Genomic DNA, 56,504 nt, shown 5'->3' with positions numbered 1-56,504 from the left:
GCAGTCCTGCGCGAAGAAGTATCATGGCTCGTATCGCAGTAACCGGAGCTGCCGGAAAAATTGGCCGCGAGACACTTCCGGCACTCTCTGAGCACAACGTTACCGCACTCACGCACAGAGACCACGATGACATAGAGAGCACCGTTATCGAACTCGAAGACAAAGACTGCCTCGTGGACGCATTCACCGGCTACGACTCCGTCGTCCACATGGCGGCAAATGGGTCGGCGACGGCACCGTGGGAGAGCGTCAACCGAATCAATATCGATGGAACGTACAACGTCTTCGATGCCGCCCGAGAGGCCGGCATCGAACGGGTAATATTCGGCAGCAGCAACCACATCACCCACATGTACAATATGCCTGCACCGGACGAACCCAGCGGGACGATAACGGACGCACGATCCGTTTCGACGGACGACTCGTTCCGGCCCTCCTCATACTATGGAGTGAGCAAACTGGCCGGTGAAGGGTTGGGAAGCCTCTACGCTGACCGCTACGGACTCGAAGTTATCAATCTCCGCATCGGCTACCTCCAGACAGAAGCGACCCTCAGAGACCATCAAGACGACGAGCCTAAGCGTGCACGACAAGCACGGGCAATGTACCTCAGCCCGCGCGACTACCGCCAAGCGATTCGGCTAGCTGTCACCGTCGACCTCAACCAGAATCCGCTGACGGTGAATCTCGTCTCACGCAACGATGACCGGTATCACACGCTCATTGAGGCGCTCCGGGGGCTAGGGTACCACCCGCGAGACAATTCAGCCGAGATACTCGACAGCTGATCCGTGACGAATCGACTCAGTTCGCCTTATTCTTCTATGTCTCCAGCGATGTAACGTTGCCGTCGTGCCCAGTCATCTTCGCGGTTGAGGTGTTCGACCATCGCTTCGAGGTGGTAGTGTGGATCATCCGTCGCGTCAAGCTGTACATCGAGCGTTTCTCGGAGTCGCGACCGAACGTCTTCGTATTCCGGGTCGTAGACGAGGTTCCGCTGCTGGTATGGGTCCGTCTCGTTATCGAACAAAAGCGCGTGACCCTCCGGAAGATGAGCGAATTCTTCCAGATCTGTCGGGACGCAGGCGTACATGTACCGCTTGGTTCGTACGGCCCGCCAGTTCTGGCCGTACAGGAACAGTTCTCGAGGACCGTCATGGGTCGGCTCTCGAACCTGCGCCGAGCGGTCGCGGCCATCCATCGCTTCGGGCACAGGGATGTTCGCGAGAGTGAGGAGTGTCGGTGCGACGTCAACGATACCAAAGAGCGCGTCGTTCTCGACACCGGCCGGAATCCGCCCGGGCCACCGAATCAGGAGTGGGATGTTTGCAGCCTCCTCGTGCGGTGTGCCCTTCTGGTTGTTACCGTGGGAGTACAGCAGGTCGCCGTGGTCCGAAGAGTAGGCAAGTATCGTCTCCTTAGCGGATCCATTCGCGTCGAGCGCATCAAGAAGGCGGCCAAGCTCATAGTCGATAGCAGTAATAGCGGCGTAGTAGTCTGCATAACATTCCCGCGGATCGTCGTAGTCGTACCGGTCACCAGCCGTGTAGGCATCCGGCGAGACGCGTTCGCCCCACTCGCGGATCGGTGGCGCGTCCGTGTTCCCTGTTGTGAGATTCAGCGAGTGGCCCGGAAGTATCGGTTCGACGTTCGGTCGTAGGGTTAACTCCGCAGCGTCGTAGCGCTCCCGAAACGCTTCAGGAACGAGTCGATATGGGTCGTGTGGCGGCCCCCATGAGACGAACAGACAGAACGGACGGTCGTCGTCCTGTTCGATAAACTCGATAGCCAGGTCCGTTTGGACCGTGGGTTCATACCCCTCCTCACGGATGAGCTCCGGTGAGTCACGATAGTATTGCGGGTTGAAGTAGTCGTGGACACAGTTGTGAACCGCCCAGAAATCGTCGAATCCCTGTCGGCGCGGTCCTGGCGGCGTCCATTTATCCCGCGGAACGCCGTCAATATGCCATTTGCCGACGTAGCCGGTCCGGTAACCCGCCTCGCGGAAAGCCTCGGCGATAGACGGGGCCTCCGTTGGTAGAGAGAACTCGTTCGTGATGACGCCGTTGGTCGTGGGATACTGGCCACTGATGAGGCTGGCGCGACTTGGCCCGCATATCGGATGATTACTGTAAGCGTTCGTCAACCGCGTTCCCGACGCCGCGAGCCGATCCATCGCGGGCGTCTCCACGTCATCGTTGCCGGCACACCCCATATCCATACCCCGATGTTGGTCGCTGAATGCGAAGACTACGTTCGGTCGCTCTGGGTCGGACACATCTCAACTCGCTCGGCACTGAGTATTATATGTTGCGCCGACACGCTACTCGGACGGCGCGACCACCCGAGCACGATAAAGGACGTACCCGCCGCCGCCGAACACCGCGACGACCGGAATCGCCGAGAAGACGATGAACAGGATGGACACTGGCGCGGAGAAGCCGAACCGCTGACGAACGATGCCGATGTCAAACGCCATCGCCACCGGCAGCACCGCCCAGTTGGCGAGGACAACGAGATAGTACTCGGCGACGAGACCCGCGGCGTTCACCAGTGGCACGGCCGCGAGTGCACAGACCCATACCAACGTCGAGACGATGACGATATAGTAGAGTGGGTTCGTCGCTTCGTAGAGGCCAGAGCGCATTAGCACGGCGAAGAACAGGCAACCTATTGAGTCTGTCGAACGTTCGTGTTCTCGTTGTCTCAGGGCGATAAGCGAGACAAAACTGCGGGCCAGTCGGTGGAGACTACCCCTTTATCGAGCCTCCGGTCAGACCTTTGACGAAGTACTTCTGCCCAAGCAGAAACGTGATGAGGAGCGGTAACACGATAATAACCGATGCCGGCAGTATGCGGTGGAAGGGTGTCGGCGTCTCGATGCCGCCCTCCCAGATGGAGATCCATACCTGGGCGACCATGACATCCTCGTTCCGCAGGATGATCAGCGGCCAGTAGTATGACTGCATCCGGGTGATGAAGATGTACATCGAAATGGCGATCAGAGCAGGCCAGAGCAGCGGCAGCACAATATTCTTGAACACCTGAAACTCGGACGCTCCGTTGACCCGAGCCGAGTCAAGTAAGTCGTCGTGTAGCACCTGTTCGGCGTTTTGCTTAACGAAGAACACCGCGAGTGGGATGGTGACCGAAGTGATGATGGCACCGAAGTAGGTGTTGATTAGTCCCCAGTTGACGGCCATCTCGAATAAGGGGATCGACATGAGTTGGAACGGGATAGCCATCATCACTAGGACGATGATCAGCATCGTCGTTGACCCTCTGAAGTCTATCTTCGCGAGCGCGTACCCAGCTGGTGCTGAGATGATGAGCATTCCCAGTGTGGTGCCTCCGGCGTAGATAACCGAGTTCAACAGCGTCCCTGGGAATATAGTTTCTGTCAGGAGGAAGGTATAGTTTTCGATGGCATGCCCGCTAGGAAGCAGCTGGGGTGGGAACGTCCCTAGCCCGCCCTGTGGGTACGTCGACGCAATGAGCAGGTAGTAGAGGGGAAAGCCTGTGAGGACCGCGATGAACGCGATAGTCGTCTTCGTTGAGTACTTGGCGAGGCGCTCGATGTGCTCGGATGTCGTACTGTACGCCTGTTCTTCCGTGTCGCTTTCGTCGCTCGTGAGTGGGTTTTCTATTGCCATTAGTCCGAAATGAAGGTGTATTCGATGACGACGATTGTTCCGATGATGACCGTGAGCGCGACCCCAATGGCTGCCGCAAAGCCGAGATTGAGTTCAACGAACGCCTGCTGGTAGAGGAGTACGACCAGCGTACGTGTCGCGCCACCTGGCTGTCCCCCGTTGGTCAGCACCTGAGGCCCCTCGAACATCTTGAGCGCACGTTGAGTTACAAAGATGAGTACAAGTGCGATGATGGGTCGCAGTTGAGGAACCGTGACGTGCCGGAACTGCTGTAGCCGGTTTGCGCCATCCACCCTGGCTGCACGGTAGAGATCGTAGTCGATCCCGACCAGCCCCGCGAGAAAGAAGATGAAGCTCACCGCGATATCGACGTACGCCCCTACAAGAGCAACGGAGACTTGGGCTGGCAGCGGGCTGTTGAGCCACGAGATCTGAATGCCGAAGAGGGCGTTCGTGGCCAGGTCCACGATGCCCTGTGGTTCGAGGAACATCCGCCCTAGGATCGCGATGATGACCGGAGCGATTACGATGGGCGCGATGAATAGCGTTCGCCAGACCGACCGATGCTTGATGAACACTGAATTCACTACAAGCGCGGCCACGAGTCCTGTCCCGACTGCAATTGGGACCCGAATCGCCGTGATTATTCCTGTGACCGTTAGTGATTGGAGGAAGACGTCCCGCTGAAAGAGGGCCATGTAATTGTCGAGCCCGATGAATTCTGTTCCCACCAGCGAGTACTCCTGTGTTGCCATCCACGGAGCCCAGAGCGTCGGCCATCCTTTAAATATAAGTGCCATCACAAGAAACGGCAACAGCAGCCAGTACGCGCTGAACGTCTCGTTGTATCGGAACAATCGTTTTGCCCGGTTGAGCAACCCGATGTCTGTTCGGGTAGACCCTTGTTCACCTGTTTGTGTCGCCATAGACCATGATAAGCAACGACGACCACCGTATTAAGCTTTGATGTGTATTGTCGTCTCACAGCGGCGGCAGCTGGCACGGGAGATGCGGGTGGTGGCTCGTCGTGTGAGACTAGTGGTTCGAACTGGGTGCGTCAAACTCCAAACGCGCCCTATCTACGCCTGATTCCGAACCTCCTCGACGGTCATCCGAGACTTCTCCGAGTCATCGAGAGCCTCAAGCATCTGCTTGTTGGTGTTTGTCATCGTTTTCTGAATAGGAGCATCCTCTGCCATGATCTTTCGGTAGGCCTCTTGATACATCAGGTCGATTTCCTGGCTTGGTGCCGAGTCCTGCGGTGGACTCACCTCCAGCGTTTTCTGAATCATACTGAAAATAGTCTGGCCACCGAAGAACTCCACTTCTTGATTCAGTACCTCTGCGTTATCGACAGTATTGGCCGGGAAAATATAGCTGCTTAGCTTCCGGTTGTATGACTCCTTGGTGAACGTCCGGTACTCGCCGAACTGTCTGGCCGCCTCCTTGACACTGCTATCCTTCGCTATCGGGATCGTCTCTGGAGCGCCACCTGCTGTCGCACCCCGTGGTCCACCCTCTGTCGTCGCTGGGAGCTGGATCATCCGGAACTGTCCGGACATGTCACCAAGATCCTCTTGGATGAAGTTGATGTACCACCCTGGAACAAGGAACGAGGCGATGTTCTCGTTTTTGAACTCCTTCCAGATGGTGTTCCCAAACAGATCTAAATTCGCACCATACGGTTGTAGTGACTTGCATATCTCCATCGCCTTGAGATTGGGCTCCTGATCAAACTGGAACTCCCCCTCTTTATTGTAGAAGCCCCCGTTGAGCTGGGTGAACAGCGCGTTCGGCGGTCTGATATTGCTAGCCCCGTGTACGAGAAGATTAGCATCAAGTTCGCTCTTCATTTGTTCGCCAGCTTGGATGAGGTCATCGTAAACCTGAATTTGGTCCATCACATCTTGCGGGTTCCCTGGGAGTCCGGCGTCCTCAAACATGCTCTTGTTGTAGATCAGCGTCACTGGGTTGATACTATGCGGGAAAGCGAAGAAGTTCCCACCGACGTGGGTTGCGCTGATGGCTGAGTCAATGAGCTGATCCATATTTGGATAGATAATATCATTTAGGTTCTCAAGCCCACCGTTGGTGGCGGCCGAGCGGTACGCCGGATACTGGATCAGGCCGTATCCGGGGAGCCCGGACTGGACCTGTAGTGCTGATGTCCAGGGTTTGACACCACCGTCGATCTCATTTGGCTGGACCGAGTGCGGCACATCTTCCGTCCAAGCTTTCGCTGCTTCCTGCATCACCGGGAAGTTCGGTCCGAATGACCACGCGGTGAACTCGACTCCTTGGCCGGAACTGCTGTTCCCGCTACTGTTGCCTTGGCTGGAACTACCGTTCCCACTACTGTTGTCTTGATTGGAACTGCCGTTCCCACTACCGTCGCCACCGGAACCGTTTCCGCCGCCTGTACACCCAGCGATGCTGGCTGCACCACCAACGGCAAGACCTCTGATGATTCTACGACGGCTGACTGGGTTGTCTTGTGCCATCAACCAACACCAATTGTATGCTATCATATAAATGTTGGTATTCATCTTGTCGATTCTAGAAGAATAACAGGGGAGAGATGGAGCACACCGAGGTGGCCGGCGAACGCGGACACTCATCCCCGAGAGACCCCCACAACGTCGAGATAGCCGACAGCTAAGCCGGAACCTCCCTAACAGACGGATGGTGGATCGCAGCCCCGGATGCGCGATCGAACAAATAGATCTGATCCTGCGGGATCGAAAAGCCGGTGACCGACATTTCGGCCGGCCGCCGGTCCCCGGCGACCTTGACCGTGTACGACTCCCCACCGAATGTGCCGTGGAGCAGGTTATATTCTCCCATCGGCTCAACGACCTGTACCTCGGCCTCGAAATCGGGGTTCTCGCCTGTGTCCAGCTCTAATTGGTTCGGCCGGATCCCTAAAACGAGGTCGTCAGAGTGGTCCCGCACATCCTCCGGCACGACCGACAGGTCGTAGGACACGTCGGTGCCCTCAAACTGCAGGCTATTGCCCTCTGAAATAGTCACATCAAAGAAGTTCATCGACGGTTCGCCGATGAAGCCAGCAACGAACCGATTGGTGGGCTTGTGATATACCTCCTCGGGGGTTGCAACCTGCTGAAGTCGTCCATCGTTCATAATTGCGATCCGATCGCCCATCGTCATCGCCTCCGTTTGGTCATGAGTCACATAAACGGTCGTGATGCCGAGCGAATTCTGGAGACGCTGTATCTCGGTCCGCATGTCACTACGGAGCTTAGCGTCAAGGTTCGAGAGTGGTTCGTCCATCAAAAACACCTCGGGTTTGCGAACGATCGCCCTACCCAACGCGACGCGCTGTTGTTGCCCTCCGGAAAGTTCGGCTGGTCGCTGATCAAGCAGATCCTCAATCTGCAGTAGTTCGGCCGCCTCCCGTACCCGTCTATCGAGTTCCTCTCCCGAAACGTCCGTTGACATGCGGAGGCCGAACCCAATATTCTTCTCGACGTTCATGTGCGGGTACAGTGCGTAGTTCTGGAATACCATTGCACTGTCCCGCTCCTGTGGTGGCAGATTCGTGATGTCGGCTCCTTCCAACCGGATACTCCCACTGGTCGGTTTCTCAAGCCCCGCAATCATGTTCAGTGTCGTGCTCTTCCCACAGCCACTTGGGCCGACCACAACGAGGAACTCTCCATCCTTGATCTTCAAGTTTAGGTCCTCAACGGCGAGGATATCGCCTGTACTGAACTCCTTGACAACGTTCTCTATGTCTAACGCTCCCATGATATGCAGAACAGGACCTCACTCCTATATTAAATTTTTCCTGCGTTAGCGATCCCCCATATCGCCTCCTCGCCCGCGCCGTCTCTCCACTCAGCGGAAACGCCGCCATCTCTTACGGCCGACCGGACGAGTCGGTTTCGCCGAGCGGCCGATATAATCCATACGCAACCATTTTACTCGATCGGGCAAGCCCAGGCCGTGGCCGAGTAGCTTGACTCAAGAGCTATCGGTCCGTATAATCCATCTGCTCTGGTGAGAGGACGACTGGGCAAGGATAGCGCTAACGGGGACGTGCCAGGACCACGACTGACCAGTCCCCGTAGTGGGTAGTCGTGCCGCGTTCCCCCTCTTAGCGGGGCTGCCGCTACCGATATGTCACTCGCCCAAATTTCGAGTCTCCCACTCCTTCTCGAAGAGGTCAAGCTTGTCCTCGGCGTCAGTACTCGGATCGTACGTGTTATCTCGAACAACATCCATGTCAAGTTCAATCCCAAGACCAGGGTCGTCCGGAAGCTGGAGCCGACCGTCAGCGATGGCCGGGCCACGCGTTGTCAGGTCGTCCGCCCAGTCTTGGTACGCAAAGTCAGCAAACACTTCCTGAATCATGAAATTCGATGTAGTCGCGTCGAGATGCACACACGCGGCTGTTGACACTGGCCCATTGGCGTTGTGCGGTGCCAAGCTGAGGTGTTCTGCCTCTGCCATGCCAGCTATCTTCTTCGCCTCGGTGATGCCACCAACGTAGATGAGGTCCGGTTGCAGGATGTCGACACCGGTAGACAGGAGATCCTGATTCACACGGCTTTCCGGTGACCGATCGACAGCGACCGGAACCGATGAGTGTTCGACGACTCGCTTTAGCGCGGCGTCGTTATCCGGTGGCGTTGGTTGTTCAAGCCATGTGATGTCGAAGTCCTCGAGTCGGCGAGCAATGTCCACTGCCGTGCCTGGAGCGAACCGATAGTGCGCTTCGATGAGCAAGTCGACATCGGGACCGACTGCCTCGCGGACCGCCTTGACGATGTCCATGGCATCTTCGATTTCTCGACGCTCCATCCGGAGCCATGCGGCCCCAAACGGGTCGAACTTCATCGCGTCGTAGCCGGCTTCGACTACCTCCGTCGCCGCCTCCGCGAATCCTTCTGGTTCCCCCCCGGCGTCCGTGTACCATCCGTTCGCGTACGCTCGTAACGAGTCGCCTTGTACCGACCCGCCCAGCAGATTGTACACGGGTTGGTCCAGTATCTTTCCTTTCAAATCCCAACAGGCCATGTCCAGCGCACTCATCGCGGCCATGTTGATGCGGTGGGGCATCATTCCACCCTCGGTCCGGTACATCTCCAAGCGGAAGCGTTCGGTTTCGAACGGACTGTTTCCGAGGTATCGGTGTGCGACCTCGTCGATGGCCGTTGTAACTGTTTCAGGTTTTCGCGGCGTCGTCGCTTCACCGACACCTTGATAGCCTGATGCGGTTTCGACGTGTACGAATACCCACGGTTTCCAGGGATTCGCAACAACGTGGTGCTCGATATCTACGATTTCGTGATCCGACATCGACTCTACCTTTCATACACTCCCTCAAGTAATCTGGTGTTCTGTACCGATTCTATGTGGTTTGTCTATGACAAACGATCTGCTCTCAGCAGTTAGTAGTCCCAACTCTCAGATTCCATCGTGGCTCGTTGTATCGATACCCTTTTGACTGTTTCTCGATCCCACTCACTATCCAAAATATTCAACCATCTGTAAGCAAGTAAGTACACCATCCGGAACTAATGAAAATATACGTATGTGTTGTTTGTCAGAGACAAACATTTTGACTAAATGAATATCTCCTTACACAAATCTGGCCAGTATATTACTCATTACCGAGATGAATAGACAGCGCAAAGTTAACGAGTGCCTCCGCAAGACTCGACAGGTGATGGGCTGGAACGGTGTCAAACGCTCCCACATCGCCGTTTGGAACTGAATACAGAAGTTCGGCGACCGACTCTCGGCAACGAGCCGCCAGTCCTTCGCCGAGGTCCCGTCGACAATCCTGCTGGACGAAACTGCAGCGATCCAGCGCGGCGAACAGTTCGTACTGTCTGCCGTGCTCGATTCCGTGACGTGTGAGGTTGTCCATTTGGGTGTCGCGCCGTTGAGAAACTACCTCACGACGCGGCGGTTTCTCAAAAAGATCGACGCGTTCTCCGCCTCCTTCACCGGCCACAGCGTCGATTCTGCCCACAACTGTCTCCGTTACTTCACGTGGTTCTGGAACCGCTGCCTATCTCAACGCTGCCGGTGAATACTATGGAGACAGACCCAGACTAAAATGTGGCAAGCGTTGCCCGTCACGACCAAGGTGTTTGTCAAGCACAAACGCGGGTTTCTTTGAGCGTTGGTTCATCGCCGTTCACATTCGAAGGTAGGAAGATCACATGAACAGAAGTTCGTCGTCGAGGTTGCGTTTCTCGGCATCGAGTTGTTCGGTCTCGGCGTCGATCGCGGCGATATTCACGGGGCGCACGATGGTTTCCCAGAGGTCCTCATCCCAGGCGATGTCTGACGGGACTCCTTGTCGCTGAGCGACTCGGCTATGAACCGCCGAGCTTGGTCGAATCACTGCTGAACGATGCGTTGGATCCGAACGCTCACCGCATCCTGTTGCTCGACGAGGTGCAGCACGAGCAGTTCGACGCTGACCTCGCGTAATCCGGTGTAATCGGACCGGATTCGTGAGACTCCACAGCTACAGCACTAGCGTTCATCGAGAACTTCGGAGCGCTCACCGTCGTGAGCGCTCCTGAGCAGGCACTGATCCAGCGATCGCCGTCAACGAACGGTCGCGTTCTCCCGCTGAACAGCAGACTTCTGCCCAATTCGTCCGGTCACGTCAGAATTAGCCTAGAACGGATGCTCGTTACTCAACGATGTATTCGAACCGAACAGACGATAACAACTATACGCGCGTTACTCGACGGCGTGTAGTGCAGTGAGGGTTCATGGAGGCACCAAACCAATCAAAATTATTTGCCCGTATTTAGTTACCGGAAGGCAACGGGTGCTGGGTCTAGTGATTAACCCTGTAAGCGAATGATTGTGTGTCAGAGAGCCACAGTCATCGGTTTCGCATCGATTGGTGGAGTCTCTGTATATTGAACGGATTTCGCGAATCAAACCTCTATCGCCCACTCAAATTTAGAAATAGCTGTATCTGTACTAATTAATTCACATACCACAATACTAAAACATATTTCTTCACAAAAGTACTCACAGACTACGGTACCCATCAGGAACTGATTAGCAGTCAAACTTTGAGCTTCTAGTTTTAAAAGTTATGGAGCCAACAGGAATGCGGCCAGCTCGCCGCCGATCGTCAAGCTACCCTTCGAGAACAGCACATTCCGGGCACTCACCACATCGATCACGAGTTCACGCAGTATCTTTACGAGACGCTCCCAGTCACCTATCCAGTCCTGACCGACATCGCCAGCCTCGTCGAGACGCTTCGTACCGCCCAACAGGGTGTCGAACGCACACTCAACGCACGAAACTCCAGGACTCCGAACCCTTAGCTTGGAGTTCCCTCTGATGTCCGTCGCGCTCGGAGGTGACTCTTCAAACCTCCTGTTCGTCGTTACTCGTCCTGGCTCTCTAATCACGAGTAATATCCATTTCGGCTACCTCCGTCAGCAGAAGTCAGGCGAGTAGAGTGCTCATACATCACTGGGCTCGAATTTCTATCGACATCTAAATTTCACAGGAGACTATGCCTGGTGAATCCACCTATCTAGCCTCTGATTAGCGGACTGAGAGCGAGTCACTATTGAGATCTGCGCCAATGGTTTATCGTATTGTGACGCGTCTCAATGACTGAGGGATGGCCTGTGTCACTGCCGAGGACCTTGACGGTTGTCCCTCGGTAGATACAACCAACGAGGAACTCCGAATCGTGATTCGTGAAGCAGTGTGCGACGAACTCGATCGGGCGAACTATTCCGAGGGTCGTGTTCGTCTGAACTCGAATGTTCAAGATCCCGCGTCACGACAAAGTGATAGCGTGCCAACGCTCCTCCACTACTCCGATGTCGAGAACGCCTTCGACCGCCCCGAGCGTGTCGCGAGGCTCGCGGCGGCCCTCCAGACACCCGCCGACGCCGTCGTCGTCGGGTCCGGCGATGTCCTCGCCCCCGGTGCCCTCGCGAACGAACACGAGGGCCGTCAGGCACTCCCGTTCTTCGAGGCCGTCGGACCGGCCGCAGAGACGTTCGGCAACCACGACTTCGACTTCGGCACCAACGCTCTCCAGACCATTATCAAGGAATCACCCCAGCCCTGGGTATCAGCGAACGTCACGCTCCCCGACGTAGACATCCCGCAGTCAGTCGCCATCGAACGCAACGACGGGCGTATCAGCACCACTGGCGTTACCACACCGGATGCTATCGGCGACTGGCTGGACGGCGTTGGGTCCACCGACCCCGTGGACGCGGCACGACAGGTGACCGACCACCTGAAACGGGATTGCGACTACGTAGTCCTCCTCGCGCACGTCGGCGACGAGACGGCAACAACCCTTGCTCGGGAGACCGCGGCCGACGTGGTGTGCGCCGGCCACGTCCACTCCGAGCGCGTCGACCACGTGGACGGCACCTGCATCGTCCGTCCGGATGCCAATGGCCAACTCGTCAGCGTCGTCGATCTCGATACCTTGGAAGTAGCTTCCCGGCACGTTCCCGACTGGGCTCCTGACACGCCGGTCGGCGACCGAGTCCGCAACCTCCGCGAAGGTACCGGCCTCGATGATGTCGTCACCCACGTCGAGACGCCCGTTCCCCGGGACCGGCAGACCCGTTACGACGGCACCTCGACGGTTGCCAGATTCGTCGCCGCCGCGACCCGGTGGGCGGTCGACGCCGACATCGGTGTCATCGATTCCGGTGGCGTCCGCGATGGCCCACCACTGGCTGGCGACATCACCGTTGGCGAAGTACGCGGACTATATCCCTTCGAGGCACCCATTGCAGTCATCGAACTCGACGGCTCCCAACTCCGGGCGCTGGTAGACTCCGCCATCCGTCCCGACGAATACCCAGACAACCCCGTCTGGGCTTACCTCGACGGCCTGACCGTCGACTGGACCACCGACGGCGTCGAAGAAGTCACGAGACGAGACGGCCCGCTCGCAGCCGATGGGCAGTACACTGTGGCCGCCTCGGCTTACGTCGCTGGCAGTGGAACATTCGACGGCGTCACCGACGTTCTGACCGATGATGACAACCCTCTCCATCCAGACGCCCTCGTCGCTTACGCCCGCGAAGAGGGCTTCACGTGACGATCCATCGCCTTAGTCACGCAGAGGCATCGAGATCTGCGACCATCACGAGAGATGCTGCCAGATTTCGGTGGGATCGGTATCGTTCAGGTCGGCGTTCGTCTGCATCTTCCGGAGTTCGGTAATACAGCGCTTGGCGACCAGTGGATACACCTCAGCGGGCGTGAACGAAACGTCGAGGTCCATCAGTTCCAGCCAGTCTTCGGCCCAGATATCCTCGACCACGCGCGGATAGAGGTCGTCGTTCAGATGTAGGCCGAACTCACGACCCTCCTCGACGACCATCGTCCGCACCTGTTTCCGGATCCGTGCTGGCGTGCAGTACGTCGCCACGACGTATTCAGCTCCTGATTCCGCATCCTCGGGCAAGTGACCTCGACACGCTGAAAGCGTTCCGGGGTGACGATGCGCTCCGGACACAACGAGAAGACATTCTTGAGGCCATACGGAGCCTCGATATGGATGAGACCGATCAAACGATTCTCGATACAGAACGAGGCCACGTCCACGCTAAATACGCGATCTGGGCTCTTCTCGAGGATCCTATTGAGACTGAAGATGGGACTCGCGACTCATCTCGTATCAATTTAGGGACTGGTATCGAGCACGCAAACTTGAGCGATACAGCGGTTGCAGCTTACAATCGAGGCACAGGAGCGTTATATGTTCGCCGGCCCCTGATTTCGGTACGAGTGTGGCACTCGCCTGTCTCGACGGAACTCCGACAGTCTCGATATATAGTTTATCTGAGTGATTGGTTCGTAGCTACAGTGAACGGAACCTGCTTTTGCCCCACGTCTAAACAAGACCGTCTCGAGCACAAATCGCGAGGCGACGGAATCGTTCGGTAGCGTCTCGACTCCCGCAAGCGAAAGTACAGCCCTAGTGGAAGGCGTGTGAGAGTAGATCATTCGGTATAAATCTACCGCAACCGCCGATTGATTATATGGTCCGATACCGTTTCGGATGTTGTGAACCGCAAGACGGCAGGCATCGCGTTCGATAATCGAATGAAATCAAACGCGTGGTCGAAGGATCGTTTAAAAGCATCCGTACGCCGTCGGCCAAATGCGGACCGTTCGAAAACCGAATGGGCGCTGCAGGATTTGAACCCGCGACAATTTGGTCCGAAGCCAAACACTCTGTCCAAACTGAGCTAAGCGCCCTCGAAAACCGGTACAGGCGAGTCGCAGTTAAACCCCGCGATCGACGCGTTCCGCGCCCTTTATTCGCCAGCCCCCGGGAGTCGCAGGTATGACCGGCGAGCGCGCCCGTGGCTTGCTCGAACTCACGCGCCCGATCAACGCGATCGCCGCGGGTGCGTTGACGTTCATCGGCGCGTTCGTCGTCGGCAGACTTGGTAATCAGGGAGCGGTGGCCGCGGCGGTTGGCGCGACCGTGCTCGCCGTGGCCGCCGGCAACACGATGAACGACTACTTCGACCGCGAGATCGACCGGATCAACCGGCCCGATCGGGCGATCCCCCGCGGCGCGGTCACGCCCCGCGAGGCGCTCGCGTTCAGCCTCGTCCTGTTCGCCGGGGCGGTCGTGTTCGCGCTCACGCTACCCTCACTTGCGATCGCGATCGCCGTCGTGAACCTTCTCGCGCTCGTCGCGTACACGGAGCTGTTCAAGGGGCTGCCGGGTGTCGGCAACGCCGTCGTCGGCTATCTCGGCGGGAGCACCTTCCTGTTCGGCGCGGCGGCGGTCGGCCGAATCACGGACGCGGTCGTCGTGCTGTTCGCGCTGGCGGCCCTCTCGACCGTGGCCCGCGAGATCGTGAAGGACGTCGAGGACGTCGCGGGCGACCGCCGCGAGGGGTTGAACACGCTTCCGATCGCCGTCGGCGAGCGCACCGCGCTCTGGCTCGCCGCCGGCTTGCTCGCGGTCGCGCTGGTCGCCAGCCCGCTCCCCTATGTGCAGGAGACCTTCGGCTGGCCGTATCTCGTCGTGGTCGCGCTCGCCGATCTCGCCATGGCCTACGCTGCGGTCGAGAGCTTCGCCGACCCGACCGCCGGCCAGGAGCACCTGAGCTACGCGATGTTCCTCGCTGCCGCCGCGTTCGTCGTCGGCCGGCTCGCGGTCACGGTCTGAGCCGGCCACAGCCACCACCGCAAGCGGCGGTGTGCTTTTGTCCGCGGATCACCTCCGAACGGGTATGCCAGTGACTGACGACGACGAACTCCGTGAGATTCTGGACCTAGAGACGGTGGCCGTCGTCGGGTGTTCGTCCACGCGGGGCAAGGACGCCCACGAGATCCCGCGCTACCTCCGCGAACACGGCTACGAGGTCGTCCCTGTCAATCCCCACGCCGAGGAGATCTTCGGCCAAGAGCCCGCCGATTCGCTCGCCGACGTCGACGAGGCAATCGACATCGTCGACGTGTTCCGTCCGAGCGACGAGGTGAGCGGGATCGTCGATGCGGCGCTCGATCGCGACGATGCACCCGTCATCTGGACTCAGCTCGGGATTCGCGACCGGGCGGCAACCGACCGGGCCGAGGACGCCGGGCGGCAGGTCGTCGAGGACAAATGTATGAAGGTCGAACACGGGCGGCTCTGCTGAGGCGACTGCCTGATTTCGTGGTGACGATCGGGCTGACTTACTGGTTGGCTTCGGCGGTGCCCTCCGCCCCGCTCCGGTCCGTTTCGGTTTCGTCCGTTCCGGTTTCGTTCACCTCGACGTCGCCCGTCTCAGCGTCGCTCGCGTCGGCTCCGTCCTCGGTTGCGGGATCGGCGTCGGCGAGTTCGTGATCGGGTTCGGCTTCCTTGATCGTCGCCTCGGCGACCCGCTCGTCGACGTCGATCCCCTGCTCCTCGGCGAGCGCGTCGAGGATCGCGCGCTGCTCGTCGAGGTCGCGCTCGATCCGCTCGACGCGCTGGCTCGTGGCCTCGACGTGGGTCTTGACGTCGTTGACCTGCTTTCTGAGCTCGTCGACTTTCGTATAGAGCTTCTCGGCCATCTCGGTCACCGTCTGGAGCTTCTTGGCCGTGGTTCCGAGTCCCATGTGGGTCCCTTGGAGCGGAGCCACGTGGCTTTTGTGCTCGCCGGCGATCAGCGAGCGTCGAACACGGCGATTAAGACGCCGCCGTTCGGACCGGGAGTATGGACGGTACGCGGTCCGCTCCCCTGCTGGGCATCGCCGGCTGTCTCGCCGCGATCGTCGCGCTCGTCGTCCCGTATCTCGTCGCCGACACGGGGGCGGTCGGCGTCTACTACGACGCCGGGGCCGGGCCGACGCCGCTCGTCGCCGGCCTGTTCGCCGCCGTTTCGATCATCGTCCTCGCCGCGGGGCGTGCGGGTCGCACCGATGGAGCGACCGCCGCCGGCGTCGGCCTGGTCTTCGGGATCTGTATCGCGGGCCTCACGATCGTCTGGGCCGTGACGGTCGATGAGTCGATCGTCTTCCAGCTTTCCCGGGCCGATCTCGTCGCGTACCACCGGTGGGTGCTCGCGGCCGTCTCGCTCGCGGTGCCGATCGGCGGGGCGTGGTACGCTCGCGCGCTCGGCGTGGTGTAGTCTGGTTTGGCGGGGCGGGCCTGGCGTCTCGGCGAGCGCCGAAGCACGCTTCGCGCGTGGTTCGAGAGAGCTTCGCTCTCTCGTCATCACGAAAGGCGCTTCGCGCCTTTCGAACGACTCCGAGCTCTCGCTCACCTTCGGTTCACGAGAACGCAGCGAGCCGAGGCTCAGGAGAGCGTTGCTCTCCTGGTGGATGAAGGGCGAGACTGCGAGCGACGCGAGCAGTCGAGGGCTTCGGCGGTGCTGTGCGGTGGCGGTGCGGCAGCGGTTGCGGGTGATGTGGTGATCGCACCGCGAGCGAACGCAGTGAGCGAGCGGGCCGACGACTGACCGGTGCGAGGCGCGAAGCGTCTCGGATGGTCGAGCGGCGAAGCCGCGAGACGAGGGAAAGAGGAGGCTTTTGAACCAAGTTTTGCGAGCGGCGGGCGGCGCGAACGTAGTGAAGCGTCGCCGGACAAGCGAACGGGGAGCGTAGCGACCCGTGAGCAGGAGCAAGCGTCAGCGATGCGACTGAGCGTAGCAAAAGGTGGTGATGAAGGTCGGACTCCCGGGATTGCCCGGCGTTCCGGCACGGGGAGACCCGCGCGCCTTCTCCACCCCGCGACCCGGCGAGCGACGGCTGTCCGGCGGTCCGCTGCTCGCTTCCGCGCCTGGCGGACTGCCGCCGGTCAACCGCGGCGAGTCGTCCCTGCGGACGAGGTGCCGCGGACCGCCGCCCCCGACGGACGAGGCTTCCACGTTGGCTTGCGGGGCCCGTGCCGGTCGGCACGGACGCACCCGGGGTTCGGCCCCCGCTGAAGACCGTATCGCGGGTGACGAGCAGGGCCTAACTGCCCGGCCTAGTCCGATTTGATCGTTGTCCACTCGCCCATAAGGACTTTTCGGACCCTGCCTCCACCTTTTGCTACGGTCGCTCGCTTTCTTCTCGCGGGCCTTCGGCCCGCTCGACGCTCGCTCCCTCGCAAAATGTGGATCAAAAGCCTGCGTCACCCCCACCGGAAGAGCAAGCTCTTCCGAGCCCCCGTTCGCATGGTCCGCGGGACCGAAGGTCCCGCGCTACTCACGAGAACTCCGGGGGTTCCTCGGCCCGCTCACTCGCGCCTGCGGCGCTCGCTCGCGGTACAACGGCTAGCCCTCCTCGTCCCGCTCTGCAACCGCACAGTGCCGCCCGAGCCCTCACTCCTTTCAGTCGATCGCCCTCGATCCACCAAGGACCGCAACCGCCACCGCACAGCACCGCCGAAGCCCTCGACTGCTCGCGTCGCTCGCAGTCTCGCCCTTCATCCACCAGGAGAGCAACGCTCTCCTGAGCCTCGGCTCGCTGCGCTCGCCGAGACGCCAGGCCCGCACCGTCACCGCAGCCGCTTTACCGTGCAACTGCCCTGGAAAATCCAGTCGACTGTGATCGTCTACGACGGCGCGACGGTGACCTGGCGACCGCGGTCGATCGCGTCCTCCAGCTCCTCCGCGATCGCGCTGCCGCGCGAGACCTGGACCTCGCCGCCCCGCGAGACCGTCGCGGTGAAGAGGTACTCGCCGTCGGCCTGGATCTCGACGGTTTCGCCCGCGTAGCCGTCCATCGGGACCACGACGTGCCGCGAGGTGATCTCGGGCGTGACGATCTCGCCCGCGCCGCTCGATCCGCCACCGCTCCCGGTCCGACTGCCGCCACCACCGCCACCCCCGCTACTCGCGTTTCCCGACCGCCCACCCCGACCACCGGGGCGCTCGTCGAACGTCCGCACGTCGATGCTGATCCCGAGGCGGTTCTCGATGTCGGTGATCCGCCCGCCGCCCTTGCCGATCACCGTCGAGATGTCGGCCTCCTCGACGTAGACGACTGCGGTGTTCGCGCTCTTGAGATCGACCTCGCAGCTACCGTGCGCGACCGACCGGATCTCGCGCTCGATCTCCTGTTTCGCGATCCGATCCACGCCGCTGTCCTCGTCGTCGGCGTCGCCGACGGGCACGGTGACGACCTGGCGGTTGAAGCTGTAGATCTCGTATTCGGGTCGCTGAGTCTCGAAGTCCCGGACTTGGATCACCGGCCGCGCGAGGTCCTCCTCGGTGAGCCCCTCGGGGACCTTGACCTCGGTCCGGACATCGTAGACCGTCTCGATCTCGCCCGCCTCGACGTACACCACGGTGTCGACGACCTGGGGGATCATCCCGAGTTCGACCCGGCCCACCAGCCGCCCGAGCGCGTCGATCGCCCGGGTGGCGTGGACCACGCCGATCATCCCGACGCCAGCGAGCCGCATATCGGCAAAGACCGAGAAGTCCTCGGTCTTCCGCACCTCGTCGTAGATCGTGTAGTCGGGCCGGACCATCAACAGCGAGTCCGCGGTGTTCTCCATCTGTCCGTCGAGTTCGGTGTACTGCGTGATTTCGGGGCCCACCTGGAGATCGCGGGGCTTCTCCATCGTCTTGACCGAAAACGCCGAATCGGCGAGGAACCCCGCGACCGCACCCGCGAGCGTCGACTTCCCCGCGCCCGGTGCGCCCGCGATCAGGACGCCGCGCTGGTGGTCGAGCAGTCGCTCGCGGAGGTCGTCGGCGTAGTCGTAGTCGTCGAGCTCGGTCTCGACGATCGGCCGGACCGCGGTGATCTCCAGCCCGTCCGAAAACGGCGGCCGGGCGAGCGCGATCCGGTACTCCCCGAACTGGACGATCGTCATTCCATTTCTATCGAGCTCGGTGAACCCGTCGCTCGACGCCCGCGTGGCGGTCTCGATCTCCGCGACCCACTCGTGGAGGTCGTCCTCGGTGAGCGGCTCGTCGCCGATGGTCTCGAAGCGCATCTCGCCGACCGCACCGCGCTTCGCCATCGGTGCGACGCCGGTCTTGAGGTGGACGCTCATCGTCTCGTCGTCGAAGAACTCCTCGATCGCGAGGTTCTCGGGCGCGTCCCCGCGGATCTCGGGATCGACGTACTCGACGTCGAGGCCCTTCGCCCGGGCGACCTCGCTTTGAACTTTGTCGCTCGTGAGTAGCGTGGCTCCCTTTTCGGTAGCGAGATCGCGGATCAGCGCGTCGACCGCGCCCTCCCCGGCGGCGTGGCGCTCGCCGTCGCCCGGCCGCCGGCCGACGTACTCGACCTCGACACTCCCTTCGTCGGCGAGTTCGGCGAGTCGCTGGAGCTCGGAGAGGCCGTCCCAGCCCGACTCGCGGCCGTCGTTGGCCTGGGATTCGAGCTCCGTGACGACCGCCTCGGGGACCGCAACGGTCTCCCCCTCGAACGCACCGCTCTCCACTCGTTCGGACACGCGCCCGTCGATGACCGCGCTCGTGTCCGGTACGACAGTCATGCGTGTCGTTCGGCCGGCAGGATCAAAAGGGTGTTCAAGCGCGCTCGAAAGCGTACTGCCGGTTCAGGCATATCCGACGATACCGCCCCAGCATACGGTGACGGAGATCCAATTCGTCTGCAGCAGTCACGACTCCCACGAGAGACCGTGGGCCACCCCCTCCCCAGCCGATTCCCTCTCTCCGCTCGCTTTCGCTCGCTCCGTTCGGTCATCCCTCGCGCGAGTCGCGCGCTTCGCGCTCCCGCGCGCCACCGCCCCTGACGGTGAACGGATCTCCGTCCAACGGCAATCTTATCACGCTTCTCACGGACCGTGACTCCATGGCCGCCGTCACGGATCTCACTCGCGACCTCGTTGCGATCCCGAGTCACGAGGACGAGACCGATGCAGGTGACTTCATCGAGGCCTGGCTCCGGGAGGAGACCGACGCCGACGTGACCCGCGATGAGGTCGGGAACGTCATCGCTCGTCGAAACACGGACGCCGACGCGAACGAATCGCTCGCGCTCGTCGGTCATCACGACGTCGTGCCGCCCGACGACACCCAGGCGACAGGGGGCGAGTACGTCGTCGAGGAGCGCGACGGTCGGCTGTACGGCCGGGGTGCGGCGGACATGAAGGGCGCGGTCGCGGCCGCGATGTTGACCTTTCGCGACAGTGATCCATCGGTAGAACTCGTTTTCGCGAGTTTCGCCGGCGAAGAGATCGGTGGCGAGGGCGCACGCCATGCCATCGACGAGGGGTTCGCGCCCGACTACGCGATCGTCGGCGAGGGAACGACGGGCTACTCTTCCTCCGAAACGACGGATGTCGCGGTGGCGCACAAGGGTCGACGGGCGAGCACGATCACCGCCCGCGGAACGGCGGCCCACGCGAGCGAACCCGGGGCCGGTGAGAACGCCGTCTACACCGCGTGCGAGGCGGTCGAGACGGTTCGCGCGATCGACGCACCCGCTACCGAGGTGTTCGGCGAGCGGGTGACAGGGAGCGTCGTCGTGACCGAGATCGACGGCGGCTCGGCGTGGAACGTGATTCCGGAGTCGTGTTCGATCACCGTGGACGAGCGGACGGTGCCGGGCGAGCGCGCTCCGTTGACGACGGTCGAGAGCGTGGATGTCGAGTGGACGGTCGATCAGGACCTCCCGCCGATGGCCTGTGACGACGAGGCGTTCGCCGAGGCGGTGCGAGCGGCCGCCGCCGCTGTCCAAGAGGGCGAGCCCGAACTCGTCACGAAACCCCACGCGACCGACGCGGGCTGGCTCGCCGAGACGGGCGTGACCTGCGTGATCTGCGGCCCTGCCGAACCGGGCGAGGCCCACACCAAAGACGAGAGTGTATCGCTCGACGTTCTCGATCGATGTTACGAACTCTATCGCATGATGGCCGAATCGCAGTAGTCCGAGGTCTTCGGATCGGACTGTCAGTCGTCGCGCCGCTTGCGGAAGTAGCTCGCGAAGGCGAGGATCGTCGGAGCCCAGTGGCCGACGAAGATGCCGCGGTTCTCGTTGCCACGCACGTAGAACTCGAACAGCGCGAACAGCACGGACGCGCCGGCCGCGAGCACCGCGGCGTCGCTGACTTTCGGCTCCGCGTCGACTGGGAGGTCGTCCTGTCCGGTCTCGGGTTGGGAGTGCTCGGTCGTTGCCATTGCGTCCGATTGTGGAGTGCGATTCGCTTGAATTCGCTGCTTGCAAGCGCGAGCGCGACCGAATTCGTCGGAAGAGCTGGCCGGAGTCGTGAGGGTTTTGCCCGCTCGCTGGCCGACCGTGGAGCGTGGGCGAGCGGTCGGACCGGGAGGCAAGAATTGATAGGTCGACGACTCCGTTCACGGGTATGGCATCCGACGCCACGGCCGACGCCTACGACGAGCTCCTCGAACGCTACGAGCGGATCAGCAACATCCAGAGCGCGGCGGGCGTGTTGAGCTGGGATCAGGAAGTCATGATGCCCGACGGCGGCACGCCGGCGCGCTCGGCCCAGCGCTCGGCGCTGTCGGCGACGAGCCACGAACTCCTCGTCGAGGACGAAACCGAGGCCGCACTCAAGGAAGCCGAGAGCGCGGATCTCGGTGGGAAGGAGGCCGCCGTCGTCCGGGAGATCCGCCGCCAGTACGATCGCGCGGCGCGCGTTCCGACGGATCTCGTCGCGGAGATCTCACAGACCACAAGCGAGGCGCTCCCGGTCTGGAAGGAGGCGAAAGCCGAGGACGACTTCGAGACGTTCGCGCCGATCCTCGAGGACCTGCTCGATCTCAAACGGGAGTACGCCGACCACATCGATTCGAGCCGACCACCGTATGAAGTCCTCTTCGAGGATTACGAACCCTATCTCGGGCTCGACACCGCCGAGACGATCCTCGACCGACTGCGCGAGGAGCTCGTTCCGCTGATCGACGACGTGGGCGAAAGCGACGTCGAACTCGCTCGTCCATTTGAAGGAACGTTCGACGCCGATGCCCAGGAGGCGCTCGCACGCGACGCGCTCGACACGCTCGGCTACGACTGGGACAGGGGCCGACTCGACACCGCGCCGCACCCCTTCTCGACCGGCACGCAGTTCGACGCGCGCGTGACGACGCGCTTCGACGAGGAGGACCCGCTCGGCGCGCTGATGAGCACGGTCCACGAGTTCGGCCACGCGACCTACACCCTCGGGCTGCCCGACGAGGAGTACGGAACTCCGCTGGGTGAGAGTCGCAATCTCTCGGTTCACGAGTCCCAGTCACGGCTCTGGGAGAATCACGTGGGGCGGTCGCAGCCGTTCTGGTCGCTGTTCCTGCCGAAAGTCACGGAGCGCTTTGCGGGGCTCGACGACGTCACCGCGCGTGACGCCTACGAGGCCGCGAACCGGGTGTACGACGACAATCTCATCAGAGTCGAGGCGGACGAGCTGACCTACCACATGCACATCGTGCTCCGGTTCGAGATCGAGCGCGCGCTGATCGAGGGCGATCTCGACGTGCGCGAGGTGCCCGACGTCTGGAACGACAAGATGGACGAGTATCTCGGAATTCGTCCCGACACCGATGCGGAGGGCTGTCTTCAGGACATCCACTGGTCGCACGGTTCGTTCGGGTACTTCCCCACCTACTCGCTCGGCAGTGTACTCGCGGCCCAACTGTACGCGAGCGCCGACGAGGCCATCGACGACCTCGACGGCGACATCGAGGCCGGCGAGTTCGACGCGCTCCACGACTGGCTCACCGCAAACGTCCACAGTCACGGCCAGCGTTACACCACGCCCGACCTGATCGAGGAGGCCACCGGCGAGGCGTTCACCGCCGACTACTTCCTCGATCACGCCACGGAGAAGTACGGCGCGCTGTACGACCTGTGAGACGACCGATTCGCCCCCGTTGCAGGTGAGGTTTGCCGGCAAGCACCAGAGCTATATGGGTGGTGCGTCATACCGTAGCACGTATGGCGACCGCACCCAACGACGCCGACGCCGAGGTCGACGAGTTCCTCGCGCAGCGCGGCCACGAAACCGGGTCGCCGGGATGGGAGGAGAGCTACAACAAGAAGCAGTGTCCGGACTGTGGGGGACTCCACGCGTCCGACGCGACCACCTGCACGGTGTGTGGCTGGACACCGCGATCGGCCTGATTCTGGGAGACGACCTTCGGGCAGCGCGCGGCGAAGCCGGTAAGTGATCCCGTCACTCAACGCGTGGTATGGGCATCATCAGCACGTTCGGAACGGTCATCACGCTCGTCCTCGCGCTGCCAGTCGCGATGCTCGGAACGCTCTTTCTGATCCAGGGCCAGACCATGTCGGGCATCGCGATGATCGCCGTCGCGGTGTTGATGTTCGCAGTCAAAACGTACGTCACCACGCCGGACGATCTGCCGGCGATGGCGGCCGAACGGACCGTCGGCACGATCGCGAAGGATCCGGACGACGAGGGAGACCAGAACTAATCCGCGGCGGGGGCCTCGGTCTCGCTGAGCACGTCCTCGACGGTGATTCCCGAGGGCTGGTTGTCGAGCAACACGTCGACCGGGAGCGTCGGTGCGCCGCCGACGAGGTCTTCGAGGAGGACGAGGCGCTCGCGCGCGCGGCTCATCCCGACGTAGAACACCCGGCGCTCGTTGTCGGTCAGCATCGGCACCGGATCGGTGTTCTTGCTGAACGGCTCGTCGCCCGGCACGGCGTCCGGATCGTCGACCGAGGCCGCCATCTGCTCGACCACCTTCTCGGTGAGGTCGGTCGCGACGAACACGTGATCGGCCTCGCGGCCCTTCGCGGAGTGGATGGTCCCCACACGAACGCGATCGCGGTCGACGTCCTGATACTCGCCGTCGAAGTACGCCGCGACCGACTGCTTCTGGAACTGCGAGACCTTTCGGAGCATGTCGTCGGCCGACGCCGGGCCGGGCATGAACGGGACGTGCTCGTCGATCAGTCCGGGATCGATCGTGAGATCGGCGACGTCCTCGACGCCCGCCGCCTCCTGCTCGTCGTCGAGCGCCTCGTAGAGGGCGTCGCGGTGGTTGGTTCCGAACGCGGTGTCGGCGAGCATGTCGGCGAGCCGGCGGGCTTCGAGCCCCGTGATGGGTTCGCCCTCGTCGACCCGCTCGATCGCGCCGATGTAGTCGGTCAGCCGGTCGGTCCACATCCGCTGGTCGGTGAGCGCCTGAAACGGGATGCCGTCGTCGATGAACTCGTCCATGAACCGGAACAGCTGGTAGCGCGCCCGAAACAGCACCATCAGGGTCTCGTCGGTGTTCTCGACCGTCGCCCGGACGTTCCGCACGAGATCGAGCATCGACGGGCTTCTGACGGTTTCGACCGATCCGCCCTCGGTTCGGGGCCGGAGGTTCTTCTCCTGGCGCTGCTCGATGTGGCGGACCTCGCGGTTCACGACGTTCAACACGCGCGACGGCAGCCGGTAGGAGTTGTCGAGGATCACGTCCTCGCCCACCTCGTCGAGCAGGAGCTGCGGGTCCGCGCCCTGCCACGCGTACACCACCTGGTCGTCGTCGCCCGCGATCAGCGCGCGCTCGACGTGGGGTTTCCACGCCTCGTACACCTCGTGTTGGAGCGTGGTGATGTCCTGGAACTCGTCGATCACGAGGTACTCGACCGAGGGGACGAGCGAGCGCTGGTGAACGCGTTCGAGCATGTCCGCGAACCCGGTCAATCCCTGCTCGCCCTTGTAGGTGCGCCACGCCCGGATCGCCTCCGGGATGTCGATCCGGTCGTCGTCGCTCGGCCACGTCGGGGTGTACTTGTTGCCCTGCTGGGCGTTGTCGTCGATCTCGGGTGGGAGGCGCACCTCCTCGTCGTTCCACTGGAAGGGAACGTCGTACCAGTCGGCGACGTCCCGGGTGGTGCGCTGGAGCCACTGGCTCGTGGCGATGGTCTTGTTGCCGATGGTGGTCGAGCGCGCGGTCCGGCGGCGCGACCCCTCGTACTCGTCCTCGAACTCGATGCCGTACTCCTCACAGAACTCGCGCTTGTCGGACTCGCCCACGACGTCGCCGCGCGAGAGGTCGAGGAGCTCGTACGCCTTCGCGTGCATCGTACAGACGTTACCCTTGAGCGAGCGCGGGCTGACGTCGAGGCGCTCGGCGAGGCGCTCCCTGATCTCGGCGGCCGCCGCCCTCGTGTACGATACCACGAGCACGTCGTCGACCGTGACGCCTGGCTCGTCGAGGATGTCCTCGACGCGGTCGAGCAGCGCCGTGGTCTTCCCGCTCCCCGGGCCGCCGAACAGCCGGGTCACGTGCGAGTCGGTAGACATGGCCCACAACAGGCACCCATCCGTTATAAACGACGTGGCTCCCGGTGCGGTGTGGCGTGTCCCGGAGCGGCCGTCGAACGGCACTCTCATCACACGACAGTCCGTACCGCTCGCCATGTTCACCGGCATCGTCGAGACCACGGGCGACGTTCGGGAGGTCACCGACGAGGAGGGGGGTCGACGCGTTCGGATCGGGGCCGCCCTCGATGGCCTCGCACACGGCCAGAGCATCGCCATCGACGGGACCTGCCTCACCGTCGAGGAGCACGACGAGGGGTGGTTCGAACTGTTCTGCTCGACCGAGACTCTCGACCGGACGACGCTCTCGACGATCGAAGCCGGCGACGCGGTCAACGTCGAACGTGCGTTGCCCGCCGACGGCCGGTTCGACGGCCACTTCGTTCAGGGTCACGTCGATGCGACCGCCGAACTCCGATCCGTGGAGCGCATCGACGACGACTGGGAGTTCGCGTTCTCGCTGCCCGAACCGGTCGCGCGCTACGTCGTCGAGAAGGGCTCGATCACCGTCGACGGCATCAGTCTCACGGTCGCCGACCTCCGTCCGGACTCGTTTTCGGTCGCCGTGATCCCGGCGACGTACGAGCTGACGACCCTGAGCGAGAAGACGCCAGGCGATCCGGTCAACCTCGAAGTCGACGTGATCGCGAAGTACGTCGAACGCCTCACGGAGGGGTATCGATAGAGACGTTCCCGCGATCGGGACGAAGTGCCGCGGAATCGACCCGGTTGTGATCCCAGTACCCTGCTGTTCTGGTATTCATTACCGTGGCACTCATTTTCCACGGAAGAGCCTTGCTAATACGGAGTACTGAGACTACGATAACCTCGCATCCAACGATGTATGCAAGAATGGGTAGACTTATGTATATCCTCTCGATGACGTAGTATACGCCCGAAACAGCGTATAAAACGAACCACCGTGGAACTCGAATACGAACGGGACGGAAGACGCATGAACGAACGAATCGACGGCGAAACTCGACAAGGAACTCAGACCAGATGACGAAAACACGATACGCGATCGTATTGGTAGTGGCGGTGGTAGCAACGGCAGGCTTCCTCGGAACCTCGGCGTTCACGAGCGCCTCCCTCGACCGGAGCGTGAGCGTCGACGTGGTTCAGGACAACGAAGGGCCACTCGCTCTGAGCCCCGACGCGGACAGCGAGTTCGTCGGCTACGACGGTGACGGCGCGCTCAGCATCGATCTCGACGACTCCGCCACCGCATCCGGTGTCAACCCGGATGCAGTCTACACGATCGGTGATGCGAGCAACGCATCGAGCCAGAACGCGTTCACCATCACCAATCAGGACAACAGAGAACACACCGTCAGCCTGAACGAGGACATCAACGGTGTCGACTTCACGCTCGTTCAGGACGGCTCGACGGTCGGCGACACGTCCGGTGGCTCCGTCTCGACCCCGGTGTCGAGCGGGAGCAGCGTCTACGTGGTCATGGAGTTCGACACCACGGACATGACCGACGGCGACACGATCAACGGCACGTTGAGCGTGGACGCCTGAGCGGCTACACGACCGAACGCGGTCTTCAGTATTTCAGGAGACGACCAGTCCCATGCTCAAGCGGATCGCGCTCGTGGCGGTGGTAGTGGCCCTCGTGCTCGTCGTCGCCCCGGCTTCGTCGCCGGTCCAGGTGGCCTACGTCACCTCGGGGAGCATGGAACCAACCATCGGCGTGGGCGACGGGTTTCTCCTCGTTCCGGCCGGCAATGTCGATTCGGGTGATATCATCACCTTCCAGAGCGCGGAGCAGGGCCGGGTGACCCACCGCGTCGTGGAGCAGATCGACACCGGATTCATCACGCAGGGTGACGCCAACCCCTCCACCGATCAGGCGGGCGGCACCCCACCGATACGACAGTCGCGGATCATCGGCGAGGCGTTCTCGGTCGGCGGCGAGCCGGTCGTGATCCCGAACCTCGGCGCGGCGGTGGCGTTCCTCCGCACGAACCGGCTCGCGGTGCTCGTTGCGGGCTTCGCCCTCGCAGCGGTGGGCTTGGTGCGTGGCTCCGACCGCCCCGATCGGGGCGTGCTCCGGGTTGGCGACGTACTGATGCCGCTGTTCGTCGGGGCCGCGCTGCTCACCGTCGTGTTGATCGCGCTGAGCAGCCACACCGCCGGCCTGGACTACGTCGCCACCGACACGCCGACCGGTTCGCCACGAACCCTCCCCGTGGGCGAGCCCACGACACAGAACATCACGGTGAACGCCCGGACCGGGCCGTTCACTCACACGTTCATCGATGCAGACGGAATGACCATCACGAACCGAACCGCCGAAAACGAATCGGTAGTGTTGGGCGTCGAGATCCCACCACCCGAGAGCCTCGGCCCCATCGAGACCACCGTGAGCGTGCGTTCCTACCCGCTGACGTTGCCCTACGGCGTGGTCGCGCGTCTGCACGCGGCCCACCCGATCGCGGCGATGTTCGGGTCGGTGCTGGCTGCGCTCGGGCCGCTGTTCGTGCTCTACACCCTGCTCTACGACGGACGGACGCCGCTGCGGTTCGCGCCGACGCGTCGTCGGGCCGGTCCCGGATCGTGGTTCGAGGATGGGGGTGAGCGCGAGTGAGTTCGATCTCGCGTGGGTCGGGCAACCGACGGTGGCGGATCTACCTGCTGGTGGCCGTGCTCGCGCTGACCGCACCGCTGATGGTCGCCATGGCCACCGACGCGTTCTCGACGGCGACCCTCTCACGGGACGCCAACGCCGACGTGGTGACGGACTCCGAGGGACCACTCGGCGTGACCGTCTCCCGACCCGCGACCGGCACGACGAGTGACTATCTGGGACTCGAAAACCAGTTCGGCGGCGACGTCTCGATCACGGTGGCGCTGGATTCGGGTTCGCCCGGTGATCTCGTCGTCGGTGGACAGAACGTCGGCGGCTCGGCGTCCGTCTCGCTCGCTGCGGGTAGCGCCCAGCAAGTCCATCTCGCGGTGACCTGCGACGACGCGCTCGTGGGCCAGCCGGCCTCGGCGACCATCGAGGTGTCGGGATCGGGGGCCTCGGCCACGCTGAACAGGAGCGCCACCATCGAATCGGGCTGTACACCGGACAGCGGTGGTGGCGGTGGCGAGACCGTCTTCGCGGTCAATGCCGGCGGCGGGAACTACACCGCAGGGGATGGAACAGTTTACCGAGCCGACACCGCCTATACTGGCGGAGCGTCGGGTGTGAAAGAGGGCGAGTCGATCGGCGGGACGACCGACGATCCGCTGTATCGATCGGAGCGCAAAGGGGACTTCGAGTACGACGTCTCGCTGCCGGACGGCGAGTACGAAGTCACGTTCATGTTCGCCGAGATCTACTGGGGCGGAGATGGAAACGGTGGCGGCACGGGATCACGCGTGTTCGACGTCAGCGCCGAAGGCTCGCAGGTCATCACCCAGTTGGACGTCCACGGTCGCGTTGGCCACGACACGGCGCTGAACCTCACGCGGACGGTCACGGTAACCGACGGCCGACTGGACCTCGGGTTCACCCCATCGGCCGACAAGGCCACGCTCGGGGCGATCCGTGTCGACGAGGTCGAACAGCCGACGAGCGGCGAGACGGTGTTCGCGGTCAACGCCGGCGGCGGGAACTACACCACCGATGCCGGGACCGTCTATCGAGCCGACACCGGTTTCAGTGGTGGTGCGTCGGGCGTGAAGGAAGGCGAGTCGATCGACGGGACGACCGACGACCCGCTGTACCGATCGGAGCGCAAGGGTGACTTCGAGTACGACGTCTCGCTGCCGGACGGCGAGTACGAGGTCACGTTCAAGTTCGCCGAGATCTACTGGGGCGGGGATGGAAACGGTGGCGGCACGGGGTCGCGCGTGTTCGACGTCACCGCCGAAGGATCGCAGGTGATCGACGCGTTGGACGTCTATCGCCGAGCGGGTCACGATACGGCACTCGACCTCACACGGACGGTCACGGTGACCGACGGCCGACTGGATCTCGGGTTCACCCCATCGGCCGACAAGGCCACGCTCGGAGCGATCCGCGTCCGAAACGCCAGCGGTGGATCGACCACGGCGACCACGGCGGGTTCGACGACCGAGAGTCCGTCCGGTCAGCAGCCCTACGGCGGGACCGCTCGTACGCTGCCCGGCCGGGTCCAGGCCGAGGACTTCGATACCGGCGGCGAGGGCGTCTCGTATCACGACACCACGCCGGGTGAGGAAGACGATACCGCCGGCGAGTACCGCTCCTCGGACGTGGATATCGAGGCCGGTTCGGGCGGCCACGTCGTCGGATCCATCGAAACCGACGAGTGGCTGGAGTACACGGTCGACGTCTCCGCCGACACGTCCTGTCGGATCGCCGCACGGGTGTCGTCGGTCGGTGGGGGATCGTTCGCCGTCTCGGTCGACGGAATCCAGGTCGCGAAGAAACGTTTCAGCGGGACGGGGAGCTACGGCACCTACAGAACGATCCGCACGAAGAAGGTCTCACTGTCGGCGGGTCGGCACGTGATTCGGATCACCGCCGATAAGAGCACGTACGAACTCGACTGGATCGAATGTTGAGGAGGTTCGATGGAACGAGCGAAGAACGACCGTTGTGGTCGATACGATCACGAGGAAGAACGACGATGAACACGACGACTCGGGCGGTCTCGATCTCTGCCGGCAGTCTCGGGTCACGACACGTCGACGCCACCGGAAACGCGACGGGCGGTCGAGACGGCACCGCCGACGGGAACGTCCAGGTGAACGGATCGAACGGTCGCGCGGGTGTGTCGCCCGACCGGAGACGGCCGACCGAAGCAACCGACGTACGGTCCCGTGACGCCGCCGTTCCCGGTCGACGCTCGGATCGGGAGGAGGGGTACCGCCGACGATGATGCCGGGCGCGCTGAAGGCGAGGCTGATCGTCGCCGAGTACGGCTGGCCGGTCGTGGCCGTGCTGGCGCTCGTGGGCGTGTGCTGTCTCGCGGGGGCCGGCTGGGTGGTCGCCACACCGCCCACCGAGGAGTACACCGCTCGGACCGACGAGCAGACGTTCGCCTCCGAGGTGCACACGAGCGCCCTCGTGGCCAACGGGAGCTCGCTGTGGCAACAGCGAGACCGCATCGAGGACGCGCCGGTGTACGTGCTCTCGGCGGCCCCCGATCTCACCCTCACACAGACGCTCGACGTGCCCGACGATCGGCCGGTCGACGTGACCCGGACGATCACCCTGGAGTACCGCGCTCAGCGAGATGGCCGGACGTTCTGGCGCACCCATCAGACCCCGGTCGAGAGCACTCGGACCATCGTCGACGGTGAGGCCACGAACGACACGACACTGAACGTGACCCGGATCCGGAATCGGCGTGACGAGATCGAGGCTACCCTCGGCGACGCCGGCACGATCCAGCCCACCCTCGCCATCAACGTCACCTACGAGACCGCGAACTACTCCGGCGTGCTCGACGCGTCCGCACCGCTGCGGATCGAGTCGAACACCTACACCATCGCGGGGAGCCTCGACGCGAACCGGACCCGGACGACGCCCGTCACGCGGACCCGGACGGGATCGGCCGATCCGCTCGTGTACGGTCCGCTGGGCCTGCTGGGTCTCGGATCGCTCGCAATCGCGGCGGTCGCCGGAACGTGGCTCCGGCGCGGCATCGACGCGACGGTGGTCCGCCGGCGGATCCACGAGCAGCGCTACGCCGAGTGGCTCTCGGCGGGGACGATCCCGGAACCGTCGGGCGGGTCCGTCGTGTGGATGGACTCGCTGGAGGACCTCGTGGACGTGGCGATCGACATCGAAAAACGCGCGATCCACGACCGCTCGCGCGGCCGCTACGCGGTGCTCGACGGCGATGTCCGCTACTGCTACGCGCCGAAGACGGCCGAAACGGACACGACCGACGACTCCTGAGCCCGCGATCTCGTCGATCGGCCACTCGAAGTGGCGGCTTCGTCCCTCCCCGGGACCTCGGGGCTCCGTTCGAACCGGGCCGCTCGCCGGTCGACGGGCGCGGCGGGTCCGAGTGGGAAGGTACTTGCACCGACGCCGGCTACGCCCGTGCGATGTACGATTTCGTCGTCGTGGGTGCCGGGCCGGCCGGGTCGCGGTTCTCCCGCCGGGCCGCCGCGGCGGGCCACGACGTGCTCTGTCTCGAACGCGGCGCAGTCGGCACGCCGCTCGCGTGTTCGGGCCACGTCAGCACCGATATCTGGAATTTCACCCCCGATGGCGCGCGTGCGGACCTCCTCCAGAACGAGATCTCGGGCGCGCGCTTTCATGCCGGCGGGCCCGGCGAGCGCGCACACCTGTTCTACAAGGACGAGACGATCTCGAACGTCATCGACCGGGTCGAACTCGACCGAACGCTCGCGCGGGCGGCCCGCGAGGCGGGTGCCGATCTCAGAGAGCACCACAGCGTGATCGGCGTCGAGGAGCACGCCGATCGTGTCTCGGTGACCGCGAGGACGCCCGACGGCAACCGCACCTTCGACGCCCGGATGGTGGCGGGCTGTGATGGACCGGTGTCGCGGGTTCGACGCGACCTCGACATGCCCGAGCCCGGTGAGAAACTCCAGGGCGTGCTCGCGTTCTCGGCGGAGAACGATCCCGGTGCACACGTCGACGTCCACCTCTCGGTGCCGGAGTTCTTCGCGTGGCGCATCCCCCGAGCCGAGGCGGGCGTCGAGTACGGTCTCGCGGCCGCACCCGGCGAGAACGCCACCGGACTGTTCGAGACGTTCACCGACGGCTACGGGGTCGAGACCGGCGAGACGTGTGCCGGGATGATCCCGATCGGACCGCCCGACCGCGTCACCGGCTATCGGTCGTTCCTGATCGGCGACGCCGCCGCCCAGACCAAGCCGTTCACCGGCGGCGGGATCGTCTACGGGATGACCGCGGCCGACCACGCCGCCCGCGAGATCGATCCCCGATCTCCGGAAACGCTCGCCGACTACGAGACGGCGTGGCGCGACGACCTCGCGCGTGAGATCCGGCTCGGCCACTGGGTTCGTCGGGCGTACTCGCTGCCGAAACCCCTCCAGAACGCCGGTTTGTCCGCTCTTTCCGGGAAGATCGGCGTTCACATGGACAAACCGACCACGCTGTTCTCGCCCGAGAGTCTGAAAACACTGCTCTCGCGGTCGTAACCCGAATCGCTCCGGTGGCTGTCCACCGAGCAACGGTCGAACTCACTCGCCGGCGACGCACTCGTGAAGCGCCGACGGGCTGGAGACGACCGTCGATTCACCGTCGATGGTGATCCGTGCGGTGTCGGCCTCGCCATCCGCGTCAGGGATCACGACTGCCTCGTGGGCCGGGATGTCGAGGGCGGCGTGGTGGAAATCACTACCGGCGGGTGCGGCGACCGCGATTTCGGTCCCCGAAAGCACGCGCGCTGCGGTCGTCGCGTAGCCCGCGACCTCGACTCCCATCCTGTCGGCCGCGCCCGCGAAGGCCGCGAGCGTTTCGCACGCGATCTCGTGATAGTGGTCCTCACCGGTCAGCACGCCCAGCTCGTACAGCGCGTCCGCGATCGCGACGTTCGTCCCGAGCGGTCGCAGCGGGCGCGAGAGCAGTCCGGCCCCTTCTGGAGGGCCGTCGAGAAACGAATCCCCCTCGCGGCGTTCCGCGATCGTGTACGCCGCGATCCGTTCGGCGGGCGCGAGCCAGTCGTCGCCGAGCACCTGGACGGCACTCGTGAGCGCACCGAGGACGCGCGCCTGGTCGGCGAGCAGTCCACGGGGGCCAGTCGCGTCGCTAGTGCGGTAGTGGATCACCCGTCCATCCTCGACGAGGCTATCGAGCAGATGGTCGAGCGCGCGCTCGGCCCCGCGACGCGACCCCTCGTGGCCGGTGACGGCGTGGGTTTCGAGCAGTGCGTCGATCGCGAGGCCGTTCGCCCCGGCGAGCACGGTGCCGTCGATCGGGGGCGGGTCGGCAGCCTCGCGGTCGCTCGGCGGGAGACCGTAATACGCCTCGTCGCCCGACTGGCTCGCCGCGAACCCGTCGCCGCTCGCGAGAGTGGTGGTGAGGAACTCGGCTGTGCGTACCGCGGGATCGGCATACTCGTCGTCGTAGCGCGCCGCCGCGGCGAACGTTCGACAGAGCCCGGCGTTGGTGTCGAGGGTCTTCTCGGTCTGGCGGTCGCTCCAGTCACGCTCGACGGCGTACCGGAAGAAGCCGCCGGCGTAGGTGTCGTGGAGGTGGGTCCGGATGGCTTCGAGCGTCCGGAGCGCTCTCTTCCGATCGCGTTTGAGGGCGAACTCGATGGCGGGTGCGAGCGGGAACTTCGGTCCCGTGCCCCACCCGCCGAACTCCTCGTCGAACGCCGCTTCGATCTCGCGCTCCATGTGGACCTCGATCGCCGGGGAGAGCTCGCCCGCCGGCGGGTCGGCGTCGCGGAGTTCGCGTGGGACCCGCCCCGATTCCTCGCCGTTCTCGTTCCACGCCGTCCGCACGCGTTCGAGCACCTGGCGAAGCCCGTCGGCCCCGAGATACGTCGCACCCGTGATGAGATCGCCTGTCGGTGTGAGGAACACGGTTGAGGGGAACCCACCCATGTTGTAGCGCTCTCGGACCCGTGGCCGGCGATCCACGTCGACACGGACCGGCACGAACCCGTCGTTCAGGTTGGCCGCGACGGTCGGCGAGGCGTACGCGGTCCGGTCCATCTCGCGGCACTCCCGACACCAGTGGGCGCGCAGGTTGCAGAGGATCGGCGCGTCGCGCTCGCGGGCCTCGGCGAACGCCGCGTCACCCCACTCTCGCCACTCGACCAGCGTATCGACCGCGCGGGCGTCCATGTGAGTCCTTCGGCGGACGGGGCAAAGCGCTTCGGACTCCGAACCCGTCGGAGCATAAAGGGTTTTGCGTGCGGGACGAGTAGTCACGATATGCTCCGGATCATCGGGCTGCTTCTCCTCATCCCCCTGTTCGATGCCGTGCTGCTCGTCGCGGTGGCGAACTTCATCGGCGCGATCCAGACCGTGGCGCTGGTGGTACTCACGGCGCTGATCGGGATGCTCCTCGTCCGTGCCGAGGGCCGTCACACGGCTCGGAAGATCAGAGAGCGCGTCGAGCACGGCCAGCTCCCCGGCGACGAGCTCCTCGATGGGGGGCTCCTGATCGCTGCGGGCGCGTTCTTGCTCACGCCAGGCCTCGTCACCGACGCCGTGGGACTGCTGCTCGTCGTTCCCGTCACCCGGTGGCCGATCCGGAAGGCCATCAAGCGGTGGTTCGTCGTGCCGTACATCGACCGGAAGACCGGCGGGATCGCCTCCGGGAACGTCTACGTCGGTGGGTTCCCCGGTGGATCGGACACCGACGATTCGGACGTGTACGACGTGGGGTCGGGCCGCGACGACCGCGAACCCAGCCGGGAGTAGCCGACGGCCGAGTCGCGAAGAGAAACCCTTACAAGCGGTACGGCGCAACTCCGGATGTCGGGCCAATAGCTCAGTTAGGTTGAGCGCTCGGCTGATAACCGGGAGGTCCGCGGTTCAAATCCGCGTTGGCCCATTTTCGTGCGCGAATCGACGAACGGAGTGAGTCCGATGAGCGTCGAAAATACAACCGAGCGGATTTGAGCCCTGCCAGTCGCAGCCGGCGAACGGTGTGAGTCGGATCGTCTGGCTTCGGTTCAAATCCGCGTTGGCCCATTCTTCTCGTCACACTCCCACGAGCGACGAGCACGAGGTTCGAGACGCCATGACGGCTGCGCCCCATCCAACGATAGACCGGTTGCTCATCAGCTGACTGCTAAAAAGACAGCAGGGGTGAAGTTACAGGTGATGCCACGCAACGGAGCCCCGCTGTCCCGTGGAGCGCGCCACGCTCCACCCAACACTCGGCTCCTCACGAGCATAAGCCTTGTGTGGGCATACCACTGCCGTATATGTCGTCGTGCTCCGGGGCGATTGTCGGATGCAGGGAGGTGGCCGGACGCGGGGTGCGATCTGGCGTTCCGTCGCCGCGTGGCACCGTCGGATCCGTGACTCGATTTTGCGGGGTGGCGACTGGCCTGGCTCAGCAGTGCCCTTCGCGCGCGTCGGATCGTTCGCGATCGCTCCGCTCGCTGGCGTTTCGACGATGGACGACGAGAGTCTCGTCGTTCCACGGGCCGAACTGTGCGTGGGGGACGAATCGCTCGACGTCGCCACGGCGCACCGTGACGCCCGCATCGTCGACGTCGACGACGACGAGGTGTTTCTCGCCGCTGTCGCTGTCGCGGATGACGTCGCCGACGGCGAGATCGGCGGGTGCGGTCGGTTCGTCGTGGTTCCCTAGCATGTGGGTCGGCGGTGCGTTGCGCATGGTGGAGGGCCGAAGTCGGTGGGGTCCAACCGTCAACGGCTGTCCGGCCGTCGGGGGCTCGTGGCGGCTCGGCGGCCGGCAACGACCGTGTGAACGGTCGGGTGGCTATTGAACCACGAGCATCGTTACGCGCCGTTGCACACCGTTCCAGCCGATCCCATCGCGAGCGTCGCGCCGATAGGCGCGCACGGCGAACCGAGCCATTGAGGCGGCTCGAACCCGTAGCGAGGCGTATGAGCCGTCGTCGACCCCGGCAAACTGGAGTGAAACGTCCGTGACGCTCGACGAGCGGGTGGTGTTCGGACTCGTCCTCGCCACCGGCGTGGTCGTCCCTGGCGCTGCCGATTTCGCCCTCTCGAACGCCGGGTTCGACACGGCGGGGATGGTCGTCTGGGCCGTCGGCTACCTCACGATGGCACTCGTGGTCTGGTATCGATGGGTCCGGCCGCTCGATCTCACGGGGCCGGCCGGGTGAGGCGCGACGGCCTCGGGACCCGAGCACCCCGACCGCGCTCGCCCGGGACTCGTAAGCTTGAAGCCGGCGACCCGCAGACGTTCGGGCGAGGATGTTCGCGCTCCCGCTGCAGGTGATCGACAACTTCCTGCTCCAGTACAATCTGGGCCAGGTGTTGCTGCTCGTCTACGTGCTCGCGACGCTCGCCGCGCTCACCCAGCGGTCGCTGAAGATCGTCGCCCTCCAGACGATGGTCTTCGGCCTCGTGTTCATGCTGGTTCCGAGCATCGACGGCCCGAACCTCTATCTCTACCTCGGCATCGGGCTCATCGTGATCGCCCCGATGGCGTACGTGAGTGCCGGTCGCTGAAAGCCCTCGCGCTCGCTCGGCGCGAGCGCTCGCCCTTTTCATGTCGCTCAAAAACGCCGTTCCACGGCGTTTTTGACATGCAAAAATCTCCGATTTTTCAGCACCACCAGGCAGCACAGCACCGCGATTGCGCGCGCCGGGCGCGTGGCCCGGCTCACGGCTGCGCCGTTCGCCCGTTTCGTCCGCTCGCGTTGCTCGCGGACGCCCGGCACGCGCTGAAGTCCCCACTCCTCCCCGTGCGGCCGCGATGAAACGCGGCCGCGTGGCTTCCTCCCGCCACCACACCGCAACCGCCACCGCACAGCACCGCCGAGCCCTCGATCACTCACTTCGTTCGTGATCTCGCCCTTCATCCGCCAGGCCCGCCCCGCAACCGCACCGCTCCGCAGCCACAGTCGACCACAGCCCTCGCCACCACGATTTATCAGGCTCGCCGCGGTACGTGACACCGCATGACAGAAACTGACGTCGCGGTCGTCGGCGGCGGCCCGGCAGGACTGAGCGCGGCGCTGTTCACCGCGAAGAACGGGCTGAGCACCCAGGTGTTCGACACCGACGAGACGTGGATGCACAAGGCCCACCTGTTCAACTACCTCGGGATCGAGAGCGAGGACGGCTCGGCGTTCATGGAGGATTCACGCGACCAGGTCGAGGAGTTCGGCGTCGAGCGCCACCAGGGAACCTCGGTCACTGCCGTCGCGGAGAACGGCGACGGGTTCACCGTCGAGACCGACGGGGGCGAGCACGACGCAAGCTACGTCGTCCTCGCGACGGGTGCGAACCGCGACCTCGCCGAGGACCTCGGCTGTTCGTTCACCGACGAGGACGTGGTCGACGTGGACGTGACGATGGAGACCACGGTCGAGGACGCCTACGCCACGGGCGCGATGGTTCGCGCCGAGGAGTGGCAGGCGGTCATCTCGGCGGGCGACGGCGCGGCGGCCGCCCTGAACGTCCTCACCAAGGAGAAGGGCGAGCACTTCCACGACTTCGACACGCCCGCGGACGCCGAATAGTTCTGGCCGGCGCGCGGAGAGCACGCCGCGGTGCGGGAGTGCTCTCTCGCGCGAGGGATGACTGGGTCGAGTGAGTGAAACGAACGAGACGAAGGAATCGGTTGGGGAGGGCGTGGCCTGCGGTCCTCATGTGTACCGGCATCGCAGCGGTTTTCGCGATAGCACTATCGGATTCCTCCCATCGATCGCTACTGGAGCCGTTCTATGGTAATCTGACAGATATTGCTTGATCAGCGTCGCTTGTCGGAGTAGCGCCTGTCGTCCATCACAACCCGTAAGCGCTCGGCCACCATCGGACCGGGCGTGAGCACCGGCGTTTTTCGACGTGTCGAGCGCGCGACGCCGCCCCTCGCGGCGCTCGCGGTCGCGGTCGTCGCGGTCAGCACCAGCGCGATCCTCGTGCGCTACAGTTCGGCCCCGAGCCTCGTGAAGGCCTTTTACCGGGTGCTCTTCACCACCCTGCTGCTCGTCCCGTTCGCACTCCGTCGCCACCGCGACGCGTTCGGCCGGCTCTCCGGCCGGGACTGGTTCGTGGCGAGCGCGGGCGGGGTCGCGCTCGCGATCCACTTCGCGTCGTGGTTCGAGAGCCTCGAATGGACCAGCGTCGCCGCCTCGGTCACGATCGTCCAGTCCCAGGTGCTGTTCGTCGCCGCCGGCGCGGCGCTCCTGCTCGCCGAACACGTCACCCGCCGCACCCTCGCGGGGATGGTCGTCGCACTCGCCGGCATCGCGGTGATGTCCGTGGGCGACGCCCTCACCGGCGCGAACGTCGCGGGTGCGGCCCCGCTGTACGGCAACGCTCTCGCGCTCGTCGGTGCGGTCTGTGCGGCAGGGTACGTGCTCGCGGGGCGCTCGCTCCGCCAGCGCATCCCGCTGATCCCGTACGTCATCGTGGTCTACTCGGTCTGTGCGGTCGTGTTGCTCGTGCTCACCGTCGCCGACGGCGCGGCCCTCGTCGACTACCCGCCGAGCGAATGGCTGCTCTTCCTCGGGATGGCGGTCGGCCCAGGAATATTCGGTCACACCGTGTTGAACTGGGCGCTCGCCCACGTCGAGTCCAGCGTCGTCAGCGTCTCGCTGCTCGGCGAACCCATCGGGAGCGCGCTGCTCGCACTCGTCCTGCTGAGTGAGGTCCCGAGCGCGATCACCGTCGTCGGCGGCGCGATCGTGCTCGTCGGGATCGCCGTCACGTCACGAGCGCGCGCGACCTGACTCTCACAGGTTCAGGTACCTGTGAGAGAGCGGTTGGCGCGCGGGAGCGCGAAGCGCGACTCGCGCGAGGGATGAGCGAAGTGAGCAAAGCGAACGGAGCGAATCGGTTGGGGAGGGCGTGGCCTGCGGTCTCTCATTTGTACCGTGATTCGTGGGCTTCGACGCCGTACTCGCGACCGAAATCCCCCCGCCACGTGACTACCGCCGACTACCGGGCTGCGGGTCGACGTGCGGTTTCGCCATGAGCGCGTCGCGCGGCTGCTCGTCGAGCCAGGCGAGCAGCTGCACGAGCTGGTCGGCCGCGGCCTCGAACAGCCGCTCGCCCTTCGCCGCCGTCGCGTCGGTCTGATCGCCGAGCACGCCGTTCTCGGTGTTGTCGATCGAATCGTAGAACGTTCGCGCACCGTTGACGATCACGTCGGCCTCGTCGAGATCGGCGATTCCGCCATCGCGGGCGGCGTCGAGTTCGTCGTCCCGAACGAGATCGGGGGCGATGTGCTGAATCATCGCGGTCTCCTTTGGCCCTCCATGCGGACCGTTCTGGGCGAACAGATCGTCGACGAGTTCGGGGATCGAGTCGTTCCACATCCACTCGATGGCGTAGGCAGTATCGTCGTCGCGGAGCCGCCGGCCGACCTCGCGGAGGTGGACGGTGTTGCCGCCGTGGGCGTTGACGAACACGATCCGATCGAACCCGTGGTACGAGAGGCTACGCGCGAGGCTCTCCATGTAGTCACGGAAGGCAGGTGCGTCGACCCACAGTGTGCCGTGAAACTGCCGGTGGTGGGGACTGACGCCGACGTTCACGGTCGGGGTACAGAGCACGTCAGCCCGATCGGTCGCCTCGCGGGCGAGATGCTCGGCGATCAGGTGGTCGGTGGCGAGCGGGAGGTGCGGGCCGTGCTGTTCGGTCGATCCCAGTGGAACGACCGCGAGCGACTCGCTCGCGACGTGCTCGCCGAGCTCCGGCCACGTCCGATCCGCGAGGTACATACCGGCGTGTCGAGCGGACCCCGCATAACGGTGTCCACTTCGGCTCTCGTGGCCGCGGCTCCGGATGGGAACGTTTCAATCCCCACCCGCCGTAGCCCGAGTATGGACCCACTCGATCTCCGAGACGCGATCCCGGCGCTCGACGAGATCACCTACCTCAACACGGGTGCCGCGAGCCCCGCTCCGCGTCCCGTCGTCGAGGCCGTCACCGACTGCGTCGAACACCACCAGTACGTCGCGCCCGCCGCGGAGGGGATGTACCCCGCGCTCTTCGCGGCGTTCGACGACACACGAGAGACCGTCGCCGACTTCCTCGGGGCCGACCCGGACGAGATCGCGCTAACCCAGAGCACCGCCGACGGGATCAACCGGATCGCGACCGCGCTGCCATGGCAAGCGGGCGACATAGTCGTCCGAACCGACTGCGAGCACCCGGCCGGCATCCTGCCGTGGGAGCGCCTCGCCGACCGCCACGGCGTCGAGACGCGCGTGATCGAGACTACCCGTGGACGCCTCGACCGCGACGACCTCGCGACCGCCCTCGACGGCGCGGACCTGCTCTGTCTCAGTTCGATCACGTGGAACTACGGGACGCGACTCCCGATCACGGAGGCGGTCGCGATGGCTCACGATGCGGGAGTTCGCGTCCTGATCGATGCGGTCCAGTCGCCCGGTCAGGTCGCGGTCGACGTCGACGAGTGGGAGGCTGACTTCGTGGTCGGGGCCGGCCACAAATGGCTGCTCGGGCCATGGGGTGCGGGCTTTCTGTACGTCGCCGACGACGCCACCGCGGCGCTCGACCCCCAGCGAGTGGGCTACCGGAGCGTCACGGACCCGAACGACTTGGATGAGGGGTTCGCTGCGGGCGCACGTCGGCTCGAAGTCGGCACCGCTTCGCCCGCCCCGCACGCGGGCCTCGCTGCGGCGATCGAGTGTCTCGATTCGATCGGTTTCGACACGATCGAGGGGCGAATCGAACGCCTTACCGACCGGCTCAAGGACGGTCTCGACGACGATGTTCTCCTGAGCCCGCGCGAGTACGAATCGGGGCTCGTGACTATCGACGTCGGCGATCCCGATGCCACTGTCGAGCGACTCGCGAGCCACGACATTCGGGTTCGATCGATCCCGTCGCCCGACGCGATCAGGATCTCGGCCCACGCGTTCAACACCGCCGAGGACATCGATCGGGTGCTTTCACGGCTCTGACCCTCGACCGGCCGCGTCGCCAGCGACCAGCGCCGTCCGTGCGAGTATTACGGTAGTGCTAAACGTCTCCGCTGGTACGAGTCGCCCATGGATCTCCCGTCGCCGATGTCGGTCGATGGCATGTATCAGTACATGATCGGTCTGTTGTTGCTGCTCGTCGTGGTGTTCGGACTGTTTTTCGGGGCAGCGTATCTGGGACTTCTGTAGCTGCTCGCGTCCGTTCGTGGTTCGAAAACGCGTAGCGTTTTCGCCATCACGAAAGGCGCGGAGCGCCTTTCGAACGACAGCAAAAGCACGGTTGTAGCGAAGCTGCTCCCTGCTCTGTCTCGTGGTTCGAGAGAGCGTTGCTCTCTCGTCATCACGAGACGGCGAAGCCGTCTCGGCGTTCTGTCGAGCGGAGTCGTTCGAGACGGCTTCGCCGCCCCGAGCTCTCGTCCACTTCGTCTGCTCACGGTGGCGAAGCCACCGTTCGCATGGTCCGCGGGATTCGGTCCCGCACTATTCACGAGAACGCCGGGACGGGGATTTGAACTCGCCCAGACGTTCCGGGTCGCTCGCTCCGCTCGCTTCCCGGGCTGCGACTGGTCTGCTCAAATCCCCGTGATGTGCGCTTCGCTCGTCACGTCCGTTCCTCGCAGAAGCGCCGGGACGGGGATTTGAACCCCGGATCCCAAAGGGAACACGCTTTCCAGGCGTGCGCCTTACCACTCGGCCATCCCGGCTCGAATGAGCCTACCGGAGTCGGCGGTTAAGACCTTTCGCTCCGCGCCAGCCACCCCTCCAGCGCGTAGCTCGATGCAGCCCCGCAGACGCCGACGACCCCGGAGACCCCGAGTTTCGAGAGAATGCCGATCGTCGGCCCCGAGGCGACGAGGAGCGTATAGCCCTGGACGAGTACGAGAAAGACGAGCGCGGCGATCGCGCCCCACAGCAGACTCGCCTTGGTTCGTGGTTGCATCTACTCGACGCGCTCCAGCACGATTCGATCCGCGAACCCTCCTCTCGCGTCGGCTTTTGCCCGTCGTCGTTGCTTCAGCGTGTCCGGATCGATGTCCCGCGAGGTACAGATAGCGGAGACCACTTCCACGACATCCGCGAGTTCTTCGAGGTCGCCACTCGCTCGAAACTCCGCCGTCTCCTCGTCGAGTTTGTCGCACAGCCGGCGCTGGTACTCGTCGTCGTCCGCAACGTGCGTGACCGCGGTTTCGCCGTCGCGCTCGATGATTTCCGGAATCTGGTCGCGAACGAGTTTGTCGTAGTGGTCCGTCATACGTCTGCCTCGTCAGCTGGCGACCTAAATACCGCGCCATCGAACGCGTGTCGCCGTGGACCGTTTCCTCTAGACGAGCACGTCGACGTCGTAGCCGTTGGCTTCGAGTTCGTCGAGGAGGGCCGCGACGTGGGCTTCGCCCCGCGTTTCGAGGTCGATCTCGACCTCGGTCGCGGTCATCCCGGTGTCGCGGGTGGTCCGGTCGTGCTGGATGGCGTAGATGTTCGCGCGCTCCGCGGCAATGATCCCGATGAGCTGTTCGAGCGAACCGGGCTGGTCGGCCAGCGTGGTCCGCAGGCGGAGATAGCGGCCGGTCTCGACGAGGCCGCGCATCACGACCGTCCGAAGCATGTTGAGGTCGATGTTGCCGCCACAGAGTGCGGGGACGATCACCTCGTCGTCGGCGTACTCGAACGCCTCCGAGAGAACGGCGGCCATCGGGACCGCGCCAGCGCCCTCCACCAGCGTTTTCGAGCGTTCGAGCAACGTCGTGATCGCGACCGCGATCTCGGGATCCGAGACCGTCACCACCTCGTCGACGCGTTCCTCGATCACCTCGAACGTCCGATCGCCGACCTTGCGGGTGGCGATCCCGTCGGCGATCGTGTCGACGCCGTCGAGTTCCTCGATCGTCCCCGCCTCGCGCGATCGGGCCGCGCTCGGTGCGCCCGCGGCCTCGACGCCGACAACCCGCGTGTCGGGCGATTTCGCCTCGACTGCGGTGGCGATTCCGGAAATGAGGCCGCCGCCGCCGATCGGCACTACCACGGTGTCGACCTCGGGACAGTCCTCGACGATTTCCAGACCGATCGTTCCCTGGCCGGCCATCACGGCCGGATCGTCGAACGCGTGGACGTAGGTTCGACCCTCGTCGGCCTCGATTTCGTGAGCGCGGGCCTGGGCTGCGTCGTAGTCCGCACCGTGGAGCACGACCTCGGCCCCGTAGCTTCGGGTGGCCTGGACCTTCGCGATCGGGGCGTGTTCGGGCATCACGACCACGCTGTCGACGTCCGCGCGGGTGGCCGCGAGCGCCACTCCTTGAGCGTGGTTGCCCGCGCTCGCGGTGACGACGCCCGCCGCCTGCTCGTCGGCAGAGAGAAGCGCGATCCGATTGGTCGCGCCGCGGAGCTTGAACGAGCCGGTGCGCTGGAACACCTCCAGTTTGGGGTGGACCGCCGCACCGGTCATCTCGGAGAACGAGTACGAGTATTCGAGCGGTGTGTGGCGGGCGACGCTTGCGACGCGCTCGCGGGCGTCGAGCACGTCGGCGAGTTCGATCATGCGGCGAGTCGGTTGCTCCGCGGTATAACGGTTGTCGAAAACGGCGGCGGAGAGAACCGCCGAGGCGTGTGACCCACTGGTGATCGAGCCCGGTTCGTCTTCAACCTCTGCCATGCGGGGTGAATGTGAAGCTGGGTTCCGAAGCCGTCGAGAGCAGCGGTAAGCGATGGCAAACGAAGCGCCACGCCACCGTCGGACCGTGTGCCGCTTCCGGCAGCGTCAAACCCGACGCGAGTGGAGACCCGGCGATGTCACGCGAGGCCGACGGGGCGACCGGGACGCGCGAGCGGCTGTTCGGGGTCTGGCGGCGCGTCCTCTCGCTCGCGTGGCCGGTGATGGCCGAGCAGACCACCCGGACGCTGATGCGGACGGTCGACGTGTTCGTCACCGGCCTGCTCTCGCCGGCAGCGGTCGCCGCTGTCGGACTCGCGGATCTCTACGCCCGATTTCCGCTCCGGATCGGGCTCGGGCTTGGCGGGGGTGCGATCGCGCTCTCCAGTCAGGACACCGGCCGCGGCGCGGACGCAACCCGCGACGAGGCGGTGACGCAGGCGCTCGTGCTCGGGCTCCTCGCCGGGATCCCGTTCGTCGCGTTCGGGCTGCTGTTCGGCCAGCAGGCGATCGCGCTGCTGGGTGCGCCGCCGCGGGTCGCGCGGATGGGTGGGACCTATCTCGCGGTGATCCTTGCGACCGCGCCCGCGCGCCACGTCGCGCTGATCGCCGCGCGCTCGCTCCAGGGCACCGGCGACACCCGGACGCCGATGTACGTCAACGTGGTCGCCAACGTCCTGAACGTCGTCGGCTCGGTCGTGCTAGGGCTCGGCTACTTCGGCGCGCCCGCACTCGAAGTCGTCGGTGTCGGGCTCGCCACCGCGGGCGCGAACGTCTTCACCGCGTGCGTGCTCGCGGTGGCGATCGCGGTTCCGTCGGGACGGCTCGGCGGGCCGTGGACTGCCGCGAGCTTCGTCCGGCCGCGGAACCCGGTCATTGCACGCCAGCTCGTCGCTGTCAGCCTCCCACGGATCGGCGAAGGCCTGGTGGCGACGCTCGCGGAGTTCCCCTTCAATGCTCTGTTGCTCGGGTTCGGGACGGCAGTCAACGCTGCGTTCCAGATCGGGCGGCGGGCGTACCAGCAGGTCACGGGCCCGCTCTCGCGGGGGTACGCCGTGGCGGCGAACGTGGTCGTCGGCCAGCCGCTCGGCGAGGGCGATCCCGAGCGTGCCCGGTTCAACGGCTGGGCGGTGTGTGTGCTCGGGCTCGTGACGGTCGGTGCGGTCGGGGTTCTCGTGGCGCTGCTCGCGGAACCGTTCGTCGCGCTGTTCACCGACGACCCCGCGACGCTCGGCTACGCTGCCGACTTCGCGCGGACGTACGGTCTCGCCGCGCCGTTTCTCGTCGCGTTTACCGTGATCTCTGGCGCACTTCAAGGGGGAAGCGACACCCGGACGCCGTTTCTCGGCCGAGTCGTCGGCACCTTCGGCGGGTTGCTCGGCGTGTCGTACCTCCTCGGTGTGGCCCTCGACTACGGCGTGCTCGGTGCGTACGTCGGGATCGCCACCAGTTACGCCGTGATGGCGGTGATCGTCGCGGTCGGGTTCCGGCGTGGCGACTGGGCGGCACGCGCCGCGTCGATGCTCGACGAGCGGAGCGGGACGGAGGCGTAGCCGCCGCGCAACCGGCGGCGGTGCGGTTGCGGGAGCGGACCTGGCGGATCGAGGGCGAAACGCGCGAGCGACCGGCGGGAGCGAGTAGCGAACGAAGTGAGCGCGCGTTGAGGGCTCGGGCGGTGCTGTGCGGTGGCGGTGTCGTCCGCGCGAGCGAAGCGAGCGCGGTTCGCCGCGAGTGAGCGAAGCGAACGAGCGGGTGTTTTTAGTCCACCGGAAGACTCGCTTCGCTCGTCTTCCGAGCCTTGCTTCGCTTCGCTCAGCAAGACAGGTTTTTGGAGAGGGTTCTCGGTCGCTCGCTTCGCTTGCTCCCTCGAACCCTCTCCAAAAAAGTGGGTGTTCCTAGCGCTCGTCGACCGGCACGAACGACTCGTTCTCGGGACCGGTGTAGCGGGCGCGCGGGCGGATCAGCCGGTTGTTCTCCTGGTATTCGAGGACGTGGCCGAGCCAGCCGCCGACCCGGCTCATCGCGAAGATCGGGGTGTACATGTCCATCGGGATCCCGAGCTGATGGTAGACCGAACCCGAGTAGAAGTCGACGTTGGGGGCGATCCCCTTCTCGATCAGCCCCTCCTCGCGGAGGTGGGTCTCGATCGCGGTGGTGGCGTCGTACCACTTGGTTTCGCCGGCGGACTCGCCGAGCTCCTCCAGCCGATCCTGAAGGATGTCCGCGCGGGGGTCCTTGACGTTGTAGACGCGGTGGCCCCAGCCAGGCACCCGCCAGTCCTCACGGTTTGCGCGCGCGTCGGCGACGAACTCGACCGGGTCCGCGCCCGCCTCGTCGATCTCGTGGAGCAGCTCCATCACGTCCTGGTTCGCGCCGCCGTGGAGCGGCCCCGACAGCGCACCCACGCCGCCAGTCAGCGCGCTGTAGGCGTCGGCGAACGTGCTCGCGATCACCATCGTGGTGAACGTCGAGGCGTTCAGGCCGTGATCGGCGTGGAGCACGAGCGCCTGGTCGAACGTCTCGGCCGCCACGTCGTCGGGCTCCTCGCCGGTGAGCATGTAGAGGAAGTTCGCGGCGTAGCCCAGATCCGGATGCGGTTCGACGGGCTCCTCGCCGTTGCGCAGGCGGTCGAACGCCGCGAGCACCGTGGGCACCTTCGCGGCGACGCGTCGCCCCTTCCGGAGGGTCGCTTCGCGCTCGCGGGGATTGGCTTCGGAGTCGGGATCGCCGGCCGAGAACATCGAGACCGCGGTGCGGAGCGCGGCCATCGGCCGCTCGTCGCCGGCGAGATCGTCGAGCGTCGCGAGAACCCGATCGTCGACCGCGCGCTCGCTCGTGAGGTCGTCTTCGAACGCGTCGAGCTCGTCACGGTCGGGGAGATGGCCGTGCCAGAGGAGGTAGCACACCTCCTCGTAGCTCGCGTCCCGAGCGAGATCCTCGATGGCGTAGCCCCGGTATACCAGCCGCCCCGCGTCGCCGTCGATGTTGCTGAGCGAGGATTCGGCCACCAGCACGCCTTCGAGACCGCGCTTGAGCTCGTCTGACATCCCTTCAGCCTACCCAACCTGCCAGTAAAAGGATTACCGTTCGGTTCCCGTTCGCGACCGAGCGGCGGTGTCGCACGCCGTTTCGCACCGGGACTGTCGACTCTCGAGTACGAACGAGCACAACGGAATTCGGACGCTCCGATGACGGTTTCTTAGGGGTCGGCAGTTAATACGCTACGTACTGTGGAAGCGGTATGACTCGGGACCGCGATCCGATCGCGGCGAAACTCGGCTCCTCGCGCGACCTCTACGACATCTCGACGTGGGACCCACGGACGCGACTCGACCGACTCGCTGTCCGTGTTCACGGCGGCCTGACCCGATCCGGCCGCTCCGTGGTCGTCGCCGTCGCGGTGTTGATCCTCGTCGCCCAGTCCGCGGTGACCGCGCTCGCGGTGTACGTCAATCCGACGCTCGGTGTGTTCATGCTTCTCTCGATCGTTCCGGCGTTCGCGCTTGCCGGGTACATCTGGTACGAGGACGTGACGATCCGTCAGCCGCTCAAGCCGTTGGTCGTCACCTTCCTGCTGGGCGTGCTGTTCGCGGGCTTCGCCGCGATCATCAACACGGTTCTCGAACGGGTGTTCGGGGTGGTCCCGATCGTCGGGCTGGCGCTGTTTTTCTACCTCGTCGTCGGTCCGCTGGAGGAGACCGTCAAGTGGGCCGCCGTCCGGTTTTACGCCTACGAGGATCACTTCGATGCGGTCATCGACGGCGCGATCTACGGTGCGGTCGCCGGACTCGGCTTCGCCACGATCGAGAACTCACTGTACATCACCCAGCAGTTCCTCGCCGCCGCACAGACGAACACCGGGGTCTTGCAGGCGACTGTCGGTATCACGCTCGTCCGATCGTTCGCCGGACCGGGCCACGTGATCTACACCTCGATCTCGGGGTACTACCTCGGACTCGCACGGTTCAACCCCGAGAGCGCCGGTCCGATCATGGTCAAGGGGTTGCTCGTCGCGGCGTTCGTCCACGGCACCTACAACACGTTGGCGACGTACCTCCCCCTGTTCATCCCGTTCACACCGATCGTGTTCGTCGCGTTCGTTCTACTCTACGACGGGGTTGCGGGCGGCTACCTGCTCCGGAAACTCTCCCGGTATCGATCGGCGTACTCCGACGCCATGAGGCACGATCGGGAGGAGAGTGCAGCCGACGCGGGCGACTGAGCGAACGTAGTGAGCGACGGAATGGACTCGTCTACTTCAGAATCCCGGCTCGACTATTCTCGCTCGTAAAACTCGCTCGCTCCGATGGACTCGCCGGGATTTGAACCCGGGGCCTTCCCCGTGCCAGGGGGATGATCTACCACTGATCTACGAGCCCGCACTCAGTACCATCGTCGTCGATCGCATAAACCCATCGAACCCGACGCACCGAGTCGAAACGGTTTAACCCGGCCCACGGATGAGTGAGGATGGGAACAGCACGGCCGCAAATCTGACTCGCCCACGTGGGCTCCGGGATTGCGGTAGTGTTCGGTAGCGTTTCGTGCGATTCCTATCCTCACATATGGCACGAATGCACACACGACGCCGCGGGTCGTCCAGTTCGGACACGCCCGTGGCGGACGATCCGCCGGAGTGGAGCGACGTCGACACCGACGCCATCGAGAAGCGCGTCGTCGAACTCGCAGAGGAGGGCTACGGCCCGAGCCAGATCGGTCTCAAGCTGCGCGACGAGGGCGTTCAGGGCACGCCGGTGCCGGACGTCCAGCTCGCGACCGACAAGAAGGTGACCGAGATCCTCGACGAGCACGACGCCGGCTCGGAGCTGCCGGAGGACCTCCGGAACCTGCTCGAACGCGCGGTCCGGCTCCGCGAGCACATGGCCGCCAACCCTGGCGACGCCCAGAACAAGCGCGCGCTCCAGAACGCCGAGGCGAAGGTCCGTCGGCTCGCCGACTACTACCGCGGCGACGAGCTCAACGAGGACTTCAAGTACACCTACGAGCGCGCACGGGAACTCCTGTAGATGGCCGTCGCCGGTCGTTCCGAGGACGCAGCCCCCGACGGCGTCGCCGCCGCGCTCCGCGAGGCCGGGTTCGTCCGGTTTCGCGTCGCGGCCGACGGCGACGCGCTGGCGGCTGCCGGGCTCCTCGCCCGAGCGCTCACCGAGCGGGGCACCCCGTTTCAGGCGAGCGTCGTCCACGGCGGACGACCGGCAACGACCAATACTGCAGACACCAACGACACGACGACCGTGCGTATCGGCGGCACGGAATCCGCCGACGTCACGCTCGACCCACCCGGGTCGGCGAGCGAGGCAGCGTTCGAGACCGCACGCGAACTCGGGAGCGATCCCGACCCGATCCTCGCGCTCGCCGGCGCGCTCACCGTCTCCGACGCCGCGCTCGAAGGGAGCGCCGCGTTCGAGGCCGCGCGCGACCAGACACTCATCGAACAGCGTCCGGGGGTCGCGATCCCGATGGCGGACTTCGCCGACGGGCTCGCCCACACGACGCTCGTCCACGCCGGGTTTTCGGGCGATCCCGACGCGGTGCGCGAGACACTCGCCGGCCGCGAGACCGCCGACACGGACGAGGAACGACGCGAGATCGCCTCGATCGTCGCGCTCGCGGCCGCCGGCGCGGAGAACGCGACACCGCGCGCCGCCGAGACGGTCGAGCACGCGCTCCGGCCGTACGCGATCGGCGAACGGTCCGACGACGGGTCGGCCACCGATGCCGAGTTCGCGACCGTCGGCGGGTACGCGGACGTGCTCCGGGCGTGTGCCCACGAGCGGCCAGGCACCGGGCTCGCGCTGGCGATCGGTCACGACGTCCGCGACGCAGCGCTGTCGGCGTGGCGAGCGCACGCAAAGCGCGCGCACGCCGCAGTTCGGACCGCGACGACCGCGCGACACCGCAACCTCGTGATCGCCCGCACCGACACGGACGCGCCGCTCGCGACGACTGCACGACTCCTCTGTGAGTTCCGGTCGCCGGAGCCGGTCGTGCTGGTCGTCGGCGAAACCGGGGCAGCCGCCGCCGCGACCGACGACCGGAACCTCGGCACCCGAATGCACGAGGCTGCGACGGCCGCCGACGGCGACGGAACCGGCAGCGAACGCCGCGGCCGTGCGACCTTCACCGACGACGAGGCGTTCGTCGCGGCGTTCCGGGAGGCGATGGCGTGAGCCGCCACGCTCGTCTCCGGACCGCATCGACCCACGCCGAGGTCGTCGCCGCGGCGCTCGTCCCCGACAACACCGCCGAGATGGCAACGACGGTCGACGGTGAGACGATCGAGACCACGATCACGCGCGAGACGACCGGCGGACTCCGCACCACGGTCGACGACTACGTTGTCAACCTCTCGGTGGCCGAACGCGTCGCGGGGGCGGCCGAGCAGCGCACGACCGATCGAAGGACCGACCACGAGGCGGATCGAACAGCAGCGAACCGAGTGACCGACCAACCGCGAACCGCGAACGACGCGGACGACACCCAGACAACCGACGACACCAACCCATGAGCGAACGATCAGTTTCACGACAGCAACAGGAGAAACGGTGGTACACCGTGTTCGCGCCCGAGGAGTTCGACCGGGCCGAGCTCGGCGAGACCCCCGCGGACGAACCGGACCAGGTGCTCGATCGCACCATCGAAACCACGCTCGGCGACCTCACCGACGACGCCGGCGCGAACAACGTCAAGCTCACGTTTCGGATCAGGGACATGGGCAGCGACGCGGCCTACACCGAGTTCGTCAAACACGAGCTCACCCGGGACTACCTCGACAGTCTCGTGCGCCGCGGGGCCTCGAAGGTCGAGGCGTACCTCACAGTCCTGACGAGTGACGACTACCGGGTTCGCATCCAGCCGGTCGCGTTCACGACCCAGAAGGCTGACGACAGCCAGGAACGCGCGATCCGTCGGCGGATGACCGAACTCGTCGAGGAGGCGGCCCGAGAGCGGACCTTCGAGGAACTCGTCGACAGCGTGACCCAGGGCCGGCTGTCGAGTGCGATCTACGGCGAGGCGCGCACCATCTACCCGCTTCGCCGGGTGGAGGTCGCCAAGCTCGCGCTCGACGCCCATCCCGAGGAAGTCGCCGAGGAGGAAGAGACCGCAGTCGACGTCGAGGAAGACGACGTCGAGGTCTGAATCGGCGTTTTCGACGCGCTATTCGACGACGGTGAACTCGTTTCGCATCCCACCCCTTTCGTGTGGGATGCAGAAGTAGTCGTACGTGCCGGGGACGTCGAACGTCACCTCGAACGTTTCGCCGCTCCCGATACCGCCGCCACCACCCTGGAGCCAGGCGTCACGAGCCGCGTCCGTCCCCTCGAACCCGCCGGAGGCGAAGAACGTCGCCTCGTCCGGAATCTGCGATTCGTAGGCGGTCACGGTGTGGGTTCGCGAGCCGGTGTTGCGCCAGACGACCGACTCGCCGACCTGTGGCTCGAAGTTCTCGGGTTGGAGAAACGCGCTCGAACTCATCCCGATGTCGTAGTCGCCCTGTTCGCTCGACTGGCCGGTACAGCCCGCGAGGCCGACGGCGACGACGCCCGCGGCCGTTCCGAGAAACGCGCGTCGATCCATGCTCGATATCGGGTTTCCCGGGGTATAGGCCTCTCGATACGGCCCGCAGGAGGCCCGATCCGGGACGAGCGCGCCGAAGATAAACCCCTAAACCGCGGGTCGGCGACTCCGGTGGTATGCAGCCCCGCTTCGTCGCACGGCTCGGCCTCGCCGACGCCGTCACGGCGACGAACGCCGGTCTCGGATTCCTCGCGGCGGCCGCCGCGGCGGTCGATCCGGGACTCGCCGCGAGGCTGATCCTCCTCGCGGCGGTCGCCGACGGCCTCGACGGCGCGCTCGCCCAGCACGTCGGGAGCACGCCGGTCGGGGAGTTCCTCGATTCGCTCGCCGACGTCGCCTCCTTCGGCGTCGCGCCCGCGCTGTTCGTCTTCGGGGTCGCGCGCACCGCGTGGGACCTCTCGCTCGCCGCACCGTCCCTTCGTCTGGTGCTCGCCCTCTCCGTGACCGGACTGTTCGTCGTGACGGCGGTCGTCAGGCTCGGACTGTACACCGCCTACGACATCGGGCGTGGGGCGACCGAGGGCGCACAGACCACACTGGCGGCGACGGTGCTCGCGGTCGCCTATCTCGCCGGAGTGCGCTCGCCCGCGGTGCTTCTCGGCGTGACTCTCGTCTTCGTCGTGTTGATGGTCGTCCCCGTCCGGTATCCCGACCTCCGGGTTCGGGACGCCCTGGTCATGGGGGGGATTCAGGCGCTGTCGATCATCGTCCCGACCGCGTTCGGCCGGCTGTTTCCCCGTACCCTGCTCGCTGCCGCACTCGCGTACCTCGTGCTCGCGCCGCGGCTGTATCGTCGCGGGACTCCCGAAGGGAAACGCACTTAGTAGACTGCGCCGCAGGTTCTCCCATGAGCAACGGGGACGACGAACCCGACGTCGACGCCGACGAGGAGGGCTCGGGCGGGGCCACGGACCAGGCCTCGGCCGAGAAGGCGGGGGCGGCCGATTCGGAGCTGGGATCCGACGAGGACAACCCGACGGCGAAGGAGATCGCCGCCGACGAGGACACCGGCTCCGACGCCGAAGGGAACGAGGACGAACCGGCCGGCGAAGCCGACGAGGAAGCCCGCCTGGAGGCCGACCAGATGGAGGCCGAGCGGGCCGAGGAGGAGTCGACGTCGGGCGACGACGCCGAGGTCGACGCTCCCGACGAGGCCGCCGAGGAGCGCGACGAGACGGAAGACGAGAGCGCGGACGAGGAGCCTGGCGACGAGGGTGCAGACGACGCGGCGGCCGAAGACGAGGAGTCGAGCGAGGACACCGACGAAGCGGATGCTACCGAGGAAGAACCCGCGGACGAAGGCTCCGAGACGGACGCAGACGATGCGGAGGAGGACGGCGAGGACGCCGGAGACGAGGATACGGAAACGGACGACGAAAGCGACGGTGGCGAAGCCGACGAGGACGGCGAGGGTGGGGAAGCCGATGCGGACGATGAAGACGCCGAAACCGACGCCATCGAAACGAAGCACACCCCCGAGTCGCTCGACGACCGCCTCGACGACATCGAGACCAGGATCGAGGACGCCGAGACCGAAGCCGATCTCGACGCGGTCGAGGACGACCTCGACGACATCGAAGCGGACGTCGAGGCCGCCGACCTCCCCGAACCCGACGAGGACGAAGACGCGGACGACGGCGATGAAGACGAGGAGGACGAGCGCACGCGCGACGAGATCGAGTCGCGAGTGACCGAGCTCCGGGAGGCGATCGAGGCCCAGCGCGGTCCGTACGCCGAGGACGTCGTCGAGACGGTCGAGAGTGCGAAGACGACCATCACTGAGACGCGCTGGACCGACCAAGGCGAGCACGAGACGGCCGACGCCGTCGAACGCTTTCTCGACGAGGCCGGCGACGTGCTCGACGAGGAGTTCGCCGTCGAGCGCAGTGACGACGCGAGCGCTGACGACGAGGAGGTCGCGACCGACGGTGGCGAGGATCGGGACGACGCTGCCGACGAGAACGCCGACGATGCTGACGACGACCACGGCCCGCTCGTCGCGGCGCTCGACGACGTGATCGAGACGATCGAGGCACGCGATCTCGATCCCGACGAGGACGAGGAGACGATCGCCGGTCTGGTCGAGGCGGCCGAGGGGCTCACCGGCGATCTCGACGACGCACAGGAGTGGGACGATCTCACGGTGCGCGAGAAGCTCGCCGCCGAGGGCTTTTACGACGTGCTCGAAGCGGAGAACCGCAAGGACTTCCCGCCGGAGTGGAACGCGATCAAGATCTACGAGAAGCAGAACGAACCCGAACCGATCCTCCGGGGGCTGGAGATGTTCGGCTCCGACTTCATGGAGGAGCACTGCATGGAGTCGCTGAAACGGCTGGGTGCGCCCGCAGCGTACGACGCGATGGAACAGCGCGCCCAGAAGCGCGACAAGCTCCCGATCGCGGCGCTCGGGAAGATCGGCGACGACCGGGCCCTGGACACGCTTCACGAGTACATCGAGGGCGAGAGCGACCCCGGCCTCCAGAAGGTCACGCTGAAGGCGCTCGGTGAAATCGGGTCGGAGGATTCGACACAGCCGGTCGCCGATCGCCTCGTCGCCGACAACGAAACCGTCCGCTCGAATGCGGCACGCGCGCTCGGGCTGATCGGCGACGCGCGCGCGATCGATCCGCTCGCGGACGTGATCGACGAGGACGACTCGAATTCCGTTCGCGCGAGCGCGGCGTGGGCGCTCAACCAGATCGGGACCGAGAGCGCACTCGACGCCGCCCGCGAGCACGCCGACGATCGGTCGTATCTCGTCCAGACCGAGGCCGAGAAGGCCGAACACGCGATGACCGATGACGAGGCGACCGAAACCCCGGCCTGAGACTTCTTTCGACGTCTTCTCCGTCGAATCCGGCACGAAGCCTTAAATCGGAGAACGTGACCACCGGCGGGTGTGTCCCTCCGGGTCGTCGTGCTCGCGTTCGTGCTCGTCGCATCACCGATCGGGGTCGCGGTGGCGACGTCTGGCGTGACGGCCGACGAAGCCCGACCCGACGGTCCGCACGTCGTGGCGGTGTACCCGAACCCGCTCGCCGACGAAGACACGGGCGAACACGTCGTGCTCGCGTTTCCCGAGGCGACGAACCTCACCGGGTGGACGCTGAGTGACGGCGAAACCAACGTCTCGCTGCCGAACACCACGATGGAAGGCCGAATCGCGGTCACGGCCGCACCGAACGCGACCGCGAACCTCACCGACGCGTCGATCGTGGGGGTGAACGAGTCGGTGAGCCTCGCCAACGGTGGCGACGAGGTCATGCTGCGCGACGGCGAGCGCGTCGTCGACGAGATGACCTACGAGGACGCACCGGAGACCGAACGCTACAACCGGACCGCCGACGGCTGGACGTGGGAGCATCTCGGCGCGACGAACTTCTCGGCGGTGCGGACGGGTCCCGCGACGGTTCGGGCGTTCGTCCTGCCCGATGCGCCAGCCGTGCCGATCGACGTCCTCGAATCGGCCGACCGACGAATCCTGCTCGCCGGTTACACGTTCAGCTCGGAGCGTGCCGCCGCGGCGCTCGAACGTGCGACCGAGCGCGGTGTCGAGGTTCGAGTGCTCGTCGACGACGCGCCCGTCGGCGGGATGACGGTGCGACAGGCAGAACTCCTCGATCGTCTCACGAGCGCGGGCGTCGCGGTCGAGGTCATCGGTGGCGAGCGGGCGCGGTACGACTACCACCATCCCAAGTACGCCGTGGTTGACGACCGCGTGCTCGTGATGACGGAGAACTGGAAACCGTCCGGCATCGGTGGCCGATCGAGCCGCGGGTGGGGTACGGTGGTCCAAAGCTCTCGAACCGCCGCGGAACTCGCCGAAACCTTCCGTGCGGACGTCGACTGGCGCGACACGGTTTCGTGGCGCGCGTACCGCACGAACGAGACGTTCGAGACCGAGCCGGCGGCGAGCGGGAGCTACCCCACGAGATTCGAGCCGAAGACAGTCGATGTCGACGGCGTGCAGCTCCTCACCGCACCCGACAACGCCGAACGGGTGCTCGTCGATCGAATCGATCGGGCCGACGAGTCGGTCGAGATTATTCAGGCCTCGATCGGCAGTCGTCGCCAGCCACTGCTTCGGGCGGCGATCCGGGCTGCCGAGCGCGGCGTCGACGTGCGGATCTTGCTAAGTAGCCAGTGGTACTCCGAAGAGGAGAACTCGGCGCTCGCCGACTGGCTGAACCGGAAGGCCGAGGCCGAAAACCTCACGCTCGACGCCAAGGTGGCCGATCCGGGCGACCGCTTCGAGAAGATCCACGCCAAGGGCGTCATCATCGACCGCGAAGCGGCCGTGGTGGGGAGTCTCAACTGGAACAACAACTCCGCCGACCAGAACCGCGAGGTCGCGGTCGTGCTCGAAGGGACGGAAGCCGGAGAGTACTACGGGAAGGTCTTCGACGCCGACTGGGAAGGCGGGGACGGCGGCTCCGGGATCGGCGACGATTCACCGCTGCCCGTCGGGATCGTCACCGCGGTCGCGGGTGTGGTAGTACTCGCGGTCGTCGTCGCCCGCCGGATCGAGTTCGAGTAGCTCAGTGTGAATCGCACTTGTTGAAGGCTATAACAGCAAACAAAATTCGAACCCGCAACACAGAGATCTCCGATTAGGACAGCGTAGGAGCGACCCTAGCAGGTGTGCTATGGGACATAACGGGGACATGAAGAACGAGGGGAAACGCCGAGAGGTGACCATAGTATGATGTACCAGGGGCTCCACATATGGGTAATGACTGAAGAGGGCATAATTGCTTCAGACGCCACAAAGAACAAGTTTGACGATACGTTCCCAGATGCAGTTAGCAACGTTGCTGTGGCCATTGCAGTAGAGAACCACGAGGAATTCAACCAAGAAATACTACGAAATAACGAAAGAAAAAATTAGAAAAGTACCAGATAAAGTCTGCTTCACCCATTATTAAAGACAAACACATAAATCGGTATGTCCCGCTTTGGAAACAGGAGGAGGCTAGACGAGACATTGTTTTAGAGCTGCTTTCCATTGACTGTCTTGATACTATATTTGTTACAGAAACGTATCTTCAGCCGAGGTGGATAGAGATGTATTCCGAGGAAGAAGGAGAGTATCGTCGGGAGAAAGCTAATGAGTTCGTTGAAAATATTCTGTTCCAGTACTATGATATAGTTCCGATATGGAAATATCTGGAGCGATACGAGGGAGGTGACAGTACGCACTACAACGTGATGACCGATGATTTCTCGGGACAGATTTGCGGAGCATATCAGGAAATCGGCAATTGGTGCGAAACCTTTGATGTGATACCCTATGGGGATAGAACTTATCCGATACTTTCTCTGGCCGACTTAACTACTGGATTGCTGAAACAAGAGGTATATCC

The 56,504-nt window shown here is 64.6% G+C and carries 53 protein-coding genes, 4 tRNA genes, 1 other RNA gene and 1 pseudogene (1 of these 59 running past the window's edge); 35 read left to right on the top strand and 24 right to left on the bottom strand.

The window, feature by feature from the left end; translation table 11 throughout:
- Positions 1-788 carry the 3' portion of an NAD-dependent epimerase/dehydratase family protein gene (locus TX76_RS13870; RefSeq protein WP_324185982.1) on the top strand. 10 nt of this gene lie to the left of the window's left edge, so 788 of the gene's 798 nt are visible here — the last part of the coding sequence; its start codon lies beyond the left edge, outside the window; its stop codon occupies positions 786-788.
- A gap of 26 nt (positions 789-814) precedes the next feature.
- Here TX76_RS13870 and TX76_RS13865 read toward each other — a convergent pair whose 3' ends face one another.
- The 7 genes from TX76_RS13865 to TX76_RS13835 all read right to left on the bottom strand — a co-directional run bounded on the left by TX76_RS13865 (position 815) and on the right by TX76_RS13835 (position 8,975).
- Positions 815-2,278: a sulfatase family protein gene (locus tag TX76_RS13865; protein WP_154019088.1), complete on the bottom strand. Its 1,464-nt coding sequence runs from the start codon at positions 2,276-2,278 to the stop codon at positions 815-817.
- Positions 2,279-2,323: 45 nt separating this feature from the next.
- Positions 2,324-2,647, bottom strand: a complete 324-nt coding sequence (locus TX76_RS13860) for a hypothetical protein (RefSeq protein WP_049903176.1) — start codon at positions 2,645-2,647, stop codon at positions 2,324-2,326.
- A 103-nt stretch (positions 2,648-2,750) separates the two neighbouring features.
- Complete coding sequence (locus TX76_RS13855; RefSeq protein ID WP_049903175.1) at positions 2,751-3,653, bottom strand: carbohydrate ABC transporter permease; 903 nt, start codon at positions 3,651-3,653, stop codon at positions 2,751-2,753.
- Positions 3,653-4,579, bottom strand: coding sequence for a carbohydrate ABC transporter permease (locus TX76_RS13850; RefSeq protein WP_079890839.1), 927 nt, complete (start codon positions 4,577-4,579; stop codon positions 3,653-3,655). The genes TX76_RS13855 and TX76_RS13850 overlap by 1 nt, the downstream gene beginning before the upstream one ends.
- 153 nt (positions 4,580-4,732) lie before the next feature.
- Complete coding sequence (locus TX76_RS13845; RefSeq protein ID WP_195156068.1) at positions 4,733-6,154, bottom strand: ABC transporter substrate-binding protein; 1,422 nt, start codon at positions 6,152-6,154, stop codon at positions 4,733-4,735.
- Between the two features lie 154 nt (positions 6,155-6,308).
- Positions 6,309-7,421 (bottom strand): ABC transporter ATP-binding protein, encoded by a 1,113-nt coding sequence (locus TX76_RS13840; RefSeq protein ID WP_049903172.1) that lies wholly within the window; start codon positions 7,419-7,421, stop codon positions 6,309-6,311.
- Between the two features lie 375 nt (positions 7,422-7,796).
- Complete coding sequence (locus TX76_RS13835; RefSeq protein WP_049903171.1) at positions 7,797-8,975, bottom strand: mandelate racemase/muconate lactonizing enzyme family protein; 1,179 nt, start codon at positions 8,973-8,975, stop codon at positions 7,797-7,799.
- Positions 8,976-10,810: 1,835 nt separating this feature from the next.
- Between TX76_RS13835 and TX76_RS18755 the strand changes: the two genes are divergently transcribed.
- Entirely contained in the window at positions 10,811-10,984 is a 174-nt protein-coding gene (locus tag TX76_RS18755; protein WP_449404498.1) for a DUF7260 family protein, read from the top strand.
- A 485-nt stretch (positions 10,985-11,469) separates the two neighbouring features.
- Positions 11,470-12,744 carry a bifunctional metallophosphatase/5'-nucleotidase gene (locus TX76_RS13825; protein ID WP_195156067.1) on the top strand — a complete coding sequence of 425 codons (1,275 nt, stop codon included), beginning with the start codon at positions 11,470-11,472 and terminating at the stop codon, positions 12,742-12,744.
- Positions 12,745-12,789: 45 nt separating this feature from the next.
- Here the strand turns inward: TX76_RS13825 and TX76_RS13820 are convergent.
- Both TX76_RS13820 and TX76_RS13815 read right to left on the bottom strand, forming a co-directional pair.
- A pseudogene (locus tag TX76_RS13820) lies at positions 12,790-13,119 on the bottom strand (hypothetical protein); the annotation flags it as partial.
- 716 nt (positions 13,120-13,835) lie between these two features.
- Positions 13,836-13,910, bottom strand: a tRNA-Arg gene (locus TX76_RS13815).
- A gap of 88 nt (positions 13,911-13,998) precedes the next feature.
- Between TX76_RS13815 and TX76_RS13810 the strand changes: the two genes are divergently transcribed.
- Positions 13,999-14,838, top strand: a complete 840-nt coding sequence (locus tag TX76_RS13810) for a geranylgeranylglycerol-phosphate geranylgeranyltransferase (protein ID WP_049903165.1) — start codon at positions 13,999-14,001, stop codon at positions 14,836-14,838.
- Between the two features lie 64 nt (positions 14,839-14,902).
- On the top strand, positions 14,903-15,310 hold the full coding sequence (locus tag TX76_RS13805; protein WP_049903164.1) for a CoA-binding protein: 408 nt from the start codon (positions 14,903-14,905) through the stop codon (positions 15,308-15,310).
- A gap of 37 nt (positions 15,311-15,347) precedes the next feature.
- Here TX76_RS13805 and TX76_RS13800 read toward each other — a convergent pair whose 3' ends face one another.
- Positions 15,348-15,752, bottom strand: a complete 405-nt coding sequence (locus tag TX76_RS13800) for a DUF5798 family protein (RefSeq protein ID WP_049903162.1) — start codon at positions 15,750-15,752, stop codon at positions 15,348-15,350.
- A gap of 98 nt (positions 15,753-15,850) precedes the next feature.
- On the opposite strand from TX76_RS13800, the gene TX76_RS13795 reads away from it, so the two are divergent.
- Positions 15,851-16,264: a DUF7548 family protein gene (locus TX76_RS13795; protein WP_049903161.1), complete on the top strand. Its 414-nt coding sequence runs from the start codon at positions 15,851-15,853 to the stop codon at positions 16,262-16,264.
- Positions 16,265-16,801: 537 nt separating this feature from the next.
- On the opposite strand, the gene ffs is transcribed toward TX76_RS13795, so the two are convergent.
- Positions 16,802-17,114, bottom strand: an RNA gene (gene ffs, locus TX76_RS16920) — signal recognition particle sRNA.
- A 559-nt stretch (positions 17,115-17,673) separates the two neighbouring features.
- Complete coding sequence (locus TX76_RS13790) at positions 17,674-19,572, bottom strand: PINc/VapC family ATPase (protein ID WP_049903159.1); 1,899 nt, start codon at positions 19,570-19,572, stop codon at positions 17,674-17,676.
- A 320-nt stretch (positions 19,573-19,892) separates the two neighbouring features.
- Here TX76_RS13790 and TX76_RS13785 point away from each other — a divergent pair, with 320 nt between their 5' ends.
- The gene (locus TX76_RS13785; protein WP_049903157.1) at positions 19,893-20,969 is read left to right on the top strand and encodes a M20 family metallopeptidase; all 1,077 of its coding nucleotides are present in this window, start codon (positions 19,893-19,895) and stop codon (positions 20,967-20,969) included.
- Positions 20,970-20,992: 23 nt separating this feature from the next.
- Here TX76_RS13785 and TX76_RS13780 read toward each other — a convergent pair whose 3' ends face one another.
- Complete coding sequence (locus TX76_RS13780; RefSeq protein WP_049903154.1) at positions 20,993-21,220, bottom strand: hypothetical protein; 228 nt, start codon at positions 21,218-21,220, stop codon at positions 20,993-20,995.
- A gap of 185 nt (positions 21,221-21,405) precedes the next feature.
- Here TX76_RS13780 and TX76_RS13775 point away from each other — a divergent pair, with 185 nt between their 5' ends.
- The 3 genes from TX76_RS13775 (at position 21,406) to TX76_RS13765 (ending at position 23,491) form a co-directional block, all read left to right on the top strand.
- A complete protein-coding gene (locus tag TX76_RS13775; RefSeq protein WP_049903153.1) occupies positions 21,406-22,908 on the top strand; it encodes a carboxypeptidase M32 in 1,503 nt (500 codons plus the stop codon).
- Between the two features lie 83 nt (positions 22,909-22,991).
- The gene (locus TX76_RS13770) at positions 22,992-23,177 is read left to right on the top strand and encodes an HVO_0416 family zinc finger protein (protein ID WP_049903151.1); all 186 of its coding nucleotides are present in this window, start codon (positions 22,992-22,994) and stop codon (positions 23,175-23,177) included.
- Positions 23,178-23,245: 68 nt separating this feature from the next.
- A complete protein-coding gene (locus tag TX76_RS13765; RefSeq protein ID WP_049903149.1) occupies positions 23,246-23,491 on the top strand; it encodes a DUF7533 family protein in 246 nt (81 codons plus the stop codon).
- On the opposite strand, the gene TX76_RS13760 is transcribed toward TX76_RS13765, so the two are convergent.
- The gene (locus TX76_RS13760; protein WP_049903148.1) at positions 23,488-25,317 is read right to left on the bottom strand and encodes a UvrD-helicase domain-containing protein; all 1,830 of its coding nucleotides are present in this window, start codon (positions 25,315-25,317) and stop codon (positions 23,488-23,490) included. The two genes, TX76_RS13765 and TX76_RS13760, sit on opposite strands and share 4 nt — an antisense overlap.
- A gap of 115 nt (positions 25,318-25,432) precedes the next feature.
- Here TX76_RS13760 and TX76_RS13755 point away from each other — a divergent pair, with 115 nt between their 5' ends.
- From TX76_RS13755 to TX76_RS13725, 7 genes are all read left to right on the top strand, one after another.
- Positions 25,433-26,020, top strand: coding sequence for a riboflavin synthase (locus TX76_RS13755; RefSeq protein ID WP_049903145.1), 588 nt, complete (start codon positions 25,433-25,435; stop codon positions 26,018-26,020).
- Positions 26,021-26,337: 317 nt separating this feature from the next.
- Complete coding sequence (locus TX76_RS13750; RefSeq protein WP_154019085.1) at positions 26,338-26,862, top strand: hypothetical protein; 525 nt, start codon at positions 26,338-26,340, stop codon at positions 26,860-26,862.
- 52 nt (positions 26,863-26,914) lie between these two features.
- On the top strand, positions 26,915-27,931 hold the full coding sequence (locus tag TX76_RS13745) for a signal peptidase I (protein WP_049903143.1): 1,017 nt from the start codon (positions 26,915-26,917) through the stop codon (positions 27,929-27,931).
- The gene (locus TX76_RS13740) at positions 27,928-29,880 is read left to right on the top strand and encodes a malectin domain-containing carbohydrate-binding protein (protein ID WP_049903141.1); all 1,953 of its coding nucleotides are present in this window, start codon (positions 27,928-27,930) and stop codon (positions 29,878-29,880) included. Before TX76_RS13745 ends, TX76_RS13740 begins: the two co-directional genes overlap by 4 nt.
- Before the next feature lie 65 nt (positions 29,881-29,945).
- The gene (locus tag TX76_RS13735; RefSeq protein WP_049903139.1) at positions 29,946-30,197 is read left to right on the top strand and encodes a hypothetical protein; all 252 of its coding nucleotides are present in this window, start codon (positions 29,946-29,948) and stop codon (positions 30,195-30,197) included.
- A complete protein-coding gene (locus TX76_RS13730) occupies positions 30,194-31,222 on the top strand; it encodes a DUF5305 family protein (protein ID WP_154019084.1) in 1,029 nt (342 codons plus the stop codon). The genes TX76_RS13735 and TX76_RS13730 overlap by 4 nt, the downstream gene beginning before the upstream one ends.
- A 152-nt stretch (positions 31,223-31,374) precedes the next feature.
- A complete protein-coding gene (locus TX76_RS13725) occupies positions 31,375-32,460 on the top strand; it encodes a geranylgeranyl reductase family protein (RefSeq protein ID WP_049903137.1) in 1,086 nt (361 codons plus the stop codon).
- 42 nt (positions 32,461-32,502) lie between these two features.
- On the opposite strand, the gene TX76_RS13720 is transcribed toward TX76_RS13725, so the two are convergent.
- On the bottom strand, positions 32,503-34,116 hold the full coding sequence (locus tag TX76_RS13720; protein ID WP_049903136.1) for a DUF255 domain-containing protein: 1,614 nt from the start codon (positions 34,114-34,116) through the stop codon (positions 32,503-32,505).
- A 90-nt stretch (positions 34,117-34,206) separates the two neighbouring features.
- Here TX76_RS13720 and TX76_RS13715 point away from each other — a divergent pair, with 90 nt between their 5' ends.
- Positions 34,207-34,698, top strand: a complete 492-nt coding sequence (locus TX76_RS13715; RefSeq protein WP_049903135.1) for an FxsA family protein — start codon at positions 34,207-34,209, stop codon at positions 34,696-34,698.
- A gap of 59 nt (positions 34,699-34,757) precedes the next feature.
- Positions 34,758-34,831, top strand: a tRNA-Ile gene (locus TX76_RS13710).
- 507 nt (positions 34,832-35,338) lie between these two features.
- Here TX76_RS13710 and TX76_RS17685 read toward each other — a convergent pair.
- Positions 35,339-35,626, bottom strand: coding sequence for a hypothetical protein (locus TX76_RS17685; protein ID WP_154019083.1), 288 nt, complete (start codon positions 35,624-35,626; stop codon positions 35,339-35,341).
- A gap of 274 nt (positions 35,627-35,900) precedes the next feature.
- Between TX76_RS17685 and TX76_RS13700 the strand changes: the two genes are divergently transcribed.
- The 4 genes from TX76_RS13700 (at position 35,901) to TX76_RS13685 (ending at position 38,678) form a co-directional block, all read left to right on the top strand.
- On the top strand, positions 35,901-36,101 hold the full coding sequence (locus TX76_RS13700) for a hypothetical protein (protein WP_049903132.1): 201 nt from the start codon (positions 35,901-35,903) through the stop codon (positions 36,099-36,101).
- Between the two features lie 91 nt (positions 36,102-36,192).
- The gene (locus tag TX76_RS13695; protein ID WP_049903130.1) at positions 36,193-36,450 is read left to right on the top strand and encodes a hypothetical protein; all 258 of its coding nucleotides are present in this window, start codon (positions 36,193-36,195) and stop codon (positions 36,448-36,450) included.
- A gap of 452 nt (positions 36,451-36,902) precedes the next feature.
- Positions 36,903-37,466 (top strand): NAD(P)/FAD-dependent oxidoreductase, encoded by a 564-nt coding sequence (locus TX76_RS13690; RefSeq protein WP_049903128.1) that lies wholly within the window; start codon positions 36,903-36,905, stop codon positions 37,464-37,466.
- A 303-nt stretch (positions 37,467-37,769) separates the two neighbouring features.
- On the top strand, positions 37,770-38,678 hold the full coding sequence (locus TX76_RS13685) for a DMT family transporter (protein WP_049903127.1): 909 nt from the start codon (positions 37,770-37,772) through the stop codon (positions 38,676-38,678).
- Positions 38,679-38,876: 198 nt separating this feature from the next.
- Here TX76_RS13685 and TX76_RS13680 read toward each other — a convergent pair whose 3' ends face one another.
- Entirely contained in the window at positions 38,877-39,671 is a 795-nt protein-coding gene (locus TX76_RS13680) for a creatininase family protein (protein WP_049903126.1), read from the bottom strand.
- A 102-nt stretch (positions 39,672-39,773) separates the two neighbouring features.
- Between TX76_RS13680 and TX76_RS13675 the strand changes: the two genes are divergently transcribed.
- On the top strand, positions 39,774-40,880 hold the full coding sequence (locus TX76_RS13675) for an aminotransferase class V-fold PLP-dependent enzyme (protein WP_049903124.1): 1,107 nt from the start codon (positions 39,774-39,776) through the stop codon (positions 40,878-40,880).
- A gap of 641 nt (positions 40,881-41,521) precedes the next feature.
- Here the strand turns inward: TX76_RS13675 and TX76_RS13670 are convergent.
- The 4 genes from TX76_RS13670 to ilvA all read right to left on the bottom strand — a co-directional run bounded on the left by TX76_RS13670 (position 41,522) and on the right by ilvA (position 43,431).
- Positions 41,522-41,602: transfer RNA gene (locus TX76_RS13670), tRNA-Ser, on the bottom strand.
- 26 nt (positions 41,603-41,628) lie between these two features.
- The gene (locus tag TX76_RS13665; protein WP_049903122.1) at positions 41,629-41,838 is read right to left on the bottom strand and encodes a hypothetical protein; all 210 of its coding nucleotides are present in this window, start codon (positions 41,836-41,838) and stop codon (positions 41,629-41,631) included.
- Positions 41,839-42,150, bottom strand: a complete 312-nt coding sequence (locus tag TX76_RS13660) for a nucleoside triphosphate pyrophosphohydrolase (RefSeq protein WP_049903120.1) — start codon at positions 42,148-42,150, stop codon at positions 41,839-41,841.
- Between the two features lie 69 nt (positions 42,151-42,219).
- Positions 42,220-43,431, bottom strand: a complete 1,212-nt coding sequence (gene ilvA / locus TX76_RS13655) for a threonine ammonia-lyase (protein WP_049903118.1) — start codon at positions 43,429-43,431, stop codon at positions 42,220-42,222.
- Between the two features lie 248 nt (positions 43,432-43,679).
- Here ilvA and TX76_RS13650 point away from each other — a divergent pair, with 248 nt between their 5' ends.
- Positions 43,680-45,095, top strand: a complete 1,416-nt coding sequence (locus tag TX76_RS13650; RefSeq protein WP_154019082.1) for an MATE family efflux transporter — start codon at positions 43,680-43,682, stop codon at positions 45,093-45,095.
- A 342-nt stretch (positions 45,096-45,437) separates the two neighbouring features.
- Here TX76_RS13650 and citZ read toward each other — a convergent pair whose 3' ends face one another.
- Complete coding sequence (citZ, locus tag TX76_RS13645) at positions 45,438-46,589, bottom strand: citrate synthase (protein ID WP_049903116.1); 1,152 nt, start codon at positions 46,587-46,589, stop codon at positions 45,438-45,440.
- Positions 46,590-46,783: 194 nt separating this feature from the next.
- Here citZ and TX76_RS13640 point away from each other — a divergent pair, with 194 nt between their 5' ends.
- Positions 46,784-47,764 (top strand): PrsW family intramembrane metalloprotease, encoded by a 981-nt coding sequence (locus tag TX76_RS13640; protein ID WP_049903115.1) that lies wholly within the window; start codon positions 46,784-46,786, stop codon positions 47,762-47,764.
- Positions 47,765-47,849: 85 nt separating this feature from the next.
- Here TX76_RS13640 and TX76_RS13635 read toward each other — a convergent pair.
- A tRNA-Ala gene (locus tag TX76_RS13635) sits at positions 47,850-47,921 on the bottom strand.
- Positions 47,922-48,107: 186 nt separating this feature from the next.
- Here TX76_RS13635 and TX76_RS13630 point away from each other — a divergent pair.
- Genes TX76_RS13630 through TX76_RS13615 form a run of 4 tightly spaced genes read left to right on the top strand, consistent with a single transcriptional unit; the run spans position 48,108 to position 50,703 of the window.
- On the top strand, positions 48,108-48,569 hold the full coding sequence (locus TX76_RS13630) for a 30S ribosomal protein S15 (RefSeq protein WP_049903113.1): 462 nt from the start codon (positions 48,108-48,110) through the stop codon (positions 48,567-48,569).
- On the top strand, positions 48,570-49,733 hold the full coding sequence (locus TX76_RS13625; RefSeq protein WP_049903112.1) for a hypothetical protein: 1,164 nt from the start codon (positions 48,570-48,572) through the stop codon (positions 49,731-49,733).
- Entirely contained in the window at positions 49,730-50,071 is a 342-nt protein-coding gene (locus TX76_RS18670; RefSeq protein ID WP_049903111.1) for a KEOPS complex subunit Pcc1, read from the top strand. The genes TX76_RS13625 and TX76_RS18670 overlap by 4 nt, the downstream gene beginning before the upstream one ends.
- Positions 50,068-50,703 carry a 30S ribosomal protein S3ae gene (locus TX76_RS13615; protein WP_049903110.1) on the top strand — a complete coding sequence of 212 codons (636 nt, stop codon included), beginning with the start codon at positions 50,068-50,070 and terminating at the stop codon, positions 50,701-50,703. The genes TX76_RS18670 and TX76_RS13615 overlap by 4 nt, the downstream gene beginning before the upstream one ends.
- A gap of 18 nt (positions 50,704-50,721) precedes the next feature.
- Here the strand turns inward: TX76_RS13615 and TX76_RS13610 are convergent, their stop codons facing one another.
- Complete coding sequence (locus TX76_RS13610) at positions 50,722-51,141, bottom strand: plastocyanin/azurin family copper-binding protein (RefSeq protein WP_049903109.1); 420 nt, start codon at positions 51,139-51,141, stop codon at positions 50,722-50,724.
- Positions 51,142-51,257: 116 nt separating this feature from the next.
- On the opposite strand from TX76_RS13610, the gene TX76_RS13605 reads away from it, so the two are divergent.
- The 5 genes from TX76_RS13605 to TX76_RS17675 form a co-directional block, all read left to right on the top strand.
- Positions 51,258-51,965 (top strand): protein sorting system archaetidylserine synthase, encoded by a 708-nt coding sequence (locus TX76_RS13605; protein WP_049903108.1) that lies wholly within the window; start codon positions 51,258-51,260, stop codon positions 51,963-51,965.
- Between the two features lie 680 nt (positions 51,966-52,645).
- Positions 52,646-53,968, top strand: coding sequence for a HEAT repeat domain-containing protein (locus tag TX76_RS13600; RefSeq protein ID WP_394295442.1), 1,323 nt, complete (start codon positions 52,646-52,648; stop codon positions 53,966-53,968).
- Positions 53,969-54,040: 72 nt separating this feature from the next.
- On the top strand, positions 54,041-55,678 hold the full coding sequence (locus TX76_RS13595; RefSeq protein WP_049903107.1) for a phospholipase D-like domain-containing protein: 1,638 nt from the start codon (positions 54,041-54,043) through the stop codon (positions 55,676-55,678).
- Positions 55,679-55,873: 195 nt separating this feature from the next.
- Positions 55,874-56,029, top strand: a complete 156-nt coding sequence (locus TX76_RS17680) for a hypothetical protein (protein WP_154019081.1) — start codon at positions 55,874-55,876, stop codon at positions 56,027-56,029.
- A 176-nt stretch (positions 56,030-56,205) separates the two neighbouring features.
- Positions 56,206-56,504, top strand: a 299-nt coding sequence (locus TX76_RS17675) for a hypothetical protein (RefSeq protein ID WP_154019080.1), incomplete at its 3' end; no start/stop codon positions are given.

The organism is Halococcus agarilyticus, from assembly GCF_000334895.1.
Taxonomy (GTDB): domain Archaea; phylum Halobacteriota; class Halobacteria; order Halobacteriales; family Halococcaceae; genus Halococcus; species Halococcus agarilyticus.
This window is presented reverse-complemented; position numbering and strand designations above follow the sequence as displayed.

Bases quoted from the DNA above. Each gene is read 5' to 3' on its own strand.
- TX76_RS13860 (WP_049903176.1), bottom strand. From the start codon at position 2,647: ATGCGCTCTGGCCTCTACGAAGCGACGAACCCACTCTACTATATCGTC.
- TX76_RS13855 (WP_049903175.1), bottom strand. From the start codon at position 3,653: ATGGCAATAGAAAACCCACTCACGAGCGACGAAAGCGACACGGAAGAA.
- TX76_RS13850 (WP_079890839.1), bottom strand. From the start codon at position 4,579: ATGGCGACACAAACAGGTGAACAAGGGTCTACCCGAACAGACATCGGG.
- TX76_RS13845 (WP_195156068.1), bottom strand. From the start codon at position 6,154: ATGGCACAAGACAACCCAGTCAGCCGTCGTAGAATCATCAGAGGTCTT.
- TX76_RS13840 (WP_049903172.1), bottom strand. From the start codon at position 7,421: ATGGGAGCGTTAGACATAGAGAACGTTGTCAAGGAGTTCAGTACAGGC.
- TX76_RS13835 (WP_049903171.1), bottom strand. From the start codon at position 8,975: ATGTCGGATCACGAAATCGTAGATATCGAGCACCACGTTGTTGCGAAT.
- TX76_RS13810 (WP_049903165.1), top strand. From the start codon at position 13,999: ATGACCGGCGAGCGCGCCCGTGGCTTGCTCGAACTCACGCGCCCGATC.
- TX76_RS13805 (WP_049903164.1), top strand. From the start codon at position 14,903: ATGCCAGTGACTGACGACGACGAACTCCGTGAGATTCTGGACCTAGAG.
- TX76_RS13800 (WP_049903162.1), bottom strand. From the start codon at position 15,752: ATGGGACTCGGAACCACGGCCAAGAAGCTCCAGACGGTGACCGAGATG.
- TX76_RS13795 (WP_049903161.1), top strand. From the start codon at position 15,851: ATGGACGGTACGCGGTCCGCTCCCCTGCTGGGCATCGCCGGCTGTCTC.
- TX76_RS13790 (WP_049903159.1), bottom strand. From the start codon at position 19,572: ATGACTGTCGTACCGGACACGAGCGCGGTCATCGACGGGCGCGTGTCC.
- TX76_RS13785 (WP_049903157.1), top strand. From the start codon at position 19,893: ATGGCCGCCGTCACGGATCTCACTCGCGACCTCGTTGCGATCCCGAGT.
- TX76_RS13780 (WP_049903154.1), bottom strand. From the start codon at position 21,220: ATGGCAACGACCGAGCACTCCCAACCCGAGACCGGACAGGACGACCTC.
- TX76_RS13775 (WP_049903153.1), top strand. From the start codon at position 21,406: ATGGCATCCGACGCCACGGCCGACGCCTACGACGAGCTCCTCGAACGC.
- TX76_RS13770 (WP_049903151.1), top strand. From the start codon at position 22,992: ATGGCGACCGCACCCAACGACGCCGACGCCGAGGTCGACGAGTTCCTC.
- TX76_RS13765 (WP_049903149.1), top strand. From the start codon at position 23,246: ATGGGCATCATCAGCACGTTCGGAACGGTCATCACGCTCGTCCTCGCG.
- TX76_RS13760 (WP_049903148.1), bottom strand. From the start codon at position 25,317: ATGTCTACCGACTCGCACGTGACCCGGCTGTTCGGCGGCCCGGGGAGC.
- TX76_RS13755 (WP_049903145.1), top strand. From the start codon at position 25,433: ATGTTCACCGGCATCGTCGAGACCACGGGCGACGTTCGGGAGGTCACC.
- TX76_RS13750 (WP_154019085.1), top strand. From the start codon at position 26,338: ATGACGAAAACACGATACGCGATCGTATTGGTAGTGGCGGTGGTAGCA.
- TX76_RS13745 (WP_049903143.1), top strand. From the start codon at position 26,915: ATGCTCAAGCGGATCGCGCTCGTGGCGGTGGTAGTGGCCCTCGTGCTC.
- TX76_RS13735 (WP_049903139.1), top strand. From the start codon at position 29,946: ATGAACACGACGACTCGGGCGGTCTCGATCTCTGCCGGCAGTCTCGGG.
- TX76_RS13730 (WP_154019084.1), top strand. From the start codon at position 30,194: ATGATGCCGGGCGCGCTGAAGGCGAGGCTGATCGTCGCCGAGTACGGC.
- TX76_RS13725 (WP_049903137.1), top strand. From the start codon at position 31,375: ATGTACGATTTCGTCGTCGTGGGTGCCGGGCCGGCCGGGTCGCGGTTC.
- TX76_RS13720 (WP_049903136.1), bottom strand. From the start codon at position 34,116: ATGGACGCCCGCGCGGTCGATACGCTGGTCGAGTGGCGAGAGTGGGGT.
- TX76_RS13715 (WP_049903135.1), top strand. From the start codon at position 34,207: ATGCTCCGGATCATCGGGCTGCTTCTCCTCATCCCCCTGTTCGATGCC.
- TX76_RS17685 (WP_154019083.1), bottom strand. From the start codon at position 35,626: ATGCGCAACGCACCGCCGACCCACATGCTAGGGAACCACGACGAACCG.
- TX76_RS13695 (WP_049903130.1), top strand. From the start codon at position 36,193: ATGTTCGCGCTCCCGCTGCAGGTGATCGACAACTTCCTGCTCCAGTAC.
- TX76_RS13690 (WP_049903128.1), top strand. From the start codon at position 36,903: ATGACAGAAACTGACGTCGCGGTCGTCGGCGGCGGCCCGGCAGGACTG.
- TX76_RS13680 (WP_049903126.1), bottom strand. From the start codon at position 39,671: ATGTACCTCGCGGATCGGACGTGGCCGGAGCTCGGCGAGCACGTCGCG.
- TX76_RS13675 (WP_049903124.1), top strand. From the start codon at position 39,774: ATGGACCCACTCGATCTCCGAGACGCGATCCCGGCGCTCGACGAGATC.
- TX76_RS13665 (WP_049903122.1), bottom strand. From the start codon at position 41,838: ATGCAACCACGAACCAAGGCGAGTCTGCTGTGGGGCGCGATCGCCGCG.
- TX76_RS13660 (WP_049903120.1), bottom strand. From the start codon at position 42,150: ATGACGGACCACTACGACAAACTCGTTCGCGACCAGATTCCGGAAATC.
- ilvA (WP_049903118.1), bottom strand. From the start codon at position 43,431: ATGATCGAACTCGCCGACGTGCTCGACGCCCGCGAGCGCGTCGCAAGC.
- TX76_RS13650 (WP_154019082.1), top strand. From the start codon at position 43,680: ATGTCACGCGAGGCCGACGGGGCGACCGGGACGCGCGAGCGGCTGTTC.
- citZ (WP_049903116.1), bottom strand. From the start codon at position 46,589: ATGTCAGACGAGCTCAAGCGCGGTCTCGAAGGCGTGCTGGTGGCCGAA.
- TX76_RS13640 (WP_049903115.1), top strand. From the start codon at position 46,784: ATGACTCGGGACCGCGATCCGATCGCGGCGAAACTCGGCTCCTCGCGC.
- TX76_RS13630 (WP_049903113.1), top strand. From the start codon at position 48,108: ATGGCACGAATGCACACACGACGCCGCGGGTCGTCCAGTTCGGACACG.
- TX76_RS13625 (WP_049903112.1), top strand. From the start codon at position 48,570: ATGGCCGTCGCCGGTCGTTCCGAGGACGCAGCCCCCGACGGCGTCGCC.
- TX76_RS13615 (WP_049903110.1), top strand. From the start codon at position 50,068: ATGAGCGAACGATCAGTTTCACGACAGCAACAGGAGAAACGGTGGTAC.
- TX76_RS13610 (WP_049903109.1), bottom strand. From the start codon at position 51,141: ATGGATCGACGCGCGTTTCTCGGAACGGCCGCGGGCGTCGTCGCCGTC.
- TX76_RS13605 (WP_049903108.1), top strand. From the start codon at position 51,258: ATGCAGCCCCGCTTCGTCGCACGGCTCGGCCTCGCCGACGCCGTCACG.
- TX76_RS17680 (WP_154019081.1), top strand. From the start codon at position 55,874: ATGACTGAAGAGGGCATAATTGCTTCAGACGCCACAAAGAACAAGTTT.